At 41.5% G+C, this 57,671-nt stretch carries 37 protein-coding genes and 1 pseudogene; 17 read left to right on the forward strand and 21 right to left on the reverse strand.

Features of this window, described 5'->3' with window-relative positions:
• Positions 1-217: 217 nt before the first annotated feature.
• From H6G92_RS14280 to H6G92_RS14295, 4 genes are all read right to left on the reverse strand, one after another.
• Positions 218-2,467, reverse strand: a complete 2,250-nt coding sequence (locus H6G92_RS14280) for a sensor histidine kinase (RefSeq protein ID WP_190894339.1) — start codon at positions 2,465-2,467, stop codon at positions 218-220.
• A gap of 111 nt (positions 2,468-2,578) precedes the next feature.
• Complete coding sequence (locus H6G92_RS14285) at positions 2,579-2,884, reverse strand: CpeR family transcriptional regulator (RefSeq protein ID WP_190894340.1); 306 nt, start codon at positions 2,882-2,884, stop codon at positions 2,579-2,581.
• A gap of 188 nt (positions 2,885-3,072) precedes the next feature.
• Positions 3,073-3,810, reverse strand: coding sequence for a phycobilisome rod-core linker polypeptide (locus H6G92_RS14290; RefSeq protein ID WP_190894341.1), 738 nt, complete (start codon positions 3,808-3,810; stop codon positions 3,073-3,075).
• Between the two features lie 43 nt (positions 3,811-3,853).
• Positions 3,854-4,717: a phycobilisome linker polypeptide gene (locus tag H6G92_RS14295; RefSeq protein WP_190894342.1), complete on the reverse strand. Its 864-nt coding sequence runs from the start codon at positions 4,715-4,717 to the stop codon at positions 3,854-3,856.
• 232 nt (positions 4,718-4,949) lie between these two features.
• Here H6G92_RS14295 and H6G92_RS14300 point away from each other — a divergent pair, with 232 nt between their 5' ends.
• Positions 4,950-5,627 carry a response regulator transcription factor gene (locus tag H6G92_RS14300; RefSeq protein WP_190894343.1) on the forward strand — a complete coding sequence of 226 codons (678 nt, stop codon included), beginning with the start codon at positions 4,950-4,952 and terminating at the stop codon, positions 5,625-5,627.
• Between the two features lie 179 nt (positions 5,628-5,806).
• On the opposite strand, the gene H6G92_RS14305 is transcribed toward H6G92_RS14300, so the two are convergent.
• The gene (locus H6G92_RS14305) at positions 5,807-6,229 is read right to left on the reverse strand and encodes a lysozyme inhibitor LprI family protein (RefSeq protein WP_190894344.1); all 423 of its coding nucleotides are present in this window, start codon (positions 6,227-6,229) and stop codon (positions 5,807-5,809) included.
• Positions 6,230-6,419: 190 nt separating this feature from the next.
• Here H6G92_RS14305 and H6G92_RS14310 point away from each other — a divergent pair, with 190 nt between their 5' ends.
• Complete coding sequence (locus tag H6G92_RS14310) at positions 6,420-7,391, forward strand: YegS/Rv2252/BmrU family lipid kinase (RefSeq protein ID WP_190894345.1); 972 nt, start codon at positions 6,420-6,422, stop codon at positions 7,389-7,391.
• An 86-nt stretch (positions 7,392-7,477) separates the two neighbouring features.
• Positions 7,478-9,040 (forward strand): metallophosphoesterase, encoded by a 1,563-nt coding sequence (locus H6G92_RS14315; RefSeq protein ID WP_190894346.1) that lies wholly within the window; start codon positions 7,478-7,480, stop codon positions 9,038-9,040.
• Between the two features lie 123 nt (positions 9,041-9,163).
• Here H6G92_RS14315 and H6G92_RS14320 read toward each other — a convergent pair whose 3' ends face one another.
• The 4 genes from H6G92_RS14320 to H6G92_RS14335 all read right to left on the reverse strand — a co-directional run bounded on the left by H6G92_RS14320 (position 9,164) and on the right by H6G92_RS14335 (position 12,329).
• Complete coding sequence (locus tag H6G92_RS14320) at positions 9,164-9,571, reverse strand: hypothetical protein (RefSeq protein ID WP_190894347.1); 408 nt, start codon at positions 9,569-9,571, stop codon at positions 9,164-9,166.
• Between the two features lie 263 nt (positions 9,572-9,834).
• The gene (locus H6G92_RS14325; RefSeq protein ID WP_190894348.1) at positions 9,835-10,269 is read right to left on the reverse strand and encodes a CAAD domain-containing protein; all 435 of its coding nucleotides are present in this window, start codon (positions 10,267-10,269) and stop codon (positions 9,835-9,837) included.
• 195 nt (positions 10,270-10,464) lie between these two features.
• A complete protein-coding gene (locus H6G92_RS14330) occupies positions 10,465-10,923 on the reverse strand; it encodes a BON domain-containing protein (RefSeq protein WP_190894349.1) in 459 nt (152 codons plus the stop codon).
• 131 nt (positions 10,924-11,054) lie between these two features.
• Positions 11,055-12,329, reverse strand: coding sequence for a histidine kinase (locus H6G92_RS14335; protein WP_190894350.1), 1,275 nt, complete (start codon positions 12,327-12,329; stop codon positions 11,055-11,057).
• A 698-nt stretch (positions 12,330-13,027) separates the two neighbouring features.
• Between H6G92_RS14335 and H6G92_RS14340 the strand changes: the two genes are divergently transcribed.
• The 5 genes from H6G92_RS14340 to H6G92_RS14360 all read left to right on the forward strand — a co-directional run bounded on the left by H6G92_RS14340 (position 13,028) and on the right by H6G92_RS14360 (position 23,565).
• A complete protein-coding gene (locus tag H6G92_RS14340; protein ID WP_190894351.1) occupies positions 13,028-16,159 on the forward strand; it encodes an MFS transporter in 3,132 nt (1,043 codons plus the stop codon).
• Between the two features lie 565 nt (positions 16,160-16,724).
• Entirely contained in the window at positions 16,725-19,349 is a 2,625-nt protein-coding gene (locus tag H6G92_RS14345) for a hybrid sensor histidine kinase/response regulator (RefSeq protein WP_190894352.1), read from the forward strand.
• A gap of 177 nt (positions 19,350-19,526) precedes the next feature.
• On the forward strand, positions 19,527-21,212 hold the full coding sequence (gene ilvD / locus H6G92_RS14350) for a dihydroxy-acid dehydratase (protein ID WP_190894353.1): 1,686 nt from the start codon (positions 19,527-19,529) through the stop codon (positions 21,210-21,212).
• 418 nt (positions 21,213-21,630) lie between these two features.
• The gene (locus H6G92_RS14355; RefSeq protein ID WP_190894354.1) at positions 21,631-22,008 is read left to right on the forward strand and encodes a hypothetical protein; all 378 of its coding nucleotides are present in this window, start codon (positions 21,631-21,633) and stop codon (positions 22,006-22,008) included.
• 30 nt (positions 22,009-22,038) lie between these two features.
• Positions 22,039-23,565, forward strand: a complete 1,527-nt coding sequence (locus H6G92_RS14360) for a caspase family protein (RefSeq protein WP_190894355.1) — start codon at positions 22,039-22,041, stop codon at positions 23,563-23,565.
• 175 nt (positions 23,566-23,740) lie between these two features.
• Here the strand turns inward: H6G92_RS14360 and H6G92_RS14365 are convergent, their stop codons facing one another.
• From H6G92_RS14365 to H6G92_RS14390, 6 genes and pseudogenes are all read right to left on the reverse strand, one after another.
• On the reverse strand, positions 23,741-24,505 hold the full coding sequence (locus H6G92_RS14365) for a Uma2 family endonuclease (RefSeq protein WP_190894356.1): 765 nt from the start codon (positions 24,503-24,505) through the stop codon (positions 23,741-23,743).
• Between the two features lie 36 nt (positions 24,506-24,541).
• Positions 24,542-24,700: pseudogene (locus H6G92_RS14370) on the reverse strand (Uma2 family endonuclease); the annotation flags it as partial.
• 204 nt (positions 24,701-24,904) lie between these two features.
• A complete protein-coding gene (locus H6G92_RS14375) occupies positions 24,905-26,047 on the reverse strand; it encodes a sensor histidine kinase (RefSeq protein WP_190894357.1) in 1,143 nt (380 codons plus the stop codon).
• Positions 26,048-26,163: 116 nt separating this feature from the next.
• Positions 26,164-26,331 carry a hypothetical protein gene (locus tag H6G92_RS40835; RefSeq protein ID WP_190894358.1) on the reverse strand — a complete coding sequence of 56 codons (168 nt, stop codon included), beginning with the start codon at positions 26,329-26,331 and terminating at the stop codon, positions 26,164-26,166.
• A gap of 182 nt (positions 26,332-26,513) precedes the next feature.
• Positions 26,514-32,426 carry a trifunctional serine/threonine-protein kinase/ATP-binding protein/sensor histidine kinase gene (locus tag H6G92_RS14385; protein WP_190894359.1) on the reverse strand — a complete coding sequence of 1,971 codons (5,913 nt, stop codon included), beginning with the start codon at positions 32,424-32,426 and terminating at the stop codon, positions 26,514-26,516.
• A 925-nt stretch (positions 32,427-33,351) separates the two neighbouring features.
• On the reverse strand, positions 33,352-33,741 hold the full coding sequence (locus tag H6G92_RS14390) for a DUF1499 domain-containing protein (protein ID WP_190894360.1): 390 nt from the start codon (positions 33,739-33,741) through the stop codon (positions 33,352-33,354).
• Between the two features lie 164 nt (positions 33,742-33,905).
• On the opposite strand from H6G92_RS14390, the gene H6G92_RS14395 reads away from it, so the two are divergent.
• The 5 genes from H6G92_RS14395 to H6G92_RS14415 all read left to right on the forward strand — a co-directional run bounded on the left by H6G92_RS14395 (position 33,906) and on the right by H6G92_RS14415 (position 43,227).
• Entirely contained in the window at positions 33,906-35,054 is a 1,149-nt protein-coding gene (locus tag H6G92_RS14395) for an alanine--glyoxylate aminotransferase family protein (RefSeq protein ID WP_190894361.1), read from the forward strand.
• Positions 35,055-36,774: 1,720 nt separating this feature from the next.
• Positions 36,775-38,136, forward strand: a complete 1,362-nt coding sequence (locus tag H6G92_RS14400) for a calcium-binding protein (protein WP_190894362.1) — start codon at positions 36,775-36,777, stop codon at positions 38,134-38,136.
• Between the two features lie 447 nt (positions 38,137-38,583).
• On the forward strand, positions 38,584-40,647 hold the full coding sequence (locus H6G92_RS14405) for a glycosyltransferase (RefSeq protein ID WP_190894363.1): 2,064 nt from the start codon (positions 38,584-38,586) through the stop codon (positions 40,645-40,647).
• Between the two features lie 165 nt (positions 40,648-40,812).
• The gene (locus H6G92_RS14410; protein WP_190894364.1) at positions 40,813-43,017 is read left to right on the forward strand and encodes a pentapeptide repeat-containing protein; all 2,205 of its coding nucleotides are present in this window, start codon (positions 40,813-40,815) and stop codon (positions 43,015-43,017) included.
• A gap of 72 nt (positions 43,018-43,089) precedes the next feature.
• Positions 43,090-43,227: a hypothetical protein gene (locus tag H6G92_RS14415; protein ID WP_190894365.1), complete on the forward strand. Its 138-nt coding sequence runs from the start codon at positions 43,090-43,092 to the stop codon at positions 43,225-43,227.
• 699 nt (positions 43,228-43,926) lie between these two features.
• Here H6G92_RS14415 and H6G92_RS14420 read toward each other — a convergent pair.
• From H6G92_RS14420 to H6G92_RS14430, 3 genes are all read right to left on the reverse strand, one after another.
• Entirely contained in the window at positions 43,927-45,330 is a 1,404-nt protein-coding gene (locus H6G92_RS14420) for a hypothetical protein (protein ID WP_190894366.1), read from the reverse strand.
• 91 nt (positions 45,331-45,421) lie between these two features.
• Positions 45,422-46,747 (reverse strand): KamA family radical SAM protein, encoded by a 1,326-nt coding sequence (locus H6G92_RS14425; RefSeq protein WP_190894367.1) that lies wholly within the window; start codon positions 46,745-46,747, stop codon positions 45,422-45,424.
• Positions 46,748-46,971: 224 nt separating this feature from the next.
• Positions 46,972-50,526 (reverse strand): WD40 domain-containing protein, encoded by a 3,555-nt coding sequence (locus H6G92_RS14430; protein ID WP_190894368.1) that lies wholly within the window; start codon positions 50,524-50,526, stop codon positions 46,972-46,974.
• Positions 50,527-50,950: 424 nt separating this feature from the next.
• On the opposite strand from H6G92_RS14430, the gene H6G92_RS14435 reads away from it, so the two are divergent.
• Together H6G92_RS14435 and H6G92_RS14440 are read left to right on the forward strand one after the other, a co-directional pair.
• Positions 50,951-51,340, forward strand: a complete 390-nt coding sequence (locus tag H6G92_RS14435; protein WP_190894369.1) for a hypothetical protein — start codon at positions 50,951-50,953, stop codon at positions 51,338-51,340.
• 227 nt (positions 51,341-51,567) lie between these two features.
• Positions 51,568-51,798, forward strand: coding sequence for a hypothetical protein (locus H6G92_RS14440; protein ID WP_190894370.1), 231 nt, complete (start codon positions 51,568-51,570; stop codon positions 51,796-51,798).
• A gap of 804 nt (positions 51,799-52,602) precedes the next feature.
• Here the strand turns inward: H6G92_RS14440 and H6G92_RS14445 are convergent.
• Complete coding sequence (locus tag H6G92_RS14445) at positions 52,603-52,926, reverse strand: hypothetical protein (RefSeq protein ID WP_190894371.1); 324 nt, start codon at positions 52,924-52,926, stop codon at positions 52,603-52,605.
• Between the two features lie 287 nt (positions 52,927-53,213).
• Between H6G92_RS14445 and H6G92_RS14450 the strand changes: the two genes are divergently transcribed.
• Entirely contained in the window at positions 53,214-53,987 is a 774-nt protein-coding gene (locus tag H6G92_RS14450; protein WP_190894372.1) for an MlaE family lipid ABC transporter permease subunit, read from the forward strand.
• Positions 53,988-54,171: 184 nt separating this feature from the next.
• On the opposite strand, the gene H6G92_RS14455 is transcribed toward H6G92_RS14450, so the two are convergent.
• Positions 54,172-54,621 (reverse strand): hypothetical protein, encoded by a 450-nt coding sequence (locus tag H6G92_RS14455; protein ID WP_190894373.1) that lies wholly within the window; start codon positions 54,619-54,621, stop codon positions 54,172-54,174.
• A 229-nt stretch (positions 54,622-54,850) separates the two neighbouring features.
• Positions 54,851-56,452: an alkaline phosphatase D family protein gene (locus H6G92_RS14460; protein WP_190894374.1), complete on the reverse strand. Its 1,602-nt coding sequence runs from the start codon at positions 56,450-56,452 to the stop codon at positions 54,851-54,853.
• Between the two features lie 478 nt (positions 56,453-56,930).
• Here H6G92_RS14460 and H6G92_RS14465 point away from each other — a divergent pair, with 478 nt between their 5' ends.
• On the forward strand, positions 56,931-57,482 hold the full coding sequence (locus tag H6G92_RS14465) for a PEP-CTERM sorting domain-containing protein (protein WP_190894375.1): 552 nt from the start codon (positions 56,931-56,933) through the stop codon (positions 57,480-57,482).
• The last annotated feature ends 189 nt before the right edge of the window (positions 57,483-57,671 follow it).

The raw sequence follows: 57,671 nt of genomic DNA on the forward strand, positions 1-57,671 counted from the left end.
TCTGGTTTGCTTCTTCTGTGGCAACAGTGGTTCAATGATTTCCCACTATGAATCGCTTAAGCTGCTGGAGTACGGCATTTATTTCTTATCTTACCCTCTGTCTCAAGATCCCAAATGGGTTCTATAGCGGTTCTCGTTTACGTGAGATACACCCGTAGGGGCACGGCAGTGCCCCTAGCTCGTGATGTAATGTTGTACCGCATCTGAATGGGAACCGCTATAACGGAAGAGCGATCGCACAAGTTGTACCAATTCCTACCTCAGTGGTGATATTAATGTCACCTTGGTGTAAATCTACACACTTCTTAACCACAACCAATCCTAATCCTGTACCAGGAATGCTTCTGACATTCTTACCACGATGAAACGGCTCAAACAGCTGCTTTTGATCTGCTAGCGGAATTCCAATACCCTGATCTTGAACCTGGAGAATCACTGTATCTGATTTAAACTCCAAACCCAGATGAACATTCCCTCCTTGAGGAGAATATTTAATTGCATTCAGCAGCAAATTAGACAGAATGGAACGCAACAACCTTTCATCCACCAAGGCAGGAACAGCTTTTCCTTGGCAAACAAAACTCAGTGTGTGTCTCTCATCTGTACTTAGGCGCATTTCTTCCACAAAATAACCGCAGAATTCTTCTAAATCTAGGAGTTTGGGATTAAATTCCAGTTTTCCAGTTTCGGCTCGATTGATGGTCAAAATATCATCTAACATTTGAACCATATTTTTGACAGAGAGTTGAATTCGCTGCAAGTTCCTCAGTCGCTTAGAAGAGTCATCCCATTCATCCTGACAGTTCTCCAGCAATTGAGCAGCTGCTAAGGCAGTACTTAAAGGAGTGCGAAACTCGTGAGATGCCATTGAGAAAAACCGTGTTTTGAGGACGCTGAGTTCTCTCTCTCGCTCTAGTGCCATCCGAATTTCATCTAACCGCTTGCGCCCGGTAATGTCACGTTGTACTGATATCCAGTGAGTATACCAGCCGGTTTGATCGGCTACGGGGACAATGCTAAATTCATTCCAGAATTCAGAGCCATCTTTACGATAATTAATTACCTGAACGGTAACTGTTTCCCAACGAGATAGCGCTGTCCAAACTTTATCCAGTTCAGCCCGACTTGTTTTCGCTCCTTGAAGGATACGGGGCGTTTTACCTAAAACTTCTTCCAGGCTATAACCTGTGATTCGGGTGAATGCTTCATTAACATAAATAATATTCGGTCCAGGTTCGCCAATGGGCTGCGCTTCAGTGATAACTACAGCGTCATTGGTATTTACAACCACAGATTGCAGCAAACGTACTTGTTCTTCCTGCTTCTTTTGGTGTGTGATATCAGCAATTACTGCCACCATCCCGTTGATACTATCGTCACTATCATGCAAGGGAGCAGCAGAGAAAATTATATCGATCGCAGTGCCATCTTTTTTAAAACGGCGCAATTCCACTCTGGTATAAGTTGTTCCTTGCAAAATGCTCTGTTGGAGAGTATTGTATTCCTCTAATTGGTCATCTAAAAAAATTGGGTTAGCACGGTTAATTACCTCCGCCTCTGTCCAGCCAAACATGCGTTCCGCAGCAGGATTCCAGATTTTCACATTCCCTTCTAAATCAAGTGTGAAAATGGCCCGAGGAGAGGCAGTAATTAGAGCTTGCAGCGCGGCTTGCGTGCGCTGACGTTCAGCAATTTCTGCTCGGAGAGAGACATTGGCTTTAGCTAACTCTTGAGTCCGTTGTTGAACGCGGTGTTCTAATTCAGCGTTGAGTGTTTGCAGTTGTTTGTAAAGTTCGGATTGTTGGATGGCGATCGCAACCTGGGTTGCAAGTTGCTTCATCAACTCAATTTCCCAAAATTCCCATATGCGGGTGCGATCGCACTGATGGGCAATTAATAAGCCCCAAAGATAAGGGGGAGAAGCAGGTGTTTTACTATCTCGTTGTTTATCCGCTTGCCGATTCTCTTGTAGAATTGGCACTACCAACTTTGCTTTGACACCAAACTGTTTCAGGAAGTCTGCTAAACATGGTTCTACATCTGCTTGTTCAACATTAGCGATCGCACGGGTTTTTCCTAATGAATAAGCTTGATGATACTCTCTAGGAAACACTTCTTGTGGAAAGGTTTCTCCTAAAATTTTTGTATATTCAGGTAGAACTGTTTCAGTAATTGCGCTACCTGTGCCATCTTCCCAAAGGCGATAAATTAGCACCCGATCTGCTTGGAGAAACTCGCGCACTTCGGCAACGGTGGTAGTAAGAACCTCTTCTAACTCCAAAGACTCACGGATATGTTGAGCAATCTGGTTTACTAGTCGCTCTCGCTCAGTTTGTTGCCGCAGCACCACTTCTGCCCGTTGCCGTCTAGTTACTTCTAAGTTGAGAAAATAGTAAATTGTCCCTAATGCAACAACGCTAAAGCCAATACAGATTGGAGCGAGATTGATAATACTAAAATCCGGCATGAGCATGGTTGTCAGCTAGGATGGTTGATTGATACTGATGAAATCAGAGTGAGCAACGCATCAAGTAGTTGTTTGGCAAATCGTATAGAAGTCGCTAGACATCAAAAAATTTTAACAATTTTTATCAAATCTAGTATAGAAACCACCATACTTAAACCAGTATTGCCTTAACTGATGACAAGGTGTAAATAAGCTGGCTTTGACACGATAAAGAAAAACTTGACGATGATCGCCCATCCAAATTTTGTCAACCGGCTCAACAGAAATTAATGTTCCTTCTAGGGCAACTATACACTCAGTAAATCTCTCAACGCAAGAATAGTCTATAGTTTCAAATATAAAAAAATGGCCTGAACAAATTAAATGGCGACTTCTTATCCAACATTGGAGCTTTTTATGCGCTTGTGGCGGCAACATTGTTTTGCTTCAAAGAATTTGATATGAATGCATTGTTTACATCGGTTTTTATATGAATCAACTTCTTGCATAAATCATTTTTGTTTCATGCAGAGATGCAATGAAAAACGCTTAATGGCCTATTCTGGCTTTTTCAAAAGTTGAGTGCGATCGCTATATTTGGCGATCGCACTCCGCTTAATTCTCAGCTAGTATCCGCCGAATTTTGGCAAATAACCAAAAGCAGTTAGCCAAGTAAACAAGACAATCACTCCCAGCAGTGAAGCTAATAGCCATAACACTACATCTCTGTCAGAACTGCGTAGGAAGGTTTGTAAATTAAAAGGCTCAATCTCCTTTCTCATGATGGGAAGCGGCAATTTGTCACGATAATCTTCGCCGTAACGAGCCATCCTAGCAAAAGGTAATTCACCTTGAGAGCGTCCTTGTAAAATCCGTCGCCGTTGATAGGGAACTGTATTGTAACCGAAATTACTAATGTATTCTCCGCTATCCACCAAAGCGTCGATAAATCCTTCTAGTCCTTTGGTAGCTAGCACAATCGACCAGGCTAGTTTTTCGCGTTCATTGTAAACTTCACGGCCCAAGAAGCGCTGCACGCATATCTGCACAAAGCGATAGTTGTTATTGCTTTCGTAATTAAGTCGCCGAAATGCATCAGATATTGCTAACCCTCGAATGAAATCCCTGACTGTGATTTGACCATTTCTCAGTTGGGATTCTAAAAAGGGTTGGCGGTTGCAATCTAGCATCTGTTGTTCGTGGAAAATCTGGCGATAAGCTGCCGTAATCAAGGCATCCATTTCTACTGATGATGGCAGATGTTCGGCTGTATAAATTCTAGGTTGCTCGTCGCCAAGAATCTCATATCCAGATACACGGTGATTTCGAGATGAAGGGGAGTAATTTAACAAAGGTATAGGCATATTAAAGCTAGAGATTTAAAGGGATTGGGCATGGGGCATTTTACTAGTTAACAAGGGTGATACTGGCAATAACACCGCCTTGCTGGTGAATCCGCTGATACTCTTGCGATAGTTTATTAAAGGGCACAAGATAGACTTGGTTGCTGCGGCGAAATGGAGAAATCTGGTTTACTGTATTTGCCCGATAACCAGTGACTTCCAATCGATACACCTTACCTTCATCACTAGCTGCTACACCATGAAGGGTTCTGGAGCCAAGTGGTGGATTACGGAATGTTGCACCATCGCTAGCAGGTGAAACCACAGGGGTAGGGGTACTTTGAATTACCAAGCTATTCAACCGAGGTTTTTTACCTGCCAAGTTGCCTTTGAGGCTGCTACTAGAGGCACCTCGGACTAATTGGAATATATGGGTAAACTGCACTATGTTCTGACAGGCTTCGGTTTTGTAGCCTCGAATATAAGGCACAATGTTTTCCCCAAAGGTATCTTGGTACTCGTTGCTATCAAGATAGGAATCAATTTCAGCCTCAAAGCCTTTTTCATCCAGAATAGTACTGTGCGATCGCATTTCTTCCAAATCAATAGGAGCGCGACCGAGCAAATGCCTAAAATTCAACTCAATTGCCCGATAACGAGGACAACTGCTAAAAAACCGGGAACGATACAACTCAGACTTCGCTACCAAACGGACAAACTCGCGGACGCTGATTTCACCCCGCTTAAACTGCGACTCAGGAACAGTGAGCCGCTCGCTTTCCATCACATAGGCATTTCCTAAAACCTGTCTGTATATAACCCTGATGAGAGCTTCAAGTTCTTCTGCCGAATAACCAGGCACCCCTCCAGTTGAGTGAGTGTCTTCAAACAGGCTGACACCTAAACGTGAACTTGGTCTAAAAGCCATTTTCTGAAAATCTCCTGGCTAAACATAGAGTTCTTTGAGAACGTCTAAAGGAGGTTATTAGAACCTACATAGAATAGAAAATTACATACTAAAAGTAAGGAAATCGCTCAGGAAATGGTAAAGAAATCGGAAAGAAGCAACGAAAACTAGAAATTGTTACTTTTTGCAATATTTTCTCAAGGAGAGTTCGCAAATAGTTTTAAACATAACTTGTATAGTTAAAAAAAATGCTATGCGAATTCTCTTAGTTGAAGATGATGTACGTCTTGCCGAAACTTTAGCAGAAGCTCTTACAGACCAACGTTATATGGTTGATGTGGTGACAGACGGTGAGGCAGGATGGAATCAAGCCAAAATGCTGGATTATGATTTGCTGCTGCTGGATGTGATGTTGCCAGAACTCGATGGAATTAGTTTATGCCATCGGTTGCGATCGCACAGCTACAGTATGCCTGTTCTCATGCTGACTGCTCGTGATACCGTTAGCGATAAAATCACCGGACTCGATGCGGGAGCAGATGATTATGTCGTTAAACCAGTGGATTTGCAAGAACTATTTGCACGAATTCGCGCCTTGCTTCGTCGAGGTAATATTTCATCGCCGCCGATTTTAGAATGGGGCAATCTCCACCTCAACCCCAGCACTTATGAAGTGAGTTATGGGAAAAATATGCTACATTTAACCCCAAAAGAGTACGGAATATTAGAGTTATTGCTGCGAAATGGTCGTCGTGTCCTTAGTCGCAGCGTGATTATTGAACATATTTGGTCGCTAGAGTCTCCTCCAGAAGAACATGCGGTGAAAGTTCATCTCAGAAGTCTGCGTCAAAAGCTCAAAGCAGCCGGAGCTTTTGAAGATTTTATTGAAACAGTTCACGGTATTGGCTACCGTCTTAAACAACTCAACTAAAATGTTGTATTTAGCCCTCCTCAGAAGAATTCAGCTATTAGCAAAACTCTGCGTTCCTACCCTGTGGGAAGGCGAAGTGCTATTATGCATTTACTCTGAGTTGAAAAACATTAACTTTTTCAACGCAGAGGTTTCCGATTTTTTCGCTACAAATTTTTGAAATCATGTATTTAGACTACTTAAGGGTCGGATTTAAGATATTCCTGTAATTCTTGGGTACGCAGTTTTGTAGTATTTTCTAGACAACCAAAAAAAAATGTAGGGGCAATACTTCCTCCCTCATATCTGCTTCTTTCAAACTCACAATTGGTATCCCGAAACTTAATCCATGCTTGCTGTGCAGCAATCAATTTCTGTTTTCTAGACCTTTCTAAGGTAGGTAGCAATTGTTGATAAACTTGATTCAGTTTTTTATCTGCATTCTGATAAGATAACTTCGTGCATTCATTAATTGCTCTTTGAGTTTGAGGATTATTGCAGTTGAGCTTTTGAACTAAGCGCATATCGGATAAATTAGGCGTTGTGCCTGCTATTGTCATGGTGGGGGTATCTAAACTGCTGAGAGTTAGAATACTTGCTAAAACTAGTAAGAATTGGCGCATGGCGAAAATTTTATTGTTTAAGTAAGGACAAAAAATACTAAAATACACGTCAGCATTGTTAAGTTACGACACAGAAGACTTCTGACCTGCTTACAAAAGATAAACCAGTCGGCAGAAGGAAGTCGAAATTTCACAAGAATGCTAGAAAGAATTTGGTATTTTAGTGATCTAAGTTTAGCTTTTATATTTTATGAATCGTTCCGCCTGTCTTATCTTCAATCCAGTTGCCGGTCAGGGTGACCCAGACATAGAACTGGCAGAAATTCGGGCAATATTAGAGCCAGAAATTGACCTAGATATTTATCTGACAACTGAAGAAATCGACGCTGACGAACTGGCCTATGCAGCGGTAGAGCGAGGGGTAGATGCAATCATTGCTTCGGGAGGAGATGGAACCCTCTCAGCGGCAGCAGCGGCTTTAATAGGTACTGAGATTCCATTTGGGATCATTTCTAGAGGAACAGCAAACGCTTTTGCTACAGCTTTAAACATTCCTGACACGATCGCAGGTGCATGTCAGACAATTTTGCAGGGAGGAACCCGCAATGTAGACGTAGCCTATTGCAACGATCGGCCAATGGTGCTCTTAGCAGGTATTGGCTTTGAAGCTGAAACTGTAGAATTGGCAGACCGAGATGCCAAGAATCGCTTTGGAATGATGGCCTACGTTTTGGCAGGAATCCAGCAACTAAGAAACTTAAAAAACTTTGATGTTGAAATTGAAACTGAAGACAAGATCATTAAAACTAGTGCCTGTGCAGTTACAGTAGCAAATGCCGCGCCTCCCACTTCAGTCTTAGCTCAAGGGCCAGCAGGTCTGATTTATGATGATGGCTTACTAGATTTAACGATTGTAGCTCCAGCTAACAAAGCAGGAGCGATCGCAGCTACATTTCATCTATTTCAAACGGCTTCTACAGGTAACGCCGTAGAACGGAATGATATTGGCTTTCTACGAGCCAAACAATTTAAAATTACGACTGAGCCACCACAAAAAGTTGTTCTAGATGGTGAAATCGTAGGCACAACACCAGTAGAAATTAAGTGTGTACCAGCAGGTTTGAAAATTTTTGTGCCATTAGTAGAAGAAGTTGAGCCTACAGAAAAACTGGAGGGACTCCCCAATTTGACTGTTGAAATGAAAGACACAGTAGAGGAGTGAAACAAAGCAGGGGAAGCAGGGCGAGAATAACAAGTGAGAAAAGACTCTTGCCCGATTCCTAATTGAAAACTCAGGAGTAGGTTGCATTGAAACTTGTATCTGATCCAGCGATCGCTAACAAAATTCGTAAAATGAACCAGCGGGTACGCTGGCAAGATCCGTTAATTGTAGAACGGGGTATCGACCAAACTCGGCTGGTGTTGGAAGATGGGCAAACAGACAATTCTGAGTTCTCATTTTTAGTTGTAGGTGATAGTGGTTCCGGCAAGCACCGAGGACACAATCCCCAGCGACAGGTGGCTGAAATGATGCTGCCCCATCACAACGAATCCCGTTTTATGTTGCATATGGGGGATGTGATCTATTTAGTGGGATCGAGTGAATACTACCAGCAGAACTTCATCCAGCCCTATCGAGAGTTTATTTTGGGGGGAAACCATCCCAAAGGTATTGCCTATGACCAGATGGTTTTTAAGCTGCCCATTTTACCTGTACCGGGAAATCACGATTACTATAACTTGCCGATTCTCTTGAGCTTTGCCTCCCTAACAACATTACCCATTCGTCGCCTGTTGCGATCGCGGTTAGACCTAGATGTGGGCTTGCATGGCTCAGGAACTGGTAAGGCATACGCACGGGCGTTTCTGGACTATCTCAAGGCGTTTCAACTTCCAGAAGAGTTAGCCAACCACTTAGATAAGTACTACACAGCCAAGACAGATACAGGTCGTTGTCTTTGCTATGAACCTGGGCATTTTACCCGCCTTCCCAATCGCTACTACACTTTTCGCTATAACGGGATTGATTTCTTTGCCTTGGATTCTAATACATTTAACGATCCACCGCCCCTACCTAAAACAAAAGAAGGTAACGCCGATCGCAGAATCTTAGAAAAACGTCGTGAAGATTTAGAGCAAGAAAAGCTGCAAATCATTGAAACTTCAGCCAAGCTTCGTCCAGAAAACCCCAGCGAAGCCGACCAATTAGACGACTTTCACGCCAAACTGTCACAAATTGAAGAAATTATTGTTGATATCGACAAGCAATTAGCTGTTGATAAAACCACGCTGACTGACACTGAACAACTAGACTGGCTCAAGCAAAGATTAATTGAATCTTGGAATAACTCTGAAGTTCGGGGAAGAGTGATTTATTTCCATCATCCTCCCTATGTAACTGAAGCCACAAAGTGGCAACAAGCACAAACTCTGATAATTCGCGATCGCCTCCGTGGTGTGCTGGATGCGGTAGCTAAAGAAATAGGTTCCCTAACTCAGGGGCGTTCTTTGGTCGATTTGGTATTAAACGGTCACGCCCACTGCTTGGAACATCTAGAGACAATGGATACAGGACACGCTGATTCTCATATCCACTGGATTGTTTGTGGCGGTAGCGGCTTTAGTTTGCGCCGCCAGCGAATTGAGGGAGCAGATTTGATGGAGACTTTTGGCAATGAAAATAGATTAGTGGCGCGATCGCATCTCTTCATTGGTCGCAACGGTGAAGGTTCTCAGAAGCGACGACCTTACTCAGGTTTACGCATTGACGTTAAAGGCGATGGTCAACCCAAGTTCATTGTCCGTCCCTTGGTTGCCGAATGGTATCAGCGGCAATGGCATCATCGTGAACTTGAACCCTTGATTATCTAGTAACATACTTCTCGAAATATTGTCCCCATAAATATAAACAGAGACGCAGTGATTGCGTCTCTAAAAATCGCCTATTTAGCCTTCTGAAGTGTTAATTGCATCCAACAAAAAGGATGATGTTAATTAAATTATTCCTGGGCCTCTACCGCGTTTGTCACCTTTATCGGTCAACTTGCCTTCCTCGTCCTGATTTATTTCTCCGAGTTCTTCAACGCGTTGGGCGGTATCTTCAGCTGCTTGTTTGCGTGCATCGCCCGGTTCTTCGTAATACATTTCCGGTTCAACTGCATAGTTGTTCAACAAACCTTCTTTGTCCACGGTGTATCCATCAGTGGTGCGTACACTTCCTGGATCAGTTTGGTCATCCGTAGGGGCATCTGCCTCCCTTTCTTCTGTGGGGAGTGTTTTGTAGAGATTTCCCTCTCTTTCCATTCGAGCAGCTGTTTCCGCTGGGATAATGCCGCGATCATATGTATCTACTTCAGCTCGGTCAGATGAATCTATATCTCTCTTAACTGCTTCATTAGCCATAATTTATGTCCTCGTTAAAGAATCTATTAAATAACTTCAAAACCTAGATTAGGCTGTTTTTCATTTCCGTTCTACTATCTTTAGAAGGGATTTTAAACTAAATATAATGTTATGTTCTCTATCTTTTGATGTATCCGAAAGATTAAGATTAAGTCCGGTTAAATACTTGTAATTTACCTTCATTAACAAAACAAGGGGCATTAAGCCCCTTGCCAAAGTAGACAAACTTCCATTCCAGTGAACTAGTTTAATGGTTTGGAAATTTATTCGCCTACAAATTGGTTTTTCAGCGATTGAATTTCATCGGCTAATTCTTGCCGAGTTGAAGCTTTAAGTAGATAACGGGAAATAAACCAAGCGGCGTAACCAATACCAATTAACTCAAAAGTCGGTGATAGTAGCGGAATATCATTGATGGCATCCAGTAGTGCAAGTACTACCTTGGCCGTAACAATCGCCGCCAAAATTAAACCAACAGTTGTTAGAGGCTGCTTGTAATCTTGAAAAAATCGACCTAAGTATTCGGGGAGTTGCTCCAAAAATTGAGAAACTTGTCTGCTAATTTGCTGCCATTGTGATTCAGGTTCAGCTGCTGGTGGTAACTTTGGCAAGTTTGCAGTATCTGTACCTTCAAGTGCTAGCGTACCTTCTGAGAAGGAGGCATTAATGGATTCACGTTGCTGTTGTTCAGTTTCCATAGTTTTATTTTCGGCAATTACAAGAGTTTCTATAACTGACTGATCGTCAATAAATATAATTATTAAGGTCGTCAGTTGTCAATTATTAATGGTCAGTAATAAGTATAACTGACCACTAAAACTGAGTAGGGGCATCTAAATTTATTTATGATTTATTTATGCCTACATACTCACTTGGATTTATTGTTAGCTACCTTAGCTTTGTGGAGGTGCAACAGTTGCTTTAACAACTACAGTTTTAACACCTTTAATTTCCTTAGCTAAACGTTCAATTTTAGCCAATTCCTGCTGATTATTTACAGTTCCTGCGACAGTGACAGTTCCATCATCTGCTGCATCAACTGTTAGTTGACCCTTGGGTATGTTTGCCTCCAACTTGGAGCGAACTTCACTTGCTAGGTCACCTGTAGCTCTTTGTGTATCGCCACCAGTGGCATTATTTCGCTGTTCGCGGGCACGGATATCAGAATCAAGTTGTCTTCTGCGAACTTCACTTTGAGCGTCTTGTTGAGCCGCTTGTGTTGTTTGTGCAGTTGGTGCAGTTGGTGCTTCGTCAGGAGCGGGCGCAGTCACAGTTGTTTTAGAAGCGTTATCACAAGCCGCAACACCAAAAACTAGAAGGCAACTAATTAAGAAAGGAGTTAGCTTTTGCATATGTTTAATTCTGAATCGGAAAGTGAAATTTGTGGAGTTTGTTGATATTCACGGCATAAGTGAGGAGCAAAGCTTTTATTTACTTGCTCCTGTAATTTCAGGAAATTGGTGTGAGTGACAACTAGCTTGGGTTAGAGCGTTTCATCCCGACGGTCAACAATGACTACAGCAGGATCGTCTCTATGAAGGTCTGTTGAGTAATTGGTGCGATCGCTAACTGCGGTATCGTGATGCATCACTCGGTCTAAACCTGAGCGATGTTCGCCTAAATCAGTAGCATCATAGGTGGCAAATTCTTCAATACCGCGACGGTTGAGAATTGCTTCTGCTTGGTGGATTTCAGCTTGCGTACCATCGATAATTACCAAGTAGTCGCCTCTTTGGAAGCGATCATTATATACTCGCGCCTTGTCTTCAGGAATTCCCAAGCCAACGAGTCCGCCAACAAGACCCCCAGCCGCTGCGCCAATCGCACCGCCAGCCACTGTTGATGCCAAAGCGGTCGCTGCTGCACCACCTGCAATCACAGGCCCGACTCCAGGAATCGCTAAAGTTCCAAGACCAACTAATAAACCAGTTAAGCCACCTAGTACGCCACCTGTAGCAGCTCCAGCTTTTACACCCTCGTCTGCTTTATTTCCTGTCCCGACATTTTTATCTACATCTACACCAGCGATCCCATGACCGCTTGTATCTTTGGCAATGATGGAGACTCTACTTAAAGGAAAACCTGCATCTCGTAATTCTGTTAGTGCTGCTTCTGCATCTCGGCGATGAGAAAAGACTCCAATCGCGCGTCTGGCAACACCACTATGAGCAACATTAGAAGTTGGAGCAACATAATCAGCATTTGCAGTTCTAGCATCTGGGTTGTCATAAATGCCAAACTCTTCGACACCCCGCTGATGCAAAATTGCTTCTGCTCTGGCAATTTCTGTATCTGTACCATCTAGGATCACTAAATAGTGTCCTCGTCTGACGCGTTCGTCGTAAACTCTGGCTCGTTCTTCAGGAATTCCTAAACCAATCAATGCACCAAGCAAACTACCAGCTACTGCGCCAATACCTGCTCCAGCGAGAGTAGTAGCTAAGGTGGTTGCGGCGGCTCCAGCCAGCATAATTGGCCCGATTCCAGGAATTGCCAAAGTACCAAGACCGACTAATAAGCCAGTCAATCCGCCCAAAGCACCACCTGTAGCTGCTCCGACTTTAGCGCCTTCGTCAGATTTATCACCAACGCGATCGCGTACTTCAGCGCCAGCAATATCATCTCTGTCTCCATCCTGCGTAATGACAGAGACTCTGTTCATGTCAAAGCCAACTTTTTTTAATTCATGTAGCGCATGTTCAACATCTCGGCGATGAGAAAATACACCAACAGCACGTTTATGTACACCTACAACCATTATTTTGTCTCCTCAGCAAAAATCAATTATTCACTAATTTATAGCTCCTAATAACCCTTATTTATACATGTTTTTATTTCATTTTCATCAATCGCTTGGAAGAATTTTTATCTCTATCATTAGACATAGGTGTTTTTATCTAAAGTTAGTAGAAAGCTTTAAGTATCAAATAAATCATGTCTTATAAAATAAAGTTTCAACTATCATTATTAGTTTTTTAACTAATTGAATTTAACTAAAAAATTATTTGTTGAATATAAGTTACAACAAAGGCATTTAACTATATCTAGGTTTAACTTGATGGAGAAAATGCTTTATAAAAATAAAATTTAATTTAACGAGCAGAATTAGGTTGGATATTGACCTAAAATGCTTATATATTCAGGCTTTATACCCCTTACTTCTCTTTATAAAGCTGGATTAAGCTCCACTTTATAAAACAGACTTTGGTTTTTTTAGGTAAAAAATAACACCAATTCCAATTTAGCTAATTTCATAAAATTGTGAAAAAGTTACCAAGACATATATTGTTTTATTTTAATTTTAACTAATAAAACAATATGTTTTTTTCTAAAATACGACTTTTGGCAAACAAACTTCTTACCTAAGAAAGTGCCAGATTATATAACTGAGAATTAAATTGATAAGTAAGCCATTTTATCAATGGTTATTTAAATGATAGCAAGTGAGAAAATTCTATGTTTCAAAATGTTTTAACTATTTGGGGATGGAACTGGCAACCTTTGGGATTAGCGCCAATAACTTTAGCCCAGGAAGTACTAACGCCAGAAGAAACATCAGTTCTTTTTTCTGGCCCTAAATTTTTGGTAGCATTGGTGGCTGGGGTCGTAATGGCATTTGCCTTTCAATTGTTATTCACAAACTTTTCAGTCGCTGTAGGAATTTCATCTTGGGAAATTGATTCAGATTCTGATGATGAATCAGAAAGCTTGGGTAGTAAAATTCGTGATGTTCAAACCAAGGTTGGTTCTTGGGCATTAATAACCGCTAGCATTGCATTATTTATTGCTTGTTTTCTAGCGGTAAAACTTAGCTTAATCGAAAGTGCATTTTTAGGAGCAATTATTGGTGTAGTCATCTGGTCTAGCTATTTCTCACTGGTAATTTGGTTAGGTTCATCGGCAGTAGGTTCTTTAATTGGTTCTATCGCTAATACTGTTACTTCAGGTTTTCAAGCTCTGATGGGTACAGCAACTGCTGGTATCGGTGCTAATACTGCAAAAAAACAGTTGGTTTCTACCGCTGAAGATATTACAGCCGCAGTCCGGCGGGAATTAACTTCAGGTTTTGATCCTGAAGGTATTAGAAATACGCTCCAAAGTTCCTTAGGCTCTTTGCAATTGCCAAAGCTGGACATCAAAGAAATTCGGAGTCAATTTGACCAGTTGCTTAAAGATACAGATTTGCAATCTGTTGCTAATAGCGACCTATTGCAAAACATTAATCGCCAAACATTTGTTGATTTAATCAGCAATCGTACAGATTTATCTAAAGAAGATATAAATCGCATTGCTGATCAATTTGAAGGCGCTTGGCAACAAGCTTTAAACCGCAAAAATCCCACAGAACAAGTAATTAATTTGCTCAAGTCTGCTACTCCCGAAGAACTGAATTCAGAGCAATTAGGGGAACGGCTTCAAGAACTGGTTACAGTCGGAGGTGGTAATGGCAAGCAAAGTAATGGTGTAATGAAGCAAGCTATGCGATATGGCTTGAGTGCTGCTGTACCAGCAGTTTTGGATCGGGTAAACCTTTCCAATATAGATGTGAACAAAATTACAACTCAGTTGCAAAAGCTGAAAGAAAAAGTTCAAGATGTCGATGTCGATCAAATCACAGAACAACTTCAAAAGCTTAGAGAACAAGCAACTGAGCAAGTATCTGCAAGATTGCCAATATCGCTTGAGAACACGATTAAAGCGGATGTAGAAGACTACATATTAAATTCCTTTCCTTGGCATTTTAACCGCATTACCCTAAGAGATGAATTTAAAGAAGTCATCTATGACGTTAATGCAGATCCAACAACTGTGAGACGGGAGTTGGAAGAACTGAATCAAGAATATTTCACTAACTTGCTAAACCAACGGGGTGATATCAGCGAAGCCAGGGTGAAAGAAATCGCCGAACAAATGGAAAGCGATCGCCAGGAAGTTTTAGAAACTGTAAAACAGGCCCAAGCGCGAGAAAAAGGGCAAGATTTCCGCAGCCGCATCGAAGATTATCTGCGTTCAACGGGGAAAGAAGAACTCAATCCTGAAGGTATTGAACGGGACTTTGCAACATTGTTGGAAGATCCAGAAGCTGGCTTTGAAGATTTAACTAGCCGCTTCGGGCAATTTGACCGTGATACTTATGTACAATTGCTCCAGCAACGTCAAGATATCAGCGAAGAAGAAGCTAATAATATTGTTAGTCAACTCGAACGCAACCGCGATAATTTCTTGAATCGTGCTAGAGAATTGCAAGAACAAGCAAAAGCGAGAGCCGATGAACTACGCCAAAGAGTTGAAGACTATCTGCGGAATACTAATAAAGACGAACTAAATCCCGAAGCTATCAAACGTGAGTTTAGAGTTTTATTAGACGATCCGCAAGCCGGAATTAGCCAATTGACTTCGCGCTTATCGCAATTTGATCGGGATACATTGGTACAATTGCTCACTCAGCGTCAAGATTTGAGCGAAGAACAGGTAAACCAAATTCTCGATCAGATTGAAGCAGTCCGAGATAGTATTTTGCAAGTACCGCAACAGGCGAGAGAACAGTACGAAAAAACGACGAAAGCGATCGCAGACTACCTCCGCAATACCAATTTGGAAGAACTTGATCCCGAAGGAATCAGAGCCGATTTGGAAAAATTACTCAATGATCCTAAAGCAGGAGCATTAGCATTGCGCGATCGCTTGTCTCACGTTGATCGAGAAACCTTGGTTAAACTTGTGAGTCAACGGGGAGATTTGAGCCAAGAGCAGGTTAATCAGATCATTGATCGGGTACAAGATACGATTGGTGATATTGTGAGAGCGCCACGCCGTTTAGCAAAACGTACCACTCAAGTAGCTCTAGATTTTGAAGGCAATCTTGAAGATTACTTGCGAAATACTAACAAAGAAGAACTCAACCCAGAAGCAATTAAACGCGATTTGCAATTGCTGCTATCTTCTCCCCGCGCTGGAATTGGGAGTTTAAGCGATCGCGCCTCCAAATTTGACCGATCGACAATTGTGGCGCTGTTATCTCAACGGGAGGATATCTCAGAAGAGGAAGCTAACCGAATTGTGGATCAAATTGAGTCTGTTCGGAGTTCGATTGTCGAACAATTCCAGCAGATCCAGCAGAGAGTGCAATCAGTACTTGATGGAGTTTTTGCTAGAGTTCGTAACTATCTCAACTCGTTGGATCGTTCGGAACTCAACTATGAAGGCATTAAGCAAGACTTTGCTAAAGTGTTCGACGATCCGCAAGCTGGATTTGAAGCGTTGCGCGATCGCCTCAGTCAATTTGATCGTGACACCTTAGTTGCTGTCATCAGTTCTCGTGAGGATATATCTGAGGCAGATGCTAACCGCATTATTGACCAAATAGAAGCGGCACGGGATGGCGTACTCCAACGAGCCGAACGCATCCAGAAAGAAACGCAAAAACGCCTGAAAGCAATCCAAGAGCAAACTAAAAAGCAAGCCCAAGAAACCAAAAAAACCGTTGCAAATGCTGCATGGTGGTTATTTGGCACAGCTTTAACTTCCCTTGCAGCCAGTGCGATCGCTGGTGCGATCGCTGTCACTGGAATAACTCTACCTGGGTAAAATACCTCCGTCATCAGGAATTTTGAAAAAATACAAAGTGGTATTCAGGCTTTAAATCTGAATGCCACTTTTCTTTTGTATCAGCAATAAAACTATCGTAGCAATCCCATAATTGAGGCAAAAAATCCTTGAAAATCTTGTTTTTATTCTTTTTCAAAAGTTTAGTTACTCTCTAACTTTTTCTGCCGGAAGACAGAAGATTTAGGGCAAACATATATTAAAGCTACTGGCTTCGCTAGAAGCCAGTGAAAACAGAGTAAAAAACTTTGGCAAAGCCAGACTTAACCCCTTTTCCCAATGACTTGCTTCAAATATGTACAATTTACTGAAGTTGTTACAAATCAAGATTTATGCTGCAATAAAGGAAACACATCTTAAATCGGCGCACCTCTTATAGTATTAAGGTATAGCCATAAAAGGAACAACCACAGTTAAATTTAAATTACCTCGTCTAAGGTAGTTTTAACTATATTTATTCATAAAAATACTATGGGCAATAGTCCGTAGGTGTAACCAGTAGTCACCAGATTTGAGAACCTCATTGATTAGATGGGGCATATAATAGATGAACAATGATGAGTGTAATCTTACAGAATGTAAGCAGGCAGAAGAGGCACTGCAACAGCAAATTCAATGGCAGCGATTGGTGATGGCAATTGCCCAGCGCATCCGCCAGAGTTTGAACTTGGACAAGGTTTTAAATACGACCGTAAATGAAGTACGTCAGTTCCTAAAAGTAGATCGAGTGTTCATGTATCAGTTTGAACCAGACTACAGCGGGGTAGTGGTGGTAGAGTCTGTTGATGATCATTGTATTTCTGCCTTGAATACCCAAGTCAAAGACACTTATTTTATGGAAACTCATGGTGAGGAGTACAGACAAGCGCGCATTCAAGCGATCGCAGATATTTATACAGCAGGTTTGACTGAATGCCACCGCGATTTACTTATTCAGTTCCAAGTCAGGGCAAACTTGGCAGTCCCGATCTTGCAAGGAAAAAAATTGTGGGGATTATTAGTTGCCAACCAGTGTGCAGCACCCCGACAGTGGCAGATGTGGGAAATCGATTTACTTAAACAATTGGCAATACAAATAGGCATTGCCATCCAGCAATCTCAACTGTATGAGCAGGTAAATACTGAACTCGCTGAACGCAAGCGGGTGGAATCTGGTTTAAGAGCACGTGTGCGCCAGCAGGCAGCCGTGGCTAAATTGGGTCAGTTAGCTCTAGCTAATATAGACCTTTACGCATTAATGGACGAAGCCGTTGTCCTGATTACTCAAAGCCTTGAGGTTGAGTACAGTAAAGTTTTGGAACTGCTTCCTGATCAGAACACCTTACTGTTGCGATCGGGAGTCGGTTGGCAGTCAGGGTTGGTGGGAAATTTCAAATTAGAATTAGGTGGAGGAAATGAGACTCAGGCCTCCTATACACTACTTTCCAGTGAGCCAGTAATTGTTTGTGACCTTGCCAAAGAAACGCGGTTTCAAGGGCCACCGTTATTGATTGACCACTCAGTAATCAGTGGCATTAGCGTCATCATTCAGGGTCAAAAACAACCTCTTGGTGTCTTAGGCGCACACACAACTAGACATCGGGAGTTTACCCAAAATGATATTCACTTTTTGCAAGCGATCGCTAACATATTAGCTATGACCATTGAGCGCAAATGGGCAGAACAGAAAATCTGCGAACAAGCAGCTTTACTAGATATCGCTTCTGATGCGATCGTTGTACGAAATTTTCAAAACCAAATCTTATTCTGGAATCAAGGTGCAGAACGTCTGTATGGTTGGGAAGCTCATGAGGCTTTGGGAAAGAACCTTGAGGATCTGCTGTTCAAAGAAAGCTCACAGCAATTGCAAGTGGCTTTAACAAATGTTACTGACTTTGGCTTATGGCAAGGTGAGTTATGTAAAGTGACAAAGTGCGGCAAAGAAATTATCGTGGAAAGCCGATGGACACTGATGCGTGATGAAGCAGAGCAACCAAAATCCATCCTCTCCGTTGATACCGACATCACAGAGAAAAAACAACTCCTTGCTCAATTTCTCCGTGCCCAGCGCCTAGAGAGTCTTGGTACGTTGGCAAGTGGTATTGCCCACGACCTCAACAATATCCTAACGCCCATTTTGTCTTCAGTAGAAATGTTAGCGCTCAAACTTCCCAATCTGGATGTACGCAATTATCAACTACTGAAACTTCTCGAAGATAACTCTAAACGTGCGGCGGATTTGGTCAAGCAAATTCTGACTTTTTCTCGTAGGTCTGAAGGCAACGGTATTTCTTTACAAATAGAACACTTACTTCTAGAAATCGATCAAATAGTCAAAAGCACATTTCCCAAATCGATCACAATTATCAATAATCTACCTAGACATCAACTCTGGACTATCTTGGCAGATCCGACTCAAATTCATCAGGTGTTAATGAATTTGTGCGTCAACGCTCGTGATGCCATGCCCAAGGGCGGCACACTATATATGTCTGCGGAGAATTTATTCGTTGATGAAAATTTTGCCAAAAGGAATCTAAATGCTCAAGTGGGCCCCTATATACTGATAACTATTTCAGATACAGGATTTGGGATTCCTCCACTAATTTTGGAGCGAATTTTTGAACCCTTTTTTACAACCAAAGAACCAGGCAAAGGCACTGGCTTAGGTTTATCAACTGTGATTGGGATTGTCAAAAACCACAATGGTTTTGTGAAAGTGTCTAGCGAGGTAGGCAAAGGTTCTCAATTTCAAGTTTATCTACCAGCTATAAACAAAAGTGCAAAGCAGCAAGCAGAGAACTTGGAACTACCCAACGGCAACGGAGAATTAATTCTAGTTGTAGATGATGAAGCCGCTATCCTAGAGATTAGCAAAACTTTGCTTGAAGACCACAACTATAAAACTCTGACAGCTATTAACGGCATCGAGGCAATCTCATTGTACGCCCAGCATAAAAATCAAATTAGTATGGTGTTGATGGATATGATGATGCCATCAATGGATGGGTTAACTGCCATTAACATAATGCAACAAATGAACCCACAAGTCAAAATTATGGGCATCAGTGGCACAGTGACGGACAGTCAGACGGTCGAGGCTGCTAATGCTGGTGTCAATATATTTTTGAAGAAGCCTTACACTTTCTATGAATTATTACATGCTATTAACGACTTCTTGAGTGAAGCATAATCTCACGCTATAGTCCCACTCCGCCTGAGAGAGGGGTGTTTTTCTGATGGCAATTAGCCGAACGCTGAACTATAGAAAATTACTAATGCTTACTGATGCTTTGATCGCGCCGCGTATGCATGAGAAAATCAGGTAATACAATCGCAACTGTTGCGATGATGCCAGGGAAGGAAAAAAATGTCGGAGAATTTGAGAAGCCAAATTGTCACGCAAGGGGTGCAGCGATCGCCTAATCGGGCTATGCTACGTGCAGTTGGTTTTAAAGATGAGGATTTCAATAAAGCCATTGTGGGTATTGCCAATGGTTACAGTACGATCACTCCCTGTAATATGGGGATAAATCAACTGGCGCAAAGGGCAGAAGTTGGAATTAAAGCTGCCGGGGCGATGCCGCAAATGTTCGGCACGATTACCATTAGCGATGGGATTTCGATGGGAACTGAAGGGATGAAATATTCCCTAGTGTCGCGGGAAGTGATTGCCGATTCTATTGAAACCGCCTGTACTGGACAAAGTATGGATGGTGTACTAGCAATTGGCGGTTGTGATAAAAATATGCCAGGGGCAATGCTGGCAATCGCCCGGATGAATATCCCTGCTATTTTTGTTTACGGTGGCACAATTAAACCCGGTCACTACAACGGACGCGATTTAACTGTTGTCAGTTCTTTTGAAGCTGTTGGTCAATACAGTGCTGGAAAAATTGACGAAAAGGAACTATTAGAAGTTGAAGGCCGGGCTTGTCCTGGTGCTGGTTCTTGCGGGGGAATGTTCACAGCTAACACCATGTCTTCAGCATTTGAAGCACTGGGAATGAGTTTACCCTATTCCTCGACAATGGCGGCCGAAGATGCCGAAAAAGCTGACAGCGCGGAAAAATCAGCGTTTGTATTAGTCGAAGCCATTCGCAACCAAATCTTACCCCGCCAAATTATCACCCGCAAATCTATAGAGAATGCCATCTCTGTAATTATGGCGGTAGGTGGTTCGACCAATGCAGTGCTGCATTTTTTAGCGATCGCCCGCGCCGCTGATGTAGAGTTGACTATAGACGACTTTGAAACTATCCGCGCCCGCGTTCCCGTTTTGTGTGATTTAAAACCTAGTGGTAAATATGTCGCTACAGATTTGCACAAAGCTGGTGGCATTCCCCAAGTAATGAAGATGCTACTTGTGCATGATTTATTACACGGTGATAGCCTTACCATTAGCGGTCAAACAATTGCAGAGATATTAGCAGATATCCCAGAAGAACCATCCGCCAATCAAGATGTGATTCGGACTTGGAATAACCCGATGTATGCTCAAGGGCATTTGGCCATCCTCAAAGGTAATTTGGCAACGGAAGGGGCTGTTGCCAAAATTACCGGGGTGAAAAAACCAGTAATTACCGGCCCCGCACGGGTGTTTGAATCGGAAGAAGCCTCTTTAGATGCAATTTTGGCTGGTAAGATTCAAGCTGGTGATATTCTAGTCATCCGCTACGAAGGGCCTAAGGGCGGCCCTGGAATGCGCGAAATGTTGGCTCCCACCTCAGCAATTATCGGTGCTGGTTTGGGTGATGCAGTGGGATTAATTACTGACGGACGCTTTTCTGGCGGTACTTACGGCATGGTAGTTGGTCATGTTGCTCCAGAAGCGGCAGTTGGTGGTGCGATCGCGCTTGTAGAAGAAGGCGATAGTATTACTATTGATGCACCTGCTCGTTTGTTGCAGTTGAATATATCTGAAGAAGAATTGGCCCGTCGTCGTGCCAACTGGCAGCCCCCCGCTCCGCGTTACACTAAAGGCGTGTTGGCGAAATATGCCAAATTGGTATCTTCTAGCAGTATTGGTGCTGTAACAGATTTGGACTTGTTTTAGTTAACCTGATAACTGTGGCGCAAGTTTGCCTACCTTTAACAAGGGGCTTCAGCCCCTTGTCTGGTTATTTGAGATAGCCGCTGAATTTACGCTGTCCTGTAATAGTTTGATCTAGCGATCGCTTCTAAAGAATTTGCAAGGACAAACTCAGTAACTTACTTGGCGATCGCAAGCGTGGTAAAACAAACTGCTGTATCGAAACAACTTGTCAGATGAAATACTTTTGATTGCCTCTAAGTTTTGAAGCTATTGAAGAGGGATATTCTGTGTTTATACTAGATTTTTGCCTTAATTTCGTGAGTTTTTGGAAAAATCTTGAAAAAGTTTCAGGAAATTTACATAGAAGAAGTGATGTCAATCGATATACTACAGAAATACTATTGACCATCAACAGCTGAAAAACCTAAAAGGGCACAAAATGATTTCTGAATCTAACGTCAAGTTAACGATCGCTGTTTTTAATCCCAGCTTAGATGCAGAAGAGCAAGAACGGGAAACGCGGAATCTACTACGAGAGATCAGAGATTTAGATGTAGAAAGTGCTGAACTTGTGGCAGTTACACAAACTCCTCCAGGATCAAAGGCGTTTGGAGGTTTTCTGCTGGGAGTGTTGCAGGCAGAGGTGAGCCTTGCCAATTTTAAGAAATTGTTGGGATTTTTGGGCGATCGCTTGGGCAACAAAACTATTGAATTGGAAGTCGAGGCTAACGGCAAAAAGCTCAAGGTGAAAGCCAGCAGTCGGGAAGAGTTAATCGCCGCCATTGAACAAGCCCAAAAGTTTGTCGCAGGTAACTAAAAAATTCCATTAGCAAGGAAGAATATCGAGATGGCGAAAGTAGCATTGCTAATCGGAGTCAGTGAGTATGAGCCTAGTCTTACTCCACTGCCAGCAGCAGCAAAAGATGTGGAGGCAATTCAGCGAGTTTTGCTGCATCCAGAGATTGGCGGTTTTGATGATGTAACACTGCTGATAAATCCTCCACAACATCAGATGGCAGTAGCAATCGAAACTTTGTTTGATGGTCGTCAAAGAGATGACCTCGTGCTGCTATTTTTCTCTGGACATAGCATTAAAGATGAGAGCGGTAAACTTTACTTTGCAGCTCGTAACACTCGCAAAACCGATAAGGGAGTAACAGTTAAGGCAACAACAGTACCAGCTAACTTTGTGCATGAGGTCATGAGCAATAGCCGCTCCAAACGCGAGGTAGTGATTCTTGATTGTTGCTTTAGTGGCGCATTTGCTGAAGGTATGGCGGCTAAAGACGATGGTTTTGTTGATATCAGAAACCAATTGGGTGGAGAAGGGCGAGCTGTTCTGACATCTAGTACCTCAATCCAATATTCTTTTGAACAGCAAGGAGCAGATACTTCAACTTACACCCGCTACATAGTTGAAGGGCTGGAGACTGGTGCAGCAGATAAAAATGAAGATGGTTGGATTTCCGTTGATGAATTGCATGAATATGCTACTAAGGCAGTACAAGAAGCTACTTCTGCAATGAAACCGGAGATATATGTCGCCAAAGAAGGATTCAAAATTAGGCTAGCTAAAGCACCCATTGGCGATCAAAAGTTGAAGTATCGTAAAGAAGTTGAACTTTTTGCCAGTCGTGGAGCAATCTCTGATATTGGGCGCAGTACCTTAGACCTGAAACAGCAGAGTTTGGGACTGTTACCTGAAGAAGCAACTGGCATTGAAGTTGAGGTTCTCAAACCTTACCAAGAGTATCAGAAAAGATTACAGAAATATGAGCAGGTGTTAGTTGCTGAAATTCAGAAGCAATATCCTTTCAGCTATGACACTTACAATGAATTAAAAGTTTTTCAAAAAGCTTTGGAGTTAAAAGATAAAGATATCGAGCCGATTTTAGCTCGTGTTGCTCCTCAACCTGGACAAGTATGGTCTAAGATTCTAAAGACGATTGAAAAGCAAAATTATTCGACAAGGGGACAGGTAAAACCGGATTTAGTAATGAACGCGAGCGAAGTTAAAAAATTACAACTGTCAACTGTGCCACTTTTTGCCACGATTTTAGCATTGACAGGTATGATTTATGGAATTTCTTCTTTATCTACAAAGCTCAATAGATATACACCTGAACCATCGCCTAGTTCATCTGGACAATCGATAAGCATTACACCTGAACCGTCCCCCAGTTTATCTGAACAATTGTCCACCAAAGCCACTACAGAGAAACAACGCCAAGATGCTCAGAGTGAAGTTCGCCGAAGACAACTAAATGCAGATATTCGTGCTCGCGAACAACGTCAACTTGCTGCTGAAGACGCTCAGAGTGAAGTTCGCCGAAGACAACTAGATGCGGATATTCGTGCTCGCGAACAACGCTAAAAAGTTCAATAAATACTTGGCACTGATAAATATAAATTTGTGCGGATTTAACCTTAGTTGTGAAGCTTTATTTAATAGCGATCGCACTTGTTTATTGTAACGTTTTAAAATAGCGATCGCACTCAGTTTTTTATTTATAACAACTCGATAAATTCATAAAAAAAGCCAAAATCTCTCACAACATATCTGGATTTTCCCCCAATTCTCTCAATCTAGCCGCTAAACGAGCCACCTGTGCAGCAGCCGCTTCTTCTCGTATAGCAGCAACTTCTGCTTGTGCAACTGCGGCTTGTGCTTGTGCAGCAGCAGCTTCGTCTGGTAACAAAACCAAATTGCCAGCTACATCGTAAAACCGCAACCATACCGCCGTTTCTCTGTCTATTGTTCCTTCATACGTTCCCAACCATAAACCTAACTTTTGACACCACAACCAACCACGCTCATTTGGTGTCAAAGATTGATATTGCTGATTATGATCTAAATGCCACCCTTGCAAAGAAGTCGGGTCAAAGGGGTCATAGACAAAATAATCTGAAGTATGAAAAGTTTGTTCGTAAAGGTCTTTCTTAACAGTCTTATCTATTTTGGCTGTAGATGGTGACATTAATTCTACAATCACATCAGGATAACGACCGTTTTCTTCCCATACTACCCAACCTTGACGAGAATTAGTGCCGTCCACATTCAGGACAGCAAAGAAATCGGGGCCACGGAAATCCTGGTTACGTACTTGGGCGCTGCTGTAATAAATAAACATATTGCCACCAGTAAAAAAATCATTCCGGTCAGCCCAAGCTTGCTGCAATGACCGAATCAACACATTCATGGCAATGCGGTGGCGATTTGATTCCAAGGGTTCTCCGTCATCAAAAATTAAATCTGTGGGCGGTGTGGGGTGTTCCCAGTCTAGAATGGCTTTTGGGTTGTTTTCGGTAGTCATGAGCGATCGCCTTTCTCAGAAAGCCTTAGGTTTCTATCATAAATTATTCTTCACCCAATCTCTAAAATTACGCATAGCTTGACTTCTCCCAATTGTTAAACACTGCTGAACATATTTATTGACTAATTCAACAATTGGGATATTGGGAAAATTAGGACTAGATTCAGATTTTATATATTTTCCTTCTTTGAGCAACATTTGTTGACCAGGTTTGACAACGATTTGTTGCAGTTTTAAAAGCATATCACTTCAGAGAATTGATGTATTAATGATTATATGTAGCAGATTCAATTTTTAAATCAACTTTCTTAAAGTATATCGCCTCTAATAATGAGTGTATAAATTAGCCAAAACAATCTTTGATATAATTCTTGGCTGTTTCAATCTTGTCAGTAATTTTTAATTTTTACTTGTTAAAGGAATACAGATGGTAAACTCTGTCCCACATCCTGGGGTAGAATCAACTTCAATAGTTCCTGCGTGTTTTTCTACAACAATTTGATAGGCGATCGCCATTCCTAATCCGATGCCTTTGCCCACAGATTTAGTAGTGAACATATAGTCAAATACACGTTGCTTAACATCTTCTGACATGCCAATACCATTATCGTAAAACTGAATAATCGCGTAATGGCTTGATTCATCAACTTGGGTTTGGATCTTAATTTGATTGGGGTTAGTTTTAAGATCCTCAAAACTCCGTTTTTGGCTGGCTTCTTCGAGTGCATCGATCGCATTTGCCAGAATATTCATAAACACCTGATTGAGTTGTCCTGCGTAGCATTCAACTAGTGGCAAATCACCGTATTTCTTAATGATCTGAATTTCTGCTTGATCAGCCGTGGCTGTTAGGCGATGATTCAGAATCATCAGAGTGTTATCTAATCCTTCATTAATGTCTACAAATTTCATATCTGCTTCATCAAGGCGCGAGAAATTACGTAGCGACAGCACAATCTGACGAATGCGCTTGGTTCCCACTTGCATTGATGCCATTAGCTTGGGTAAATCTTCTGCCAAAAATTCAATATCAAGGTCTTGGGCGCGATCGCTAATTTCGGCTGTCGGATTTGGGTAGGTTTGTTCATAAAGCTTTAGCAAATCGAGGATACCTGCGCTGTATTCACTGGCATGGTTGAGGTTGGCATGAATAAAATTGGCGGGATTATTGATTTCATGTGCCACCCCAGCAACCAATTGTCCCAGGCTAGACATTTTTTCGGTGTGGATGAGTTGAGCTTGGGTATTTTGCAATTCTTTCAAGGTTTTGCTGAGTTGCTGTGCCTGTCGGCTGGAAATCAAGGCGCGATCGCGAATCTGCTCATATAGTTGCACCTGTCGCCATGCACTGATCAATCCAACCACTAGCAATCCTCCCAAAACCGTAGCCAACAGGTTCAACGCCTGCAATGGCGATTCAATATTTTCTTGTGGCACAACTAAAGCTACCGACCAATTTGCTTCTCTGAGGGGAGTGTAAGCAACATAGCTCCACTTCCCATCCAGTTGAGCCAATTCAATATTTGTACGTTTAGCCACCATTTGTTGGGTAATTTCAGCTAACCTGGGATTGGGTGAGTTGAGGAAACTCTGGGCAACTTTTTCGGGTGTACCTATTAGTTCCGTGTCGGGATGGGCGATGGGAACTCCTTGAGAATTCAGCGCAAAATTTCTGTCTTACGAATGCCTAACCAGTTATCTATATCATCCTGACCTTGGCGTGTTTTTAAAAGTGCTTGCTGCTTGAGGCTATCCAGCAATAACCCCTTAACAATTTTGTAACTGGTGATAGCCGTGGCGCTAATACTAATGGATAGAATCACCACAATTCATAACAATAGTAGGTTTCGCGATCGCCATTTGAATAAGTAGTAAATTTTATCGGTTGGGGCATACAAACGGGGGTTGATTTCCAACCAGCGTTTCCGTAATTTCAGCATCATTATCGCCTTACTAAAAGTTAAAATTTCAAAGTAAAAATGCAAAAGTAAGATTTGTTTTTACTTAATTAATGTTGTTGAGTAGAAATTTGGATGACAAACTCTGTCCCTTGTCCAAGTTCGGAAGTGCAGAAGAGCGAACCACCATGTCCTTCAACCACAATTTGACGAGCGATCGCTAATCCTAACCCTGTGCCTTTTCCTACTGGCTTGGTAGTGAATAAATGGTCAAATACTCGTTGCTTTACCTCCGGTGACATCCCCACTCCGTTGTCGGCAATCTTAATTAAAATGTGCCCACCTGAGTCTGCAACACGGGTTTGAATAGTGATGCAATTCGGGTTAGCTAGAATGGCTTCCAAACTGCGCTCTGTATTGTATTCTTCAAGTGCATCAATCGCGTTTGCTAACAAATTCATAAATACCTGATTGAGTTGTCCAGCAAAGCATTCTACTAAGGGTAATTTGCTATAGTCTTTTACCACCACAATTTCTGGACGGTTTTCGTTGGCTTTTAAACGATGTCTCAAAATCAAAATAGTACTGTCAATGCCTTCGTGAATATTAAAGGGCACTTTGTAATCTTTGTCTGCTCTGGAGAAGGTTCGTAAACTAGTGCTAATACTGCGGATACGATTAACACCCAGTTTCATCGAGTCCAGCAACTTAGGTAAATCTTCCCGTAAATAGTCTAAATCGATGGCATCAATTTCATCTTGAATATCTGAGCCGGGATCTGGAAACTTTTGTTGATAAAGGTTAATTAATCCAAACAAATCTTTGATATAATCTTTGGCTGGTTCAATGTTGCCAGCAATGAAGCCGACAGGATTGTTGATTTCATGGGCAACACCTGCTACCAAATTACCAAGAGCAGACATTTTTTCACCCTGTACTAATTGCAATTGCATTGCTTGGAGTTCTTGTAATGCTTGTTCTAATTGTTGCTTTTGCTGTTGCAATAATTTTTGTGCTTGGTGGTATTCGGTAATGTCTTCAGAAGTGCCAAGGATACCAAAAACGTTTCCTTCTCTATCTCGTAGGGGAATTTTGTTTGTATTCGACCAGATTTGTTTTCCATCTGCTTTCTGCACAGTTTCGATAATGTTGAGTTCAGCTTGTCCAGACTCCATAATGCGGCGATCGCACTCTACAAAAGAATCTGATTCCTCACGAGTCCAGGAAAAGTCGTAATCTGTTTTACCAATAACACTTTCAGACACTCCATTCTCGTAAGTTTGAGCAAATTTCTGGTTACAGCCTAAATAAACACTATTGCGGTCTTTCCAGAAAACAGACTGGGGAATATTATCGATAATTAACCGCAAAAATTGTTCGGTCTGTCCAAGGTTTTTTAGAGTATCTTGTGCTTGCTGATAAAGTTGGGCGTTTTCCAGGGAGATTGCAGCTTGAGTAGATAACAGATTGAGAATTTCGACGCGATCGCTGGTAAACGCCCCAATAGTAAGATTGTTTTCTAAATACAAAATCCCCAACAGTTTGCCTTGATACAAAATCGGCGTACACAGCAAGCTTTTGGGTTGCTGACGAATGATGTAGGGGTCAGCTATCAGCGCCGGATGCACTGTTGTATCAAGGATAATTGTAGTTTGCAGGCTGCGTTTAACTGTATAAATTAGGCTATGGGGAACATCTGCGCTATCTTCCACAAAAACGGACTGTAGCATGGTTGATTGCTGCCCAATTTCAGCAGTCGCCTCAACTACCAATTTACCTTTTTTGAGCAGTAGTAACGCACACTTATCTGCTCCAGCATTTTCAATCACCACTTGTAACAGCTTCGTAAGTAATTTTCCCAGTTCGATTTCACTGGAGAGAGTCTGAGATGCTTTGAGAACTGTGGCTAAATCTAAAATTACTGATGTATTGCTGCTAGATGCTACTGATTTGTGAATGCTTGGGTGGAAGGTAGCAATGCTGTCAATATTTGCGATCGTGTGACTAATTGTGAGTGGCGATACTCTTTCAGAGTCACTTCGTGAACGCGTTTGTTGTAGGATGGGGGCTAGCAACTGTGGGTAACGCTGTTCTAGGTCATCGACTTTAGCTTTAGCATCCCAGCGTGTGTAGCAATAGTAAGCATTAATTAAATACTCTTGGGCAATACGTTCTTTGCCCCATTCTAAATAAAACTTGGCTGCAAGTTCATTGGCAAGAGCTTCTTCGTTGACGTATTCATTTTCTTTGGCTTTAGCAATGGCGCGATCGTATGACTCGATTGCATCCATATACTTGCCAGAAATTCTTGCTATTTCAGCAGATAACAATAGATATCGATACAGAAAGTTTTGTGGGCAATTATCTGCCCAGTTTTTTTGGATTTGTTGATGCTCTCGGATAATGTCCCAATACTGGTTTTTCTTCGCTAATGTCGCATTGGGATAAAGGGCTAATAAACTGAGCGGATAATAGAAATGATACTGAATAATTGGAAAGAAGCCAGAGTTAGAAGCTAGGGTTTTCTCAGCTTCTTCTGCCGCTATAACTGCATCTTCGTAGCGACCATAAAGATACGACAATTGGATTTTGAGAAAGCAATACCAATTAATCCCATGTTCAAAGTTATTCTTCTGTCTCCATACTTCTATATAGGCAATATCTTTGTCATTGTGATCATCTAATAAATGAGTTTTTTTAGATATATCTTGTAGGTTCAGTAGAAACTGCCGCTGTAAAGTAAACGCATACAGCATATTGGCATCATTTACTTGTTGGACATAGCCCAGATATTTCTCCGTTTCTGCGTAGACATCTGATAGGCGATCGCCCTTAATTAACATCGCCCAAATCAGAAACGAAACTGCCCAAACGCCAAACACCAAATTTCCAGTCTCTTGGCATATTTGGAATGATTGCTGTGAAAGTGATAAATTCGTTTTTAAATGCTCATTATAGGGATTAATGGTGTGTGCAAAGATATTATTGGTCTTAAATATAAATTGAGTGCTATTAAAGTGACGATCAAGTTTTAGTGCCAACTTACCGAACTCATAGGCAGTTTTATAACTTCCTTGATTTGCCAGATTCATCCCATATAAGCAGTAAGCAAAACCAGAGCTTTCTGCATTGCCATATCTCAATGATAAACTGATCATTAATAGAGGAGCCAAATAACTGAGATGTTGATCTCCTCCCATATAAGCTGCTGCCCAAAGGTCTGCTAAAAGTCCCATGCAGACTTTCTTCTCTGGATCTGTCATTTCAGGCAAATTGAATAAATCTGCTGTGTGAATTGCTACAAGTTTGGCTTTTAATTCTTGAAGTTCAGTTTCGATGATAGCTTGCTGTTCTTCAAAAGTAACAGGCAAATGCATCCCCATGATGCTCAAACCTTTCAGTCCAGATTCAATACTAGCTTCGATATTTTCACCCTGAGTCATTTTCAGGTACATCTGGATAGCATAAATACCAGCCTTTTCAAATTTATCTTGGGTATGATTTAATGCCAAGTTAAATAATGTCTCTGCTTGGCTAAAGTCACCAGTAAAATATTCTGATTCCGCAGATTCTCGATATAATTCAAACGTGAGTTGATAGTTAGTTCGCCAACTTTCTTCTATTAGTAATTCTCTGCCCAATGTGAAATATTTAACGGCTGCTCTATAAGCAGTAGAAGTTTTAGCTTTCTTGCCAGCAATTAGATTTAGTTGAGCTAGTTCATATTTCTGAGGTTGTTCATCAATTATGTCAATTCCCTCATTTAGCTGATTAACAATATCAAAAATACTGGCTTCAATTACTTCAGGTAACGTATTCTTTAACAGTAATCGCCCAATTTTTAAATGAGTAGCTTTTTTTTGAGATTCAGGAATTAGGGAATAAGCAGCTTGCTGAACACGATCGTGGAGAAATTTGTAATAACAGGAATCAGGCAAATTGTGTTGCTTAGATTCAGAATTCTGAATTCTAAATTCTGACTCATCTTGGTAGAATTTGTAGACCTCATTGATAGGGATAATCAACCCATATTGCAACGCTTTCCAAAAGTCTGCGGCTGTTTCCACCTGGGATTTTTCATGGACTATCGCTAATGTCGCTAAATCAAATTGGTTTCCCACACAAGCTGCTAATTTCAAGACTTCTTGAGTTTTTGTTGATAACTTTTGTAGTTGAATTGCCATGAACTCTACTACATCATCAGTAAGAGCGATAGCTCGCACCTGAGCAATATCACATTCCCAATAACCACCATCAAAATTAAATGTAATAAGTTGATCTTGATGTAGCACTTTGAGAAATTGGGTGCTAAAGAAAGGATTGCCTTTGGTTTTGTTCAATACCAATTCTGTTAACGGTGTAGCTAACGCCAGTGAGCAACTAAATGTATCTGCAACCAAATGATTGACGGATGTTTTATCAAGGGGAGCTAAGATAATCGTATTAACTCTAGCGCCCAATTTCTGAATCTGTTCCAAAGTCAGCATCAGCGGATGTACTGGGTTGACTTCGTTATCTCGATAGGCACCAATTAATAGTAAATAGCCGATTTTAGCTTCGCTCATTAACAAGTGCATTAACTTTAAAGAAGCAGAATCTGCCCATTGCAGATCATCAATAAAGATTACCAATGGATGTTCTGGTGCAGTAAAGATTTGAGTGAACTTTAAGAACAGCAGATTGAAGCGATTTTGGGCTGCACTCCCAGAGAGTTCCGGCGCAGGAGGCTGTTTCCCAATCATACTTTCTAGTTCTGGAATCACCTCAATCATTACTTGTCCGTTTTCACCCAAAGCAGAGAGAATTTTGCACTTCCAATACTCGAATTGGGCATCAGTTTCACTCAGTAGTTGCCTGATTAAGTCTCGGAAGGCTTGCACAAAGGCAGAGAAAGGTATGTTGCGTTGGAATTGGTCAAATTTACCTTTAATGAAATAACCCCGTTGTCGCACAATTGGCTTGTGGACTTCGTTAACCACAGCAGTCTTGCCAATCCCAGAAAAGCCTGCTACCAACATAATTTCAGTGCTTCCCTGACAGACTTCCTCAAAGGCATCCAGTAAGCTTTGAACTTCGGCTTGGCGGCCGTAAAGTTTTTCTGGAATAATAAAGCGATCGCAAATATCCCTTTGTGCAATTGGGAAACTCTCAATTCTACCCGTGTTCTTCAATTGCTCCAAGCATTGTTCTAAATCGAATTTCAGCCCTAATGCACTCTGATAGCGGTCTTCAGCATTTTTCGCCATCAGTTTCATCACAATGTCACAAAGAACTTGCGGAATTTCTTCTTCCGTCTTGCCTTCTAATTGATCTGGTTGCTTGGCAATATGACAGTGAACCAACTCCATCGGATCATTAGACTGGAAGGGTAGGTGTCCAGCCAGCAATTCATAGAAGGTAATACCAAGGGAGTAGTAATCACTGCGATAGTCAATTCCGCGATTCATCCGCCCGGTTTGTTCTGGGGAAAGGTAGGCGAGGGTACCTTCTAAAACATTAGGACTATGAATTTCCTGGGTTTCTCTAGGTAAAAGAGAGGCAATACTAAAGTCAATCAACTTGACTTGCTTGGTTTCCGGGTTAATCAGGATGTTGGCAGGCTTGATGTCTTTGTGGATAACCCGATGGCGATATAGCCCGTCAAGAATATTGCTCATAGCGATCGCAATGTCCAAAAACTCTGTCAGAGTATATTGGTTGCTCCCAATTCTTGTGTTTATCCAATCTCTGAGGGAAATACCGCCAAAATCCTCCATTATCAAAGCATAGCTGTTGTGGTAAGGTTCCAGATTATAGGGATGAACAATACCAGGCAGGTCAATATTTTTAGCGATAGTGTACTGATTACGGAACAGCAGCAGTTCGTTGAAGCTGGGATACTCCTGCTGGAGCAATTTGATTACCACCGGAAGTTGATCGGCCTCTCGAATTGCACGGTAAACTAACGTTCTAGAGCCTGCATAAAGTTGCTCGTTAATTCGATAGTTCAAAAGCTTGTCCATCGGCTCAACTACTGTATTCATACTTGATCAACTCTTGTTAAATCAGCTATTTATTAAAAGTAGTCTGCCCAAAAATCAGCTTTTTCTAACTCAGAGGACTTACGCATAAGAGATTCCCCAACCCCCTTTATCAAGCACAGGTCTGTTTCGTCACCAGTGTTTACGGGTAAGCGAATTAAGCGTCGTTTATATAAAACTTCCACTGGCAGGATAATTAACGCCGATAGCAACGGTGTATAAATATAGTTTGCAAAGTAATCCCTAAAGCATTTGAGGGATAGCAAGATTGCCGTTTATCCTAGTAGTTTTAGAAATTTGGTCTAATACCAATTTTAAAAAAGAATGCGACAAATAGACCATTTGTAGAGACGCGATTCATCGCGTCTTTACCCAAGGATGTGTTGCAATCATCAATTGAAATAGTATAAGTACAAATTTACGAGGCGGGAGGAGGAAGAACGCTATATAAAGCGGTTCTCGTTCGTGAGTACAGCGGTAGGGGCACGGCAGTGCCCATTGGTGTCAACTTAACGTAAAAGCCAGCCTAGAAGCAGCTTTTAGATATTGTCTCGTTCCCAGTCTTTGACTGGGAATGCCGTTTTAGAGACTCCGCCTCTCTTGCTGGCGGCAGAGCCGCAATTGAAGTGCATTTCCAGCCTCTTGCTGGAAACGAGATTTGAAAAGGCTTTTAGCTGTGCCTCCTGCCTTTTTGTAAAACTATCGTCTCACAGAGATTTTAGCTTAGGCATTCTTGCAGCGACTTTGCAGGAGTATCACATTGCGAAAAAATGGATAAAGTCGACCTAAAAAGTAAAGTTAATAAGCTGTTACGCATTTAATTTGTACATTTACCCGATGACTGATGACTGATGACTGTTAACCGTCAACAGTCAACAGTTAACGACTATCAAGAGTGTTTATATACTTTAGACGCGCATCAGCTTACTTACTTTAACTTGGCTCTAATTGTCTCTATCCGTTGACGATTAACACCCAAATCGCTCTGACCTAAACGTGAAGCTGAACGCACTTGGATAACATTGGCATTCCGGTCTAGATAGAATTCTACATCATCCACAAATCCCAGCAAGGCACTTTTAAATTCTGCATATAAATAGTCTTGGCTTTCGGTAATGATTTTGGTTCTCGGTAAGGACTGAATAACATTTTTGAGATTAGTAATCGCTTCTTCTGGAGTAGATGTAAATGTCAGTGGTGCAATTTTGTGGCTTGCATCTGTACTCTGACTAGAAACACAGTTAGGAGAATTAGGGCAGGGTGCTAATTTACCATTGCTAATACCTAAATTATTTGGTCGTTTGCCAGCAAAAACCATAATTATGTCTCCGGGTAAGTGAATAAGTATACTCTCACACATTTGTTCGAATCACTGTAATACTTTGCTGTAATCGCATCTTCTGGCAAATGACAGATTCACTAAAACATCGGTGATGCGTTCGCTCTATGATGCGGTAAGTATCGTCTAGGCGAAGACAGTTTATGACGCAAACAATTTCAATCAACGACTCTGGGCGCTTGCAACTCACACCTCTAGAAATCCCATCCCGTCTGCTGTTGGGGCCAGGCCCATCGAATGCCCATCCCACAGTTCTCGAAGCGATGAATACTTCACCTGTTGGGCATCTTGACCCAGCTTTTCTCGCACTCATGGATGAAATTCAGTCGTTGCTACGCTATGTATGGCAAACAGAAAACCCACTCACCATTGCAGTCAGCGGTACGGGAACAGCCGCAATGGAAGCAACCATCGCTAATGCTGTTGAACCTGGTGATGTGGTTTTGATTGGTGTGGCTGGTTACTTTGGTAATCGCCTCGTGGATATGGCTGGGCGTTATGGCGCAGATGTGCGAACCATTACCAAACCTTGGGGACAAGTCTTCAACCTCGATGAACTCCAAACTGCCCTAGAAACTCATCGTCCAGCTATTTTAGCTTTAGTTCATGCCGAAACCTCCACCGGTGCACGTCAACCGTTGGAAGGGGTCGCTGATTTATGTCGGGAATTTGGCACTTTGCTGCTGGTAGATACGGTGACGAGTTTGGGTGGCGTTCCCTTGTTTTTAGATGCTTGGGGAGTTGACCTAGCTTATAGTTGTAGCCAAAAAGGGTTGGGTTGCCCGCCTGGCGCTTCGCCCTTTACAATGAGTGCGCGTGCAGTTGAAAAATTGCAACAGCGCCCAACAAAGGTTGCAAACTGGTATTTGGATATGTTGTTACTGGGTAAGTATTGGGGCGCTGAACGCACCTATCACCATACAGCACCCATTAATTTATACTATGCATTGCGGGAAGCACTACGTTTACTTGCAGAAGAGGGGTTAGCAAACTCCTGGCAGCGCCATCAGAAAAACGTAGAATATCTCTGGGAAGGGTTGGAAAACTTAGGACTGAGTATGCACGTTGAGCAAGAGTATAGGCTACCAACGCTTACCACTGTCCGCATTCCAGCAGGGGTAGATGGTAAAGCGATCGCTCGACAGTTACTCAATGAACATAATATTGAAATTGGCGGTGGTCTTGGCGAACTAGCGGGTCTTGTCTGGCGCGTCGGATTGATGGGCTTTAATAGTCGTAAGGAAAGTGTTGATCAACTTTTAGCAGCACTACGGCAAGTTTTGCCCAAGTAGTTTTCGGGTGAAAGTGGTGCGTTAACAGTAGCTTAACGCACCTGATAAAAAGAGCGTAGGCGTAGCCCGGCGTAGGCATCTCACTAACCGATCACTAATTTTACCTGGGGTAGGCTAGGGTCACCTTTGCTATATCCAAATTGAAGTAAATGTGCCATTCCTCACGCTCATCATTAAAGCGTTACATGACACACAAGATTTTTTTAACAGAATAATGGTTGAATAATGGTTGGTGAAAACACTCGCTTGCTTGCCCGCAATCCCTTATCTCATCTAACTCTTTCTGGATTACGCGGACAGTGAGTAGTTATGTTTATTTATGCCTATCTATTTATTTCTTGATTGCTGTCTACTTAACTGTCTTAACTGTCTTAACTGTCCTTGCATTCTCACTATAAAGCTGAGAATATGTTGAAGGTTAAGCAAAATTCAATAATATCTATTAAGTAATACTTCAGCAATTTTCCAGGATTGGCATAAAGTAAACCTAAACATAGCCTACTTTTTTGCTATCAGGTAAATACTTTAATTAACAAAAACCTATATGGTTCTTTTAGAAGGGATTTTTCCTGTCTTGTCAGTCTGCGTGGAATTGTCGTTTTTACTTAATAGTTAGACACGCGTTGATTTTGGTCTATTTCGGCAAAATTTGTACAATATTTTTCTTTTTCAGAAGAAAAAATTCTGGGGAATTGGTATGAAATGTTACAAAATATTCTTCAAGCATCTCTGTTATCTATCTTTAGGTACAACTTTGTATACCTATGTTGACAGAGATAAATCCCTATGTGAATATATGTAATACAGGCATAAATTCGATTATGCTTATTAATCAGGCTTCATAAAGATCATCAGATGCAGTGACAAGTTTTTATCGAGTAAGAGGTTTTTGAAAGTTCGGAGTGGAAACTTTGGCACTTAGCAAAAACTTAGCAAACTTTTGTTTCTCGTATAAAAGCGTAAATTTACTATTCTTAGTGCAACTACTAATACAAAAGATCATTATCTTGACAGGTAATATTTTTGCCTGAACGTGATCTAATTAAAAGTTTATAGTTCCCATCATCAATCTCGGCTCTCGGCTCTCGGCTAATGTTTCAGTTGTGTATCGATTTCAAACCTAACTGCAAAAACATAATTATGCAAATTTGGATTGTTTAGAGAAATCAGGTAGATAAAGTAATTCTGCCGTCATGATTTATTTACTGTTGGGCCTGAATTCTCAGCTTGCACATGCACGACAGCGAGTTTGCATCACCAAATAAGGTTGACGCATATTTTGTTTTCGGCAGAAATCATGTTTAGCTTAAGGCAGAATCTTAGCCTTCGCTTCATTCTTCGTGCGAGTTATAAGTTTGTAAAAGATAACGCCAAGAAAGTGGGCCGCGAAAACGTGTGACTACACAATGTTTTGGCATTCTTAAATGATTGCTTCTAATTGTTTTGAGAGGCTACAATTGTCCATTTTTGTGCTGTTGCCTATACAAAGTTGCCAAATCAAAAAAAGTTGATTTGCAAATGTTTACTCATGGAGTGATTGGGAGTATGTCTAACGAACTACTGCAATATCTTCTCACCATGCTTTTATGACCCCCTCTTCTAATTTTGGGAGAGGGGGGAGTGGTGAGAATTGCAACAACTAATTAGCAAGACTTGTATCGTGCATCCAGCCCGTTCAAGTTAGCTAGAAAAATTGTGTTTTGAAAACAAGGATTAACTTATGGCAGTAAGAAACGGAACACCGGAAAACGATACCCTTACCGGCACTAATAATGCTGATACGATTCGCGGCTTTGGTAAAGAAGACCTCTTATCTGGCTTAGGCGGTAATGACACGATCTTCGGTGGAGATGATAAAGACACCGTGTTTGGTGGAGATGGTGCCGACAGAATATTGGGGGAGTTCGGTGAGGACGAGCTATATGGTGATGCTGGCAATGACTTCATCGATGGCGGATTCGATAAGGACACTGTGTTTGGTGGAGCTGGTGCTGACAGACTCTTTGGCGGAGAAGGCGAAGACTCAGTATTTGGTGATGGCGGCAATGACACCATCTACGGCGGTGCGGACGCTGAAGATGGACTTGATGGGAAAGATTTCCTTGATGGTGGCGCGGGTGCAGACTGGATTTATGGTGGCTTTGAAGATACTGCCCAGGGCGGTGCTGGCAATGACACCCTAATTGGTAGCTTCTATGATGACGCACTGTACGGCGACGACACAGAAGGTTCGGTTTCGGGTGGTGCTGACTACATTGATGGTGGTGCGGGCAATGATACCCTTTACGGCGAAGCTGACACCTTGGCTTCGGGCGGTAATGACACCCTCATCGGTGGCGATGGTGATGACACTCTCTATGGCTATGCCGGTGATGACTCCCTCCTGGGTGGAGACGGTATTGACTACCTCGATGGCGGTGACGGCAATGACGTTATCGATGGTGGTGCAGGTATTAGCACCCTCTTGGGTGGTGCTGGCTTAGAAACCATCACAGGAGGTATTGAAGGTGACTTCATCGATGGTGGCGAAGATGCTGACAACCTCAATGGTCTTGGTGGCAATGACACCATCTACGGTGACTTTAGTGTAGATGAATCTCTTGCTGGCAATGATGTGATTAATGGCGGCGCGGGCGATGACTTCATCGATGGTGGCGCTGGCGTTGACCGCATTATCGGTGGTGGTGGCAATGATGTTCTCTACGGTGGCGAAGACTCAGAAACCCAAACCGGACGCGATACGCTAACCGGTGGTGCTGGTACTGATTTCTTCCAATTGAATTATGCAGAATATCAATTCGAGCCACCCCAATCCGGTGAGCCAATCATCCCTGTTCCTGCTGGCGACTGGATCACCGACTTCCAAAATGGTACTGACTACTTACTGCTTGAGGCTCTGGAATTTGAGGATCTAGGTTTCCAGCGCATCAATCTCACTGTTGGTGGTGTTGCTACAGCTAGTACTCGGATCTACGTTCTGACTGAAGGCGTTACTATTGCTCAATCCGAAACCCTAGCAGTTTTGCAAGGGGTACTTCCCGGAGCGTTCGACGCATCAGATTTCGTTGTAGAGCCTATCTAAGAAATGGGTAACTAGGCGGTGTACTTGGGTACGAACCAAGTAGCACACACCTGATAGTTACCCCAACCATGAAGAGTAGCGGCGTTGTCAGAATTCGCTTTCGCTACTCTTCGTACCAAAGCTAAATAAGCGGGCGTAATTAAAGATCACTGGATTTGGATTGGTCTTAATGGGTATTAGGTAATGGGTAATTCAAGCTACTCTATACCTTTTACCCCATACTTCTCCTCACTAGTGACATTTATTCTGCCTGACCTACTTAACTGTGTCCATCTTAATATCTCCTGTCCGAAAACCTAGAACAGGAAATAAGCTCAAACACATCTAATTTGCATATCTTGATCGCATCAAAATCCTGTGGGGTGGGCATCTTACCCCGGCTTTCTCATGCAGTATAAATGTCTACTAGCTTAAAGATTTGTAATACTCAGAATTACTGAAAGTGCCGTGCGAATTTTATTTTTGCATCCTAGTTTCCCTGCTCAATTTCGTCATGTAGCAGCAGCTTTGGCTAAAGACAAACGTAACCAAGTTTTCTTTGGTACTACTCGTCACGATGGTAAATTGCCCGGTGTTAACAAAGTCATCTATAACCCTAAACGAGAAGCTCGACCGGAAACTCACCATTACGTCAAACCCTTGGAAAATGCTGTTCTTCAGGGTCAAGGTGTGTATAGGCTGGCAGAGCAACTTAAAGCACGGGGATTTGTTCCAGATGTAGTTTATGGCCATTCGGGTTGGGGCCCTACCTTATTTATCAAAGATATTTTTCCCAAAGCCAAGTTACTGTGTTACTTTGAGTGGTTTTATCATGCTCATGGTACTGATGCTGACTTTGATCCTAGCGATCGCCTGACTGCGGATGATGAAGCCCGAATTCGGATGAAAAATGCGCCGATTTTGCAGGATCTATATAGTTGCGATCGCGGTCTTTCTCCTACCTATTGGCAACGCCAGCAATTCCCCCTAGAGTATCACAGTAAAATTTCTGTATTACATGATGGGATTGATACTAACTTTTTTTGTCCCAAACCAGGGGCTAAATTAGTTCTCCCACGCATCAATTTGGATCTTTCTCATGTTGAAGAACTTGTTACTTATGTAGCAAGGGGCATGGAGCCTTATCGGGGATTTCCCCAGTTTATCGAGGCAGTTGCCTTACTCCAACAACAACGCCCTCATTGTCATGTGGTGATTGTCGGAGAAAACCGCGTCGCTTATGGTAAGCCTCTACGTGATGGCAAAACCTATAAAGAGGTGATGCTAGAAAAATATGATCTCGACCTCAACCGAGTTCATTTTACAGGTTGGCTACCTTACGTTGAATATCTGCAAGTTCTCCAAGCTTCTGCGGCACACGTTTATCTTACCCGTCCCTTTGTTTTATCTTGGTCAATGTTGGAGGTCTTATCAGCAGGTTGCTTGCTGATAGGTTCTAAAACTGCTTCTGTAACCGAAGTGATTCAAGATGGCGTTAATGGGCTATTGGTAGATTTCTTTTCACCGCAGGAAATATGCGATCGCATTGCAGAAGCCCTCAATCATCCAGAGAAAATGGCTGCAATTAGGGCGAAGGCAAGGCAAACAATTCTAGATCGCTATGATTTAGCCCAATTATTACCCCAACACCTGCAATGGATAAAGCAGTCAGAAGATAGCAAACTAGTTGCGCCTTGGGAGAAAACAAAACTAGGGTTGCTAGCCCCTGTAGAAAACAAGGGATTTGGTAGGCGACATCAAAAAGCTGAGAATTCATCAGCCACATCTGCGACACTCTTACAAGTTCATAATCAGACATTGACAACTCAAGAAATTATTCCTCTCTTGAGTCGATATCAACTGCTACCAAAGCTTCAGCAAGAACTCTTAATTGACGAAGCGATCGCCTCTTTTAGCTGCACAAGCGAAGAGCAAGCCAAGTGTTACCAAGAGTTTTGCCAACAAAATCAGTTGTCATCAGAAGCTGAACGCCAAGCTTGGTTACAGCAGCAGAATCTGACTGAAACAGAATTTTTGGATTTAACAACTCGCAACCTGAGAATTGAGAAATTCAAAAAAGCTACCTGGGATCACAAGTTAGAGACTTATTTTCGCCAATTAAAACCAAAACTTGACCAGGTTGTTTATTCTCTCATTCGCATCCGCGATAGAGCTGTTGCTCAAGAACTTTACTTCCGCCTGTTAGAAGGTGAACAGTCCTTTGCTGAACTTGCAAGGCAATATTCCCAAGGTGCAGAGGCTCAGACTGGTGGCTTAATGGGGCCCATAGCATTGAGTGCACCCCATCCTAAACTTGCCCGCCTTCTCGCCTTCAGCCAACCCGGTCAGCTATCGCTCCCGACCAATATTGGCGATTGGTGGTTAATTGTGCGCTTAGAAAAGTTTATCCCGTCCCAATTTGACGAACCGATGCGACAACGGTTGCTCAACGAACTTTTTGCTGGTTGGTTAAAAGACCAAATGCAAAAAACTTCTCCACCACAATCTGTAGCAATCAAACATTCAGCTTGAACTTCTCAGGACTTACGCAAAAACCCTCTACAACTCTTATTACTTGGCGCACTTGGCGTACTTGGCGGTTCGTTTTTTCATGATTTTGCGTAAGTCCTACTTCTATTCCTTAGCAATCAAACATTCAGCTTGAACTTCTATTCCTTTAACCCTTAGGTATGTAGTATGCCAGCTCTAAACTTTAGCGAACAGCTTTTAGTAGGAAACGATTTTAGCGGTCAAAACCTGAATGGTTCGACCTTTTTCAAAGCCACTCTCACCAACGTTTCATTGTTCAATACACAGTTGAGAGGGACTAACTTTGAAGAAGCGAAACTATACAATGTTGATGCCCGCAATGCCATCTTTGCCCCCAATAATAACTTTGGCCCAGCTAATCTTTTTAAGGCAACATTAGAAAATGTCAATCTCAGAGGAGCAAACCTAACTGGGGCTAATCTCTCATTCATCAACACCAAATTCATCAACCTGTCAAACGCTAACCTGACCAATGCCAATCTACAGGAGGCTAATCTCAGTGGCGAACAGTCCGAGCGACCAAACCTGAGAGGTGCTAACTTTACTGGTGCTGATCTATATAAAGCGAAGCTCAAAGCTGCTGACTTTACTGGTGCGAATCTGACAAATGCCAGCTTAGAAGAAGCTGATTTTGAAGCAACTCTTTTAGTCAACATCGATGCAACTGGTGCTGACTTCCGACTAGCAAAACTGACAGATATTACCCTGCAAAATGCAATTTTTGACCTAGCTAATTTCAGTGACGTTGTTCTGAGTGATGTAGAAGCATTAGATCCGACACAGCCAATTAATGCTAGGTTTCGTGGTGCTAATTTAAGCAACTTGACTCTAGATGATGCTATTTTGACGGGTTCTGATTTTAGTGCTTATGTAGCTGCTAATGGCACTGTTACAGTTACAGACTTGACTGGGGCTAAATTAATTGAGACTGATTTCACTGGAGCAAATTTCAGTAGTGCCAAGCTGTTGAATGCTGACCTATCTAAAACCAACCTCACCAATACCAATTTTACAGGGGCTAACATGAGTGGGGTGCTGACGACTGATGCGATCGCAATTGGTGCAAATTTCACTGATGCCAATCTCAGTAACGCTAATCTGTCAAAAGGCAACTTTACAGATGCTACCTTTGTGGGTGCAAATCTCACGGGAGCGATCGCAGTTGATGCCATTGGCTTATCTCTTGGTGATGCCAGTAACAACACGCTCAACGGCACTAGCAACGGCGATAACCTCTTTGGTTTTGAGGGTAATGACACCCTCACCGGTGCTGGAGGGGATGATTATCTTGATGGCGGCGCGGGTGCTGACAGAATGGTTGGTGGTGCGGGTAATGACACCTATGCAGTCAATAGTGCCAGCGATACCGTTGTTGAAAATGCCAATGCAGCTATAGATACTGTCCGTTCTAGTCTTACTAGCTACACATTAGGCAACAACGTCGAAAACTTGGTTTTAGTAGGAACAGCCCAAAACGGGACTGGTAACGCACTTAATAATGTCATCATTGGTAACACTGGCAACAATACCCTCAACGGGTTGGCTGGCAACGATACTCTAATTGGTGATGCTGGTAATGACACACTTAGCGGTGGCGCGGGGGATGACTCCCTGATTGGTGGCACAGGCAACGACACATATATAGTCGATAGCATAGGGGATACCATCACAGAAAACGTCGATGAAGGCACAGATACAGTCCAGTCCAGCCTGGACTATACTCTAGGCGATAACTTAGAAAACCTAACTTTGCTTGGCACAGCCCAAATAGGTACAGGCAATGCACTTGCCAACACCATCACTGGTAATGAAGCTGACAACACCATCAATGGTCAAGCTGGCAACGATATTCTCTTTGGCAATGGTGGTGCTGATGCCCTAACTGGAGCAGGTGGCAACGATACTCTTGATGGAGGTGACGGCAATGACAACCTCAACGGTGGAGTCGGTGCTGACTTGCTTACGGGTGGAGCAGGCAATGATATCCTGACTGGCGCTGATGGTAATGATATTTTGGTCGGCGGCCTTGGTAATGACACTCTCACTGGTGGTATAGGTAGCGATACCATTCGCTATGTCTTAGGTGATGGTAGTGACCGAGTTAATGGATTTGTCACAGGAACAGGAGGAGATTTCCTTTCCTTCAATGGTATTGCTGCTATTGATGTGCGTGTAGTTACTAATGCTGCTGGCACTAATACCCAGTTTAGAGTCAGCGACGGCATTGCTGGTAACCCTGGATTCGGCACAGCAGAAGACCTTTTAATTACCTTGTTTGGTACTGGTTTTAACCAAGCGGATATCGTCACCAACATTGTTGACTCAGCAAATACGACCTTTTTATTCTCATAGATCCCCAAGGAATACCGTAGAGAACTTGGGTTGATATTTTCACCAAGGGTTCTGTCGTAGTGGATATCCTTTGTGGTTTGGGAAAAAGGAGAAAGGTTGGAATTCACTCCTTTCTCTTTTCCCGAACCGTATTGGGTTAAGGGCGACTTTACCAATGGCACCTTTACAAGAGCAAGTCTCACGGTTGCGATCGCAGTTGATGCCAATTAGGATATGGCTTCCACACACAAACGCCAATAAGTTTAAACTTAAATAAGTCGGCACAATAAAACCAAACTGTGTGAAGAAAAGTAAACAAGGCTCAAACCCTTTCTCCCCCTGCTCCCTGCCCCCTACCCCTGCCTTTTTCCAACGATAATTATTTACGCCAACCTACTTACTGCAACCTGGAGAGATTTTCGGTGAGATTAGCTCACTGCGAGAAAAAACCAACAAACAGTAGAGGCAAGAGTATTAGTATGGACACAATTAATACGAGGGTTGCTGGCTCGATTTTAATGTGGTTCTTCTGTGGATCGCGCATTTGGCTCTCTCTCGAATAATAAGTATAGCGGTTCTCGTTTACGTGAGGTACAACCGTAGGGGCACGGCACTGCCGTGCCCCTACACCTCATGATGTAATGTTGTACCGTATCTGAATGGGAACTATATATTAACTCAGCCTAAAGGATGTTTATTCCTTTTTCTAAGCCCAATCAGGTTGAAAAATATAAATTTTTTTACCCTATCTGCTTATTTCTTCCAAGGTAGTTTAGTCCCCATTTCAGTCAATGCGGAAAATATGAGATAGAGGACAAGTAACCCAGCACCCGCAAAAAAAGCCAGTAAATCGTTATCCATAAGTGCTATTTACTAAAACTTCGCTAATCATAGCGGAATCACCTAATCTATAAGCATTTTTCTACAGCCCTACAATCTCTGGTCTTCTGGGTGCAAACTGTACCAACTATACCAGTGACGAACTGCTAGCCAAACGGCTGAAAGCAAACCTGCTAGGCTGAGAGTTAGCCCACTGACGGGTACTAATAATCCAAAGATGGGTAGGACTGCTCCAGCAATAGTGCAGATAATAGCAGCAAGGGAAGCCCTGCGACTGGCTCCCAATCCCCATGTTAAAATTAGTAAGATGATGGAAATTAAAGTCCAAGCCAACTGAACATTGATAACACGAGCTAGATAGGTCAAAGTCAACAGACAAGCAAAGAAAATACTAGCAGCGATCGCTACATTTTTGAAACTCATTGGCAGTGACAAATATAACAACAATATCCACCACAGAAATATTGCTGGTGCTAGTAATAAAAGACGCGGAATTATCCCCGTGTTCTTAATAGGCTCGGTATTGGTAAACACTCCAAATGGATTTTTGACTGAAACATTATCGTCAAATTTCCAAGTAAATTGTGTACTGCGTCCGTCAGATTTAATTTCATCAGGTTCAATACCACTGGCAAAATTAGCTGGAGCAAAGTTAGCAATTGCGATGAGGCGGAAGTTAGATAGCATCTGTCCCCCTGCACTATAAACCCAGCGAGGCCCGCCTCTTGCCTGATAGGTGACTCGAAAGGTGGTTTCTTCCCCTGGTTGCAGCCGGAAGGGAAAGCCATAGTCTCCCGGATTGGTTTGTTGTAACCTAGTCCCGTCACGCTCGATTTTGTAGCTAGCAAGAAGTATGGAGCCGTTGGGTGGCGGTGCCTCAAAGAAAAAATTATTAATATCCTTGAGTTGGTTAACTACTTTATAATCGGCAGTATAATCTGCGCGATAAATTGAGCTGCGACCTGGAACATCTACGCTTTGGTCAAGGTTGACTTGAATTTGTGAACTAGCCAGCATCAAGAAGCGGTTGATCTCTCGTGTCTCATTTACCTTAACTATTTTGCCATCTACTTGAGTGGTATATGAGTATGGCTCTCGAATAGAGTAGCGGACTTGAGGCGCAAATTGCTCAAGCTTTTCACCTGCAACACTTTCAGCTACTTGAGCCACCTTTGCTTGTTCCCAGTGGTGATAGCGATTGCTTAAAGTTGAACAGAGAAAAAATCCCGGTATTAACAGAACTAATACTAGAGTTAAATGCTGCAATCCCCGCAATAGTTGGGAATAACGAACAGCCCATTCGCCTATGAATATAAGTTGTTCCGGCTGGCTTCGACGCAGGGAAAAACTGATCAGTGCGATCGCAACTCCCAAAGCTACAATCAAAAATACTAATAACAATGAAGCTTTGAGCGCTTCGGTTCCAAATTGGACAAGCTCAATCGGATGCGTCAAATCAGGTAATCCGGGAATACCTTGAGTAGAAGATGACATTGGCTGATTTTTGCAGAATTTGGAGAACCAGACCAATAAAATCTCTTAAAAGTTTCTGGAAATGGGTATAAATTATTTCCCAGTCCCCAATTCAACTTTGTATTTTCAGAATTTCCTTTAATTTATTCTCATAAAAAAATTCCTTTTCTCCCATAGCTGGAACTAAATCAGTTAGCCAAGTTGCTTTCTCGTCATAACGTGCAAAGAAAGGACGTTTACACCAATTAGGATCGCGTGCTTGCAAAAAAGAAAGTACAAATACTTTCTCGCCATAAATTTCAGTTACGCCATCCACTGCAACTTTACCCGGTAGTGCTGACATGACTGGGCCGCGAGCCGTGCGAGCTAACCCAGACACTTTTTGTATTGCTGCTTGATAAATTTCCCAAGCTCGAATAATTGGCACTTCAAAGTAATGTTTTGCTCCAGTATCTCGTTCCATAAACATATAGTAGGGAATGCAACCAAGGCGAACTTGTTCTTGCCACATTTGTATCCATACTTGCGGTGAATCATTAATTCCCCGCATGAGTGGCCCTTGGGTGCGAATCTGTGCGCCTGTACTACGAATGCGTTGGAGCGCTGCTTGAGCAATTTCAGTTTTGATTTCTGTCCCATGATCGTAGTGTGCCATTATGGACAGATGTCTGCCTGAGCTAGTCACTTTCTCAAACAAACGCAAGATATCATCAGCATCTTCATCTGTAACAAAGCGATAAGGCCAGTAAGCTACCGATTTAGTACCAATGCGAATTGTCTGGATATGTTCAAAATCCGAATTTAGCAGTGGTTCAATGTATAAAGCTAGATGTTTAGCTTTCATGGTCATTGGATCTCCGCCAGTAATTAAAACATCTGTGACTTCTTGATGTTGGCGGAGATACTCTTGGAAAAGACCTGATTCACGGGTAGCAAATTTCATTCCGTCCATCTTCACAAACTGGGGCCAACGGAAACAGAATGTGCAATATGTGTGACAAGTTTGACCTGCTGTCGGAAAAATCAAGACTGTTTCGGGATATTTATGTTGAATTCCTGGTACTTGTTTTCCATCTAAAGTCGGAATATTATGTTCTGCTTGTCCGCCTGGATGGGGATTGAGTTGCGATCGCATTGTATTTACTACCTGACGCAGTTCTTCTGGCGCAGAATTTTGCAGATGCCAAACAACCTTGTCTAGAGATTCAGGAGCTAACATTTCTTTTTGAGGAAAGGTAAGGCGAAAGATGGGATCATCAGGAATTTTCTCCCAGTTAATTAGTTCCTCTACTACGTAATTATTCACACGGAACGGCAATACTTGGGCAACTGCTTTCATTGCCAAGCGGTCTGCTGTTGAAAGTTTTTGCAGTTGCGGAAGCCGATCTATATCTTTAATTTCATATAACTGAATTTTTTTAGGGTTAAGTTGCGACATTTAATTATTATTTTAATTTAAATAAAAATACTTGAAGTATCTAGCAACTATAGTGACATTTTCGCAATAGTACGAGTCAGGTTGTTTTGAAAAATCTTCCAAACGATATAATTTGGCATAATGGCAATCCTTATAAAAAAAATCATGATCTTCAACAATAAGAAACTAATACACATTTATAAGAGTGCAATTAAATAGCATCATGATTCTTTTTAATTAACAGATTAATCCTCAATAGCACCCAATTCTTTAAGTGTGTTTTTTTGTTCTTCGCCTAGACCAGATAGTCCCTTGATATTCATTCCTTCATAAGGTCTTTTTGACATCAGTGTTTTGATACACTCTCCAGTTTTGACATTCCATTGCTTAATAGCTCCATCCTGGGAACCACTATACAAAGTTCCATCCGAACTAAAGGTAACAGAACGAACCCAATTATTATGTCCTTGCAAAATAATCAGACGTTTACCTGTGTCAACATCCCAAATTTCTATAGTGTGATTAACACAAGCACAGCCAATAATCTTACCATCAGGACTAAAAGCAACAGAACGTATCCAATCATTATTGACTAAAGTTTTGCGACATTCGCCAGTCTGAACATCCCATAGCCGGACTGTTTTGTCATCACCGCCACTAGCTAATAACCCTCCAAATTGCCCTTGTGAAGGGAGAAGTGGGCTAAAAGCAACAGACCAAATTAGCATAGTATGTCCTTCTAAAACCCGAATACATTCCCCTGTATAAACATTCCATAGACGCAATGTTTTATCATCACTTCCACTAGCGAGGATTTCACCATCAGGGCTAAAACTGACAGACTGCACCCAATTTGTATGTCCCTGTAAAGTTTCAAAGCATTGGCCAGTCCGAATATTCCATAGCTTGATGTTGCAGTCAACACTACCACTAGCCAGAATTTGACCATCATGACTAAAAGCAATAGAGCGGATGCGATCGCTATTTTGCAAAACTTTCACACACTGTCCACTCAGAGTATCCCAAAAGCGGATGGTTTGGTCATCGCCACCGCTAGCTAATAGTCCCCCAGGAAGCGGGCTAAAAGCAACAGACCAGAGGCGGCCAGCATGTCCTTCTAAAGTGCTGATACATTGGTCAGTCTGAACATCCCACAACCTAACGGTTTTATCATCATTGCTACTAGCAATTATCTTCCCATCTGGACTTAGGGCTAGATCGTGTACCCAATTGGTGTATCCTTGCAAAATTTGAATACATTGATAAGTCTCGATGTCCCAGAACCGAACGGTTTTGTCATAGCCACCACTGGCGAGTGTTTTCCCGTCAGGACTAAATGCAACAGACTGAATAGAATTACTATGCCCTTCTAAAGTTTTTAATAATTTCCCTGTTTCAACATTCCAGAGTTTCACAGTTTTGTCGTCGCTACAACTGGCCATGATTCCTCCTCCTTGTGCAGAGGGGATCGGACTCAAGGCTATAGAATGAATCAAATTGGTGTGTCCTTCTAAAGTTTTTAATAACTTCCCCATTTGAACATCCCAGAGTTTCACAGTTTTGTCTTCGCTACAACTAGCAAGTATTTCACCATCAGAACTAAAAACTACAGACTGGACTAATTTGGTGTGTCCCTCCAGAGTTTTCAAACATTTACCTGTTTTCACATCCCATAACTTCACAGTTTGGTCAGCACTACCACTGGCGAGTATTTTTCCATCAGGGCTGAAGGCAACAGAACGAACGAAGTAGCTATGTCCCTTTAAAATTTTCCAGCATTGTTGGTTACTTAAATCCCAAAGTCTAATGGTTTTATCGCTACTAGCACTGGCGACAATTTTACCATCAGGACTAAAGGCAACAGACCTGACCCAGCTAGTATGTTCCTCAAGAGTCATGAGGTGTTTTTGGCTATCAACATCCCATAGTTTTACAGTATGGTCATCACTACTACTTACTAAAGTTTTACCATCGGGACTAAAAGCAACAGTTCTTACCCAGTTAGCATGTGCCTTCCAATGAAACAGTTGCTCACCATATGTAGCTTGCCAAAAGCTAATCCGACCATCAGCGTCACCTGTAGCGACAATTTCTCCATTTATAGGGTTAAATGCCACTGACAAAATACTATCGAATATTCCTGTAAATACAGACTTAGATAAGTCAGAGTAAGCAAAGTTGACATTATGCAATTTCACACTTATTAGGTATGCTTGCCATATCTTTAAATTGGAAAAATCACATCCATTTAAATCAATTCCCAGATGACAAAGGAGGTTAATAATATTACCACCAGCATAGCCAGATGTTAAAGGGGTGTTAACTTGTAGTAATTCTATGATTTTTAAGAGATGTTTTTTAATCCGATGTTTGTTGCCAAATGCATTAATTATTTTTTCAGCAACTGGTTCTAAAATTAAACGAATTTGGGCATTTCTAATCTTTCCTGGGGTTTGTGCTTTTAGTAAAGCATGGCTCTTTAATAAGGAAATATTTTCTAGATTAATTTCGGAAATAATTTCTTCGCAAACTTGGTTAACAAATTGGCTAATTATATATTCCATAACCACAGCTTGAAGCATGAATTTCGCCAAACCCTTCTCGTTAAAAATTAGCGATCGCCGTCGTAGTGATTCTAAAGCTTCAATTAATTCTGGTTGTGATGTCGTTGTAATAATATCTGCTTGTAATTCTACAAAAGAAGTGGGTTTGCAATTAATTCCTAGCCAGTATAAGATTTCTTTTTCTAAACTTGATAGTCGATTAAACTGTTGTTCTAATAGATTGCGTATATCTCCAAATAGCACGGAAACATCACAACTAATGAACTCTGATATATTGCTGCCAAAAACTTCTTGAATTGTATTACAAACGATTTTTAAAGCTAAAGGATTACCTGCGTATTGATTAATTAATTTGTTCCAGTCCTTTTCTGAACCTAAAAAATTACCTTTACCCACAAATATGCTTTTTGCGGCGATATTTTCTAGCCCACTTAGCTGTAAGGATTGAACTTTAAGATTGTTTCCTTCTAGGGTGACAATTTCTTTGGGACTTTCACGACTGGTTAAGACTAAACAACTTTGATGAGGCACTTCCCCAAATTGGCGGAAAAGTTCTCCATATTCTTCATATCCTTCTCGATATTGTCCAACATAATCACCTCCAAGCAGGACTGACTCTACATTATCTAGTACCAATAAACAGCGATGTCTCCGCAAATAGGCAATCAATTGTGAAATTCCTACTTCTTTAGGCTCATTCCTTTTGGAGAAAAACTCAATCAGGTCTGCAAAAATCTCCTTAACAGAGGGTGCATGACGTAGCGATCGCCAGATAACATACTCAAACTGTTCCTGAATTTTCTGTGCCAGTTTGATAGATAACGCTGTTTTGCCAATTCCCCCCATCCCAAATATGGCTATAAGCCGACAACGATCTTTGTTTACCCATTGCTCTAGAACGTCTAACTCCGACTCACGCCCAAAGAAAACGGGGACATCCGGCGCTTCGCCAAAATCATAACAGGATGAAGCATTAACTACTGTTGATAACTGATATCTTTCCTGGAAGATACTCCTGATCACCTCTAATTTCCCAGGAGTACTCCCAGCAATGTCAAACTTTTGGTAAACCGAACCAAGCCGCTTCCGCACTGCTGCTGCACTAATTTCAAGAGTGGTTGCAATAGACTCTGCCGTTTGGCCAGCTAAAGCTAGAAGTAAGGCACTTACCTCAGCTTCAGATACATTGTGTTCAGCTGCAACCGCTCTCAAGAAACTTTCAGGAATTTCCGTCATGAAGTAAATTTCTCCAGCCAAAACTATTTATCGATATGTGAGGTAGATGTGAGGTATATTTCTATTGCTTTATACAGTCATGTCTCTTCCCTTAACCGAACCGTATTGGGAGAGGGTGGGGGTTAGGTCTGTATTGGACTCAACCGCAACCTCTATAAATTTATTTATAAGGTTTCCCAGTCTCTAGTCCTGCGCGTTAGCGTAGCCCGTCGTAGACATCGCCTAGCATTTTACAGAAAAGCGTATTGACAAGACACTACTAACTATACTCTAAATTACCAACTTGTCAATTTAGTTTATCAACTAGATTGACAATGTTAATAAAGTAAATGTAGAATCTATAACAATAAATGTAAAATCGATAACAAATTAGGTGTGAACCGCGAGGATAGCTGAAGTAACTAGCACTGAGGTACCCCACACTATGCCAACACCTGAAACTTCAAATTCTGCTCAGGAATTATTTGAGTTGCTTGAAAAAGATATTCTTGCCTGTCACACTTGCAAGGATGGAATAATTGAAGTGACTATCCGCAAGATTGGAACCGAAGAGTTTGAACTGCGTGTCATCTCTTTCCGAGGTTCTTTTCGTTGCGTTCATGCGGATCTAAATAGGTATTTAGAGGAGTTACCGACAGATACAACAGATACGCAAAGTCAGGTATCTATCTATCGCGATCGCTTTCGAGTGGGATTGAGAGAATTGTTAAAGAAGGGGTTTGGACTACTCAGACTGGACTTTTCTCGATGCAAGAAGGGAAATACCGCGCCGATATTTGGCTGGATGGTATCTGAATTGTTGGATAGGGACTGAGTTTGGTTGTTTTTTGTTGATTATTCTAACTATTAATCAACAACAGCCACTGATTTCACCTCAAGGTTTAGAGAAACAGTAAAAAATTGTTTTCGTTATTGGGGTTAACAAGTGAATAGTTTCCCAGCCCAAGAGAGTCTAGAAAAAGACTACAGCAGGGTTGATATAGTGCTTATTGGTACTACATCAACCCTGTTATTTTTTTATTCAACTATCAGGAGAAAAATATGACTACAAATCGTCACAGCTTGTTATTTCGTTTGACATCCAAGTTCATTAAATATTTTTTATTGGCATTATTTGGTCTAGCGATCGCTTACGTTTTATCAGCTATCTTCGGAGGATCGCATATTGCTATGAGTCTACTACCCTTTATTTTATATTGGATTATTTTTCGGTGTGGACTTGTTCTCCTTTGCTTAATATTGACGACAGTAATTTTTGAATCTGTTCGTTAAAATCTCACAAATAATATTCGACTTTCACATCTTGCATCATTCTCAACTAATATCCTTTTTCACTCTAAATGAACAATATTGCTTCTAGTACACTGTGGTGGAAGCTTGCTTACCCTTAACAATTGCTTTCACCCCTTGTTTCCTTAATAGAGATGATAGCTGGCTGTATTCGTGCTGTACTAATGTGAAAGTTTGAATTCCTTTGCAAAGTTTTTTAGAACCGTGAAAAAAATCCTTTGTAGAGACGGCGATTTATCGCGTCTCTTTCCTTAAGCAAACCGTATTGAAAGTGCTAAAGCTAGTTTTGAGGGTTTGTTGTAAGCACTTTAGTGGTTAGAAGATAAGAATAAGAACTAAAGTCCTTACGACGAACTTACTTATACTGATTACCTGTGAAGTTGCATAGAACAAGTGGCAAAATTTCATTGTCTCACCAAGCCTGATTTGGTGGAGTTTCTTAGAGAATTGGTATTATCCATCAAAAAGCCGGTCGTGAAAACCGGGTTTTGAAGCGTAAACAATGGGGCTATATTCCCCGAAGGTTATTTATAGAGGTTAAGTATAATATCGATGCTTTAATATGTACTACCACCCCAATGATATCGATTCCAGAAAATTAGTTAAGAATTTTTGCATAGCCTTTATCTTCCAAAATACAGCAAGCAACTGGCAGCCTCAGCGTGTAGGATTGAGAAATATTAATTTTCTGAATTTTGCTGATGAATAATGCATTTGGTAGCTGGCAAGAATGGCTAACAGTATTCGCCTATCTAGGTTTTACGGTCTTTATTATCTGGTGTGTGTTTACCGCCGAGAAGAATTAAAAAAGCTGCATATCATCTCACCAGGGTCGTTTTGCTCAAAGGGCAAAATTGTTCCACTTTGTTGAATCTTGACTCGTTCCCGACAATTATAAACCTCAGTGGGTCTTTTTACTCCATCTACACTAATGGTTGCCCTGTATTCCCAATAATTTTTAGCACTTCGGTTGATACTGAGAATGCAAATCTTGTGATGTAGCCCCTCGTAAACATTGTAATTGCGGCATACAGATGCAAAAGCTGGGTGTGCTACGCTTACGAATAGTATCATAAATAACACAAAAGCTACGGTTTTTATGTTGTTCATAAAAAATTATTTAACATTACATTATTTGGAAATATTATTAAATATTTAAACCCTTTGAGTTGAACCATGCCTAAACACCTCCTCAACTTTGAGGGTAAACATCCAGTCCGTCTGTTCATGTACCATACCCTAAGACCAATTCTTAATACCTACGGGAAACTGCGTCTATGTAATTGAGAAAGTCAGATTACATCTGGCTGGGTTTCCTACCATTTGTATCTGTAGTCTTATTTTGGAGAATTGACATAACATATGTGCAAAAAAAGCCAGTCTTAAGGACAATAAAATTGCGAATAAAAACAAATTTCGAGCAATCTGAGATTATACGCTGTTTTGCGGCAGTACTGCTTTTCGGTCAAGTGTGGCTACATTTTCTCCAGGGAAAAACTTACTATCGCAAGATTCTGCAACATCTGGTTACTGCTGGGCCAGGTTCTATCTCTCCAGTTCTGCTTGTCAGCGGTTTTGCAGGAATGATTTTTACTATTCAGACAGCGAGGGAATTAGTGCGATTTGGTGCTGTCAATGCTGTGGGAGGTGCTTTTGCCTTAGCTTTTTGCAGAGAATTAGCTCCAATTTTGACCGCTAGTATTATGGCGGGACAAGTAGGTTCTGCTTTTGCAGCAGAAATAGGTGCAATGCGAGTCACAGAGCAAATTGATGCACTTTATATGCTCAAAACTGATCCAATTGATTATCTAGTACTTCCTAGAGTAATTGCTTGTTGTTTGATGGTGCCTTTGATGACGATTTTGGCTTTAGTTACAGGCATCATCGGCGGAGTTTTTGCTGCTTCACAGTTTTACAAAATTATTCCCGAAATATTTTTAGAATCAGTCAGAAATTTTTTAGAACCATCAGATTTGTTTATTATTTTGCTAAAAGGGTTTATTTTTGGAGTGCTGGTTGCTGTGATTGGCTGTAGTTGGGGTTTAACTACTAAAGGAGGAGCAAAGGAAGTAGGAGAATCTGCAACCAAAGCAGTTGTTACTAGTTGGGTATCAATTTTTATCATGGATTTTTTCCTTTCTCTACTGCTGTTTGAACAGCCTGCATTTTGAACCCAAGTATTAAAGAACAAGATTCCCGGCTTTTTTAAGAAGCCGGGAATCGGAGGTAAAAAGGAAGTTGTGGGTAAGTAATACTGGTTCTGAAGCGTTGGTGCGGCCCACCGTACCCCTACGGGGAAGCAAGCTACGCGTAGCGTCTCCTAGAGAAGGCATCGCTAGCCTTTTTGGGTATACTTCAAAACGTTAGCGAAATTTGGGAATATATTAACTTGTAGATTAGCGCACCCAAGGCCAAACCTGTCAATGAAAAGATAGATGCAGTCCAAAAGGCTAACCCTTCCCTAAGACCTGCTATTTGAAAATCTATCCTGACTAATATGGTCGCCGAAATGATCAGTAAAGTATCAAGAAATATCCGAAACCAGGCAATCATAATAAAAAATAAGAAAGCTGCTAAGACGGCAACGCCAAAAGACCTAGTATTTGATTTAAGCAAAATACTGAAGTAATATGTCATTTTCGGCCAGGGAGTGGTCAGTGTTATTATTAAAATCAAGATAGCAACCACAGTCACCAGCCACACAAACAGAGGAGCACGCGTTTCAGATATTACCCAGCCCAAAGTACTGTAACTCAGCAGTACTAGCGCCAGGGACACCCAAGGAACTCTTTTCAAAATTAGCATGGGTTGATATTCCTAGTACGGGGTCAAGGTCTTATTCCATTACTGAATTTTATAACTCAGCCTTCGCATAATCCGAACTCGATGCGTGATTCAATCATACCGTCATCCAGCAGCGCAGATTTTTTCTTCTTTAATATCTCAGCAAAGAAACAACATAGCCAGCAAACAGAGTAAAAAATTGCGTAATTACTCTATCTAACTGGCTATATTCCGCTCCACTTGTAGTAACTTATTTTTCTGGTGGCAAATCTATACTGTAAAGAGTTTCTCCTACCAAGTTACGCAGTGTTACTGTCATCACTTTTGTATTTCTATCAATTTTAACTCCTCCAAAGAATTGCAAACCTTCACTTGGGGGCCGATTTGCTTTTGTACCTGGAGGAAGGCTTTGAAATATCAATTGTGGGCCAAAAGTATTTTCCAACTGGTTTGGCCCAAATGTGCCAGAGTTAAGAGGCCCGGCGACGAACTCCCAAAAAGGCTTAAAGTCGGTAAATTGGGCTTTACTGGGGTCGTAATAGTGGGCTGCTGCATAATGGACATCAGCAGTTAACCAAACAACATTCTGAATATTCTTGTTTTTAATAAATCGTAATAAGTCGGCAAGTTCTAGTTCTCTTCCTAAAGCTGGGCCATCTCCGTTAGCCCAAGCTTCAAAGTCCGTGCTACCGTCTCTAACTATTAGTCCTAAGGGCATATCACTAGCAATTACTTTCCATGTTGCTTTTGATGAGAGCAATTGTCTTTTCAACCATTGCACTTGTTGTCTGCTCAAAAATTCTGTTTCTTTACTTGACACTGGCTGACGATTAGGCGTGTTTGGCCCCCGATAGGTGCGTTCATCCAACATGAAAATATCTAATAACGGGCCATAGTTGAAAGAGCGATAAATTCTTGCTTTATCTGGATTTTCAGTTGCATACCCAATAGGTAGATATTCTAAAAATGCTTGTCTTGCCCTTTGGGCTAGCAAGTTAACATCCTTAACTATGTAGCGGTCATCGTTAAGAAGAAATTCCCCAGGATACCAATTATTTGTAGTTTCATGGTCGTCCCACTGTGCCAATATGGGAACTTCAGCGTTGAAACGCTTGATGTTTTCATCCAGCAAATTGTATATATAGTTGCCACGAAATTCTGTGAGAGTTTCTGCTACTTTTGATTTTTCTGGTGTAGTGATATTTCTCCAAATAGTGCCGTCGTCTAGAGTTACTTGTGATTGAATTGGGCCATCTGCATAAATATTATCGCCAGAATGAATGAAAAAGTCAGGATTAAGTTGGCGCATAGTTTCGTAAATTTTCATCCCACCGAAATCAGGATTAATCCCCCATCCCTGACCGGCAGTGTCACCACCCCAAACAAAGAATATATCTCGTCCAAATTTGGGAGGAGTTCGGAAACTGCCATAAAAAGGAGCGCTGTAAGTGCCTTTATAATCTAAATCTTGGAAGATTACCCGATAAAATAATTGTTGGTCTGGTGGCAGGTTCCTCAGATAAAGTCGTGCTGTAAAGTCGCTATTTTTTAAAGCATTGGGTCCCACAACGCGCTGTACATTGCGAAAAGATTCGCTGGTAGAATATTCTACTACCATTTTGGCAGGGCGATCGCTGCGACTCCAAATGACGATGCTATCGTTGGAGATATCTCCGCTAGCTACGCCATAAGGTATAGCAGGACGCATTTTATCGGAGGTGATAATTGCAGGCGCTTGAGCAAAAACTTGTGATTTGGATACAAGATTTGTAGCAATAATTCCACCTGCTGTGATAGTTGAACGGAGCAAAAACTGGCGACGATTTAGCTGTAATGGACGATTAGATTCCATGATAAATAATGGCAAGCTTAAGAAGTATTACAGGATAAGTATTTAGCACATTCTGTTATAGCAATAAGTAAAGATTGGGTTATCCAAGGGTTAATAAAAAGCTTTGCACCATTTATAATTACAATTAATATAAATTAACTTACACTGTTTACCTGTGAGGTTGCATAGAAACAATGGATTAGAGCAAGTTGTCTCACTCAGAAAATTAGGCTTTGTGCAGCCTTTTAAAGAATTGGTATTAGCTATTATCTTTACCTCAGATTAAAGTCTGCTTAAACTCACGGACTCAAAATAATTTAACTGCAAGTAATTAGTCACTTATTTCCTTTCTTTGAACAGTGTTCATAAATAATAATCACTGTTTGAATTGGTGGAAAGTTTTGCAAATAAGCAAGGAGATAAGGAAGTTAGAGTTAGCTTAATTTTTAAATTTTGTAGTCTGTATTGCTTGCAGAAATTTATCGTGAGGAAAACTGCAATGAAATTGGTGCCAAAATTAGTATTTGCTGCTAGTCTTACTCTGGCTTTGACTACTATAAATGCAAAATCTGCATCTGCTGCACTTGTGAATTATGCTTTTACCGTTGATAGTCCGATAAATAGAGGAAAAGGCTTTTTTAGCTTTGATGACTCAACTTTCAGTAATGACAGCATTCCAGAAGCGATAGTTAAGTCACTTTATTTCCAATTCGACGGAGACTCTACCATTTATACCGAAAAAGATGATTTAAACTATCCAGACTTTCCTATTGTATTTTCAACCACATTTTTAACAGAACAAGCGTCTTCTGTGGGATTAGATTATGCATTTGATCAAAAAGCTAATCCTTCAAATTCTAGAAGTTACGAAATCATTGGTGAGGATTTTACAATTTTTTCTAGGACTTCACCAAATACTGAAGTTTTTTCTGGTAAAGTGTCTTATAGAAAAGTACCTGAGCCTACAAACTTAGGTGCTACTCTTTTTGCTTGTGGTCTTGCTTGGATCTTGAAGAAAAATACAACATCAATAGAAAAGGTTAAATCTTAACCTTTTTTTGAGACAGCTAATATTGTTTGTAGTAACTCATTGAAAACAATAGATAATTGATTCATTATAAAGCAATGAAGTATGAGAAATTTGTACTTCATTCTTTTTTTGCCGACCGCTCAGAGTTTTTTCATTCTATGTTAAAAACATGCTCGTGAAGAAGCGATGTCTAATGATAAGCCCTGACGC

Source organism: Nostoc foliaceum FACHB-393 (genome assembly GCF_014698505.1).
Lineage (GTDB): Bacteria > Cyanobacteriota > Cyanobacteriia > Cyanobacteriales > Nostocaceae > Nostoc > Nostoc foliaceum_A.

Excerpts from the sequence above, each read along its gene's own strand:
- H6G92_RS14280 (WP_190894339.1), bottom strand. The coding sequence starts at position 2,467 with ATGCCGGATTTTAGTATTATCAATCTCGCTCCAATCTGTATTGGCTTT.
- H6G92_RS14285 (WP_190894340.1), bottom strand. The coding sequence starts at position 2,884 with ATGTTGCCGCCACAAGCGCATAAAAAGCTCCAATGTTGGATAAGAAGT.
- H6G92_RS14290 (WP_190894341.1), bottom strand. The coding sequence starts at position 3,810 with ATGCCTATACCTTTGTTAAATTACTCCCCTTCATCTCGAAATCACCGT.
- H6G92_RS14295 (WP_190894342.1), bottom strand. The coding sequence starts at position 4,717 with ATGGCTTTTAGACCAAGTTCACGTTTAGGTGTCAGCCTGTTTGAAGAC.
- H6G92_RS14300 (WP_190894343.1), top strand. The coding sequence starts at position 4,950 with ATGCGAATTCTCTTAGTTGAAGATGATGTACGTCTTGCCGAAACTTTA.
- H6G92_RS14305 (WP_190894344.1), bottom strand. The coding sequence starts at position 6,229 with ATGCGCCAATTCTTACTAGTTTTAGCAAGTATTCTAACTCTCAGCAGT.
- H6G92_RS14310 (WP_190894345.1), top strand. The coding sequence starts at position 6,420 with ATGAATCGTTCCGCCTGTCTTATCTTCAATCCAGTTGCCGGTCAGGGT.
- H6G92_RS14320 (WP_190894347.1), bottom strand. The coding sequence starts at position 9,571 with ATGGCTAATGAAGCAGTTAAGAGAGATATAGATTCATCTGACCGAGCT.
- H6G92_RS14325 (WP_190894348.1), bottom strand. The coding sequence starts at position 10,269 with ATGGAAACTGAACAACAGCAACGTGAATCCATTAATGCCTCCTTCTCA.
- H6G92_RS14330 (WP_190894349.1), bottom strand. The coding sequence starts at position 10,923 with ATGCAAAAGCTAACTCCTTTCTTAATTAGTTGCCTTCTAGTTTTTGGT.
- H6G92_RS14335 (WP_190894350.1), bottom strand. The coding sequence starts at position 12,329 with ATGGTTGTAGGTGTACATAAACGTGCTGTTGGTGTATTTTCTCATCGC.
- H6G92_RS14340 (WP_190894351.1), top strand. The coding sequence starts at position 13,028 with ATGTTTCAAAATGTTTTAACTATTTGGGGATGGAACTGGCAACCTTTG.
- H6G92_RS14345 (WP_190894352.1), top strand. The coding sequence starts at position 16,725 with ATGAACAATGATGAGTGTAATCTTACAGAATGTAAGCAGGCAGAAGAG.
- ilvD (WP_190894353.1), top strand. The coding sequence starts at position 19,527 with ATGTCGGAGAATTTGAGAAGCCAAATTGTCACGCAAGGGGTGCAGCGA.
- H6G92_RS14355 (WP_190894354.1), top strand. The coding sequence starts at position 21,631 with ATGATTTCTGAATCTAACGTCAAGTTAACGATCGCTGTTTTTAATCCC.
- H6G92_RS14360 (WP_190894355.1), top strand. The coding sequence starts at position 22,039 with ATGGCGAAAGTAGCATTGCTAATCGGAGTCAGTGAGTATGAGCCTAGT.
- H6G92_RS14365 (WP_190894356.1), bottom strand. The coding sequence starts at position 24,505 with ATGACTACCGAAAACAACCCAAAAGCCATTCTAGACTGGGAACACCCC.
- H6G92_RS14375 (WP_190894357.1), bottom strand. The coding sequence starts at position 26,047 with ATGGTGGCTAAACGTACAAATATTGAATTGGCTCAACTGGATGGGAAG.
- H6G92_RS14385 (WP_190894359.1), bottom strand. The coding sequence starts at position 32,426 with ATGAATACAGTAGTTGAGCCGATGGACAAGCTTTTGAACTATCGAATT.
- H6G92_RS14390 (WP_190894360.1), bottom strand. The coding sequence starts at position 33,741 with ATGGTTTTTGCTGGCAAACGACCAAATAATTTAGGTATTAGCAATGGT.
- H6G92_RS14395 (WP_190894361.1), top strand. The coding sequence starts at position 33,906 with ATGACGCAAACAATTTCAATCAACGACTCTGGGCGCTTGCAACTCACA.
- H6G92_RS14400 (WP_190894362.1), top strand. The coding sequence starts at position 36,775 with ATGGCAGTAAGAAACGGAACACCGGAAAACGATACCCTTACCGGCACT.
- H6G92_RS14410 (WP_190894364.1), top strand. The coding sequence starts at position 40,813 with ATGCCAGCTCTAAACTTTAGCGAACAGCTTTTAGTAGGAAACGATTTT.
- H6G92_RS14420 (WP_190894366.1), bottom strand. The coding sequence starts at position 45,330 with ATGTCATCTTCTACTCAAGGTATTCCCGGATTACCTGATTTGACGCAT.
- H6G92_RS14425 (WP_190894367.1), bottom strand. The coding sequence starts at position 46,747 with ATGTCGCAACTTAACCCTAAAAAAATTCAGTTATATGAAATTAAAGAT.
- H6G92_RS14430 (WP_190894368.1), bottom strand. The coding sequence starts at position 50,526 with ATGACGGAAATTCCTGAAAGTTTCTTGAGAGCGGTTGCAGCTGAACAC.
- H6G92_RS14435 (WP_190894369.1), top strand. The coding sequence starts at position 50,951 with ATGCCAACACCTGAAACTTCAAATTCTGCTCAGGAATTATTTGAGTTG.
- H6G92_RS14440 (WP_190894370.1), top strand. The coding sequence starts at position 51,568 with ATGACTACAAATCGTCACAGCTTGTTATTTCGTTTGACATCCAAGTTC.
- H6G92_RS14445 (WP_190894371.1), bottom strand. The coding sequence starts at position 52,926 with ATGAACAACATAAAAACCGTAGCTTTTGTGTTATTTATGATACTATTC.
- H6G92_RS14455 (WP_190894373.1), bottom strand. The coding sequence starts at position 54,621 with ATGCTAATTTTGAAAAGAGTTCCTTGGGTGTCCCTGGCGCTAGTACTG.
- H6G92_RS14460 (WP_190894374.1), bottom strand. The coding sequence starts at position 56,452 with ATGGAATCTAATCGTCCATTACAGCTAAATCGTCGCCAGTTTTTGCTC.
- H6G92_RS14465 (WP_190894375.1), top strand. The coding sequence starts at position 56,931 with ATGAAATTGGTGCCAAAATTAGTATTTGCTGCTAGTCTTACTCTGGCT.